The following is a 56,773-nucleotide window of genomic DNA, read 5'->3' as shown; positions in this document are numbered from 1 at the left end:
CGCAGCGTGCGGCATCGCAACCGGGTCGTAGGCGGTCACCTCTGCTCCACGCTGCACCAGCAAGCGAAGCACGTCGATAGCAGGCGACTCGCGAATGTCGTCCGTATCCTGTTTGAACGATAGTCCCCACAGCGCGATCGGCCTGCCATGGAGAGAGCCGAGAAGATCCTGCAGCTTGCGGACGAAGCGCCGTCGCTGATCCTGGTTGATCTCCAGCACCGTGTGAAGCAACTGCGGGTGACATCCTGCCTCTTCGGCCATGTAGGCGAGTGCCCGGACATCCTTGGGGAAACAGCTTCCGCCGAATCCGATCCCGGCCTCGAGGAAGTGCGGCCCGATCCGCGGATCGTAACCCATCCCCTGTGCCACGACTTTGATATCTGCGCCCAGTTGCTCGCAGATCTGTGCGATCTCGTTGATAAAACTGATGCGCGTGGCCAGAATCGCGTTCGAGGCATACTTGATCATCTCGGCGCTGCGCCGATCGGTGATCAAGATCGGAGCGTTCAGCACGCGGTACAGCTCGGCGACTGTCTCCGCTGCCTCCCGGTCGTCCGCTCCGAGCACGATGCGGCTCGGATGAAAGACATCGTAGACCGCCGATCCTTCGCGCAGGAACTCCGGGTTGCTCACCACCGCGAAGGTCGCCTCAGCCGGTTTGGCTTCTGCGATGAGCTGCGTGACCAGGTCGCCGGACCCGATGGGCATCGTGCTCTTGTTGACGACGATCGTGTAGCCCCGCAGGTTGCGGCCGATCATCTCGGCCGCCGACCGTACCGCCCGCATATCGGCGTCGCCGTCGAACGTCGACGGGGTACCTACGCAGATAAAGACGAACTCCGATGCCGGCACTGCCTCGGCGTAGTCTGTAGTGAACCGCAGGCGACCAGCTTCACGGTTGCGACGGATGAGCTCGTCGAGTCCCGGCTCGTAGATCGGGACGACTCCCCGCTGCAGCTTCGCGACCTTGTCCGTGTCGATGTCCACGCCATAGACCTGGTTGCCGAGGTCAGCGAAGGCAGCGCCGTAAACCAGGCCGACGTACCCCATCCCGATAATGGAAATGACCGCCATGTGCCCCGTGTCCCTCCAGGCCGCACTCCGGTGCGACTACCGGCGTCAGTATACCCGTGTAGCGCGGCGCCAACCCGGCACTAACGCCGGATGGAGAAGCCAGTGTGCTCCCCGCTGGGTGCTTGCCAGGAACACTCGACGCGCTCGACCCATGCGCCCGGCGGTCCCTTCGTCACGGCCCGGCGCAACTCTTCGAGTCGCGAACGCGGGCCCTCAGCGACGAGCTCGACCGATCGGCCATCGGGCCGGTTGCGCACCCACCCGGTCAACCCGAGCCGCTCAGCCTCATCGACAACGAAGAAGCGGAAGCCAACGCCCTGTACTCGCCCGTACACGACGCAGTGCAGCGCGGCTTGCTCCTCACTCGTCAATGTCCCCCACCCCCTCGCCGCTCTTCGAGCCGGCCCTCCGGCGTCGCTGCACCTGGGCAGCTTCCTGATCCGCAGGCCGATAGCGAGCGCGGAATTCCTCGAGCTCGATGACGAAACGTCCCTCTGCGATCGATTGGCGAATCCGTTCCATCTCCCGTTGAATGAATCGCAGGTTATGGATCGTCGCAAGCCGGTAGGCCAGTAACTCGCGCGCCCGAAAGAGGTGATGTAGATAGGCTGCAGTGAACTGCGTGCACGTCAGGCAGTCGCAGGTCTCATCAACTGGCGCGAAGTGAGAGCGGAAACGACTGCTAGTTATGTCTACTCTACCCTCGGGAGTGTAGAGGCCACCGTGGCGGGCCACTCTCGTCGGGTGGACGCAATCGAACAGGTCGACACCGGCGGCCACGGCCAACCACAGATCTTCCGGCGACCCAACTCCCATCAGATAGCGTGGTTTGTCTTCCGGCAGCAGCGGCGCGACCTCTTCCAGGAAAGCCAGCATCACCGGCTTGGGCTCTCCGACGCTGAGGCCGCCGATAGCGCAACCATCTACCGGTAGCCCGGCGACGAAGTCACAGCTCCGGCGCCGCAGGTCGAGATCGAAGCCACCCTGGGTAATGCCGAATACCCAAGGGCGGGAGGGCTCCGCCGTGTCGACCATCGTGCGGAAGTATTCGAGCGCCCGCAGCAGCCACCGATGCGTTCGCTCAGCCGCTTCGCGCTGCCGAGTCAGCTCGCTGCCGTAGCCCACGACGTCATCGAGTGGCATGATGATGTCCGAACCGAAGCCGAGTTGAAGCGCGATCGCCGACTCCGGTGTGAGCTCGTGGAGGCTCCCGTCGATGTGCGAGCGGAAGCGAACCCCGCGCTCGGTAATCTCTCGGAGACCGGCCAAACTGTAGACTTGAAATCCGCCCGAATCAGTGAGGATCGGGTGTGGCCAGGCCATGAACGTATGGAGGCCGCCAGCGGCCTGAATGATCTCGAGGCCGGGTCGCAGCATCAGATGATAGGTGTTCGCGAGAATGATCTCTGAGCCGGTGCTCCGGACTTCGTCCGGCGTCACTGACTTGACAGCGGCCTGTGTACCGACCGGCATGAATGCGGGTGTACGGACATCGCCGCGCCGCGTATGCAACACGCCCGTTCGCGCCCGAGTATGGCTGTCGCGTGCCAGGATAGTGAAATGTTCTGCCGCGTCTTCGTTTGTCATCCCTGCCTCTGCGTCATTCCTCACGTCGACGCCCACCGAACAGTACCCACAGGAGTGCTGAGAATGGTTCCCCGCTGGCTCCAGCGGCGAATTTTCGACTGGCTCTACACGCGCGGAGCCGCGGTCTACGACCCCCTCACCATCCTACTCTTCGCCGGAGAGTGGCGCGAGTGGCAACGCAGTGTTCTGCCATGGCTCCAGGGAGACCGCATCTTGGATCTCGGCTGTGGAACCGGTCAACTGCTTCCCGACCTGGCTAGTCGCGCGGCGCTGGTTGTCGGGTTCGACCGCTCGCCGGCCATGCTGCGCCGCGCTCGTCGGAGGGCGGAGTGCTGCCGGGTAGACCTGGTGCGTGGCGACGCCCGCGCGCTCCCCTTTCGGCCGGCGGCCTTCACCACCGTCGTGAGTACCTTCCCATCCGAGTACATCCTCGACCACGAGACGCAGGCGGAGATCGCGCGCGTCCTGGAGCCGGGTGGCCGGCTCGTCGTCGTGGTCAGCGGAACGATGTGTCGATGGGAATGGTGGCAGTTGCCACTGCGGCTCGCCGTGCGACTCTTCTACGGGTCTGCAAACCAGGCTGAACGGCATTCCAGGAAAGCGCTCACGAGCGACGTGCTTCCCGGCGAGTGGCAGCTCCAGCCGTGCCAGCGCGGCAGTGCTTTGGTCTGGGTGGCGACGCGCCGCGAGTCAGTCCCCGCAGCGAGCTAATCACCGCTGGTGTGTCAGCTCCTCGGCGGGGCGGTCTCGTCGAGCACAGCCCCGAAGGATGCCAGATCAGCCAGCGGATCCGCCTTGGTCGGAGTGTTGCTCACCGGCTGACTGGTATTCGCCTCTGGCGGCGCAGGATCCTCGGGCGTGCGATCGACCGTGACGATCGGCACCGCTGGATTCGCCGGAGCCGTAGCGGGTGCAGGGGCCTGATCCGCCTTCGGCTCGGCCACGGCCGAACGGGTCGTCGTCTGAGCCTCAGCGAGTACCGTCCGGGTCGTCTCGCCGACCTCCCGGGCCGTACCCTTCACCTCGGTCGCGGTTGTCTCGACCTCCCGGATCGTCTCTTCGAACTCGCTGGTCAGCTCACGCGTCGCAGCGCGGAAGTCGCGAATGCTGCGCCCGATGGCCGCGCCGATCTCTGGCAGCTTACCCGGCCCGAAGATGATCAGGGCGATAACCAGGATCACCGCCAGTTCCATCGGGCCCATGCCGAAGAAGTTCATGCTCTGCTCCTCGATCACGCCGGGGCCCAGCCGCCTGTAACGCAGGAGCCCTCCGTAAACGGTAGTATACCAGTCGGTCGTCGCGAGGCAGAGACGACGAAGACCGAGGTAGTACTTGGTGTCGAGCCAGCGTGTTCTGATCGATGGACGGCTGCTCGCCTATCGACGTGGCGGCATCCAGCGTTACGTGCTGGGGCTGGCCCGGGCATTTGCGCGTCTGGAGCCGGAGCTCGACATCCGCTTAGTCCAGAACCGGCCCTTCGTGTCTCCCCTCCCGGTCGTCCGGGTGTTTACTCCCGTACACCACCGGTGGGAACGCCGCCTCCTCGGAGCAGAGCTGGCGCTGCGCCGGCCGGCCCTGGTCCACAGCCCAGACTTCATTCCTCCGCGATTACCTCGGAGCGTGCGGGCGGTTGTGACCGTGCACGATCTGGCTTTCCTGGACCACCCGGAACTCCTGGCAACTGAAGGCGAGCGGTACTACGGCCAGCTTAGGCATGCTCTCGCCGATGCTGACCGCATCATCGCGGTGTCCCGCTGGACAGCGCAGCGCATCCAGCACCACTTCCCTTCTCTCTCGCCTCGCGTCCGCGTCATACACAACGGCGTAGACGATGCCTTCTTCCTGCAGCCGTCGGAGGATCCCTGGCAAACGATCGCACGGGCGACCAGCCCGGACCAGTGCGCGCGACTGCGGGACCGGCGCTTCGTGCTCGCGGTCGGAACGGTCGAACCTCGCAAACGATACGGCCTCCTCCTGGAGGCCATGGGCCACCTTTGGGACCGATACCGGGACGGCGCTCCGATGCTCGTTATCGCCGGCCAACCGGGATGGCGACACGCTGAGTTGACTTATCGGATCGAGGCAGCAGTCGCTGCCTGCCAGGCTCTCTGGTACACGGATGCCGACGACCGGCTCCTCCGCGCGCTCTACTCCACAGCGACGCTGCTAGTGGTACCCTCGCTGGACGAGGGCTTCGGTCTCCCGGCGGCCGAGGCGATGGCGTGCGGACTGCCGGTGCTGGCCGCGAACCGTGGCGCGCTCCCTGAAATCGTGGGGGAAGCTGGCCACCTGGTCGAGTCGGATTGTCCGGACGACTGGGCCGAGGAGATCATGCGATTGCTGAATGACGACAAAATGCGCACCATCCTCGCGGAGCGCGGACGTAGCCGGGCTCAGCGGTTCCGCTGGGAAGAGACGGCACGGCAGACCCTCATGCTCTATCGGGAGCTACTCGATCGATGAGCCAGGAGATCACTCTGATTGCCGGGCTCGGCAACCCAGGGGCTCGCTACGCCCGCACACGACACAATGCCGGCTTCATGGTCGTAGACGTTCTGGCCCGCCGGCTCGGCGTGCAGCAGTGGCACGAGCGATTCGATGCCCAGCTCGCCACCTGCGATGAGGCTGGCAGGCGCCTCATTTTGCTCAAGCCTATGACCTATATGAACCTTAGTGGCCGCTCAGTACAGCAGGCCCTGAGCTGGTATCGTGTGCCTCTCGACCGGTTGCTCGTCGTCTACGACGATGTAGACCTGCCGTTCGGCACCATTCGGATCAGGCTCGGAGGAAGCAGCGGCGGCCACCACGGGGTCGAATCCATCATCGTCGCGCTCGGCAGTGACCGCTTCGCGCGGCTGCGGGTCGGTATCGGTCGCCCGCGCGACGGTCGAGATGTCACCGCCTACGTGTTGACCCGCTTCACCCCGGAGGAGGAGGAGAGGCTCCCGGGTATCATCGAGCGAGCGGCGGAAGCGGCACTGACCTGGAGCCGGGAGGGAATCGTCAAGGCCATGAACCTCTTCAACCGCGCGGACGGTGGCGGGTCGAGGGCGCTGCAGCGCTAGTTCAGGCCAGAGAGCGGGGTCACAGAGCTAGGTAACGTCGTGTTACGCGGGAGAGGGGAAGTCGCCGTGAGCCGAATCCAGCGAGTTGCGGTCGTCGGTGCCGGAACGATGGGCCGGAGCATCGCCCAGGTGGTGGCGCAGGCCGGGCTCGTGGTTACGCTGATCGACCGCGAGTCAGAGATCGTGCGTTCGGCGCTGGAGCGGATCCGCGCGCAGCTCGAACGGGCCGTCGAGCGTGGGCGGCTGGATGCTGAGCAGGCGAGTGTCGCGCTCAGCCTGATCGCCGTGGACACCAGCGTAGAAGCAGCCAGCGATGCCGACCTCGTGATCGAAGCCGTGCCGGAAGTAGTCGATCTCAAACGAGATGTCTTCCGCCGTCTGGACCAGTATTGTGCGCCGGAGGCACTACTAGCCTCGAACACGTCTTCGATCTCGATCACGCTCCTAGGGGCGGCCACCGGCCGCCCAGAGCGGGTGCTGGGACTTCACTTCTTCAACCCCGTGCCGGTTATGAAGCTCGTTGAGGTAGTACGGGGCCTGCGGACGTCCGACGAGACGATCGAGACAGCCGTGGAGTTCGCTCTGAGACTCGACAAGACTCCGGTTGTGGTCAGGGACTCGCCGGGCTTCGTGTCCAACCGCGTGCTGATGCCGATGATCAACGAGGCCATCGATGCCTTGATGGAGGGAGTCGCCTCGGCTGAAGAGATCGATACCGTGATGCGACTCGGGGCTAATCACCCCATGGGGCCACTAGAGCTGGCCGACTTGATCGGCCTCGATGTCGTGCTTCAGATTCTGGACGTGCTGCACCATGATTTCGGCGATCCGCGGTATCGTCCCTCCCCGCTGCTGCGGCAAATGGTCGCGGCTGGCAAACTTGGAAGAAAGAGCGGGGAGGGCTTCTATCGCTACGAGGAGTAATATCCCCAGGGAGTGGAGGATTCAGGTATGCGCGAGGAGCACGTTGACGACGAGCAGCGCCCTGAAGGCCGGGGCTATCTCATGCTCCTGGTCGGGGACGAGCGACGCACGTCGGACGCGGCGCTCGGGATTGCTCTGCGGGGCGCCGGCCACAGCCTGCGCATCCACATCATCCAGTTCCTCAAGACCGGTCGGGAGCGCGGTGAGGTCGCGGCCGTCTCCTTCCTTACCGGGGTATCGCTGTCCCAGTACGGCTTGATCGACGTGGGTACTCGGGCCGAGGACATTCCCGGGCCCGGTATCGCCCCGGAGCGGCTCGAATTCGCCTTACGCGAAGCGCGACGGCACATCGCGCAGCGTGTCACCAACATCTTGATCCTCGACGGACTACTGACCCTCGTCGATGAGGGCATGGTGCCCGATCGGACCGTACTCGAGCTGGTCGAGAGCGCGGCTCCCTGGACAGATATCGTCGTGACCGGTCGTGCCGCGACGCCGGCTCTGGAAGACGCGGCCGATACGGTCACCGTGATGCAGACGGTCAAATCGCGGGAGGCCGAGCCGCACCAGCTCCGCCGCGGGTTGCACTATTGATGCTCGTGCCACTCGTGCCGCTGAGCGAAGGGCGAACCGATGGCGAAGCAGGCGACACCCGCGACCCGGCGAGCAGCGCGGTCCCGCCCTATCCGCGTGCTCATCGCCAAGCCGGGTCTGGATGGACATGATCGGGGCGCGAGGGTACTCGCCCGCGCGCTTCGCGATGCTGGGATGGAGGTCATCTATACCGGGCTCTTCCAGACACCGGAGATGATCGCGCGGGCTGCCGCCGACGAGGACGTCGACGTCGTCGGGCTGAGCATCTTGTCAGGCGCGCACAACCAGCTCTTTCCCGAGATCATGGGACAGCTCCGTCGCGCCGGGCTGGATGACGTGCTCGTCATCGCGGGCGGCATCATCCCCAAGGACGACGTCCCCCACCTGAAAGCGCTCGGCATCGCAGCCATCTTCGGTCCGGGCACCCCACTGCAGGAGATCGTGCGCTTTATCCGAGAGCACGCGCCCACCCGGGAGAGTGAGGAGTGAGCGACCTTCTCGAGCGCTTCCGGGCTGGGGAACGCAGGGCGCTGGCCCGCTTGCTGTCCCACGTCGAGAACCGAACCCCGTTCGGTATCCAGGCTGAGCGGGAACTGTATCCGCTCACCGGGAGAGCGCACCTGATCGGCATTACCGGGCCGCCAGGCGCCGGGAAGAGCACCCTCGTGGCAGGTCTGATCCGCGAGGCACGCCGCCAGAGCCTCACCGCCGCCGTGCTCGCCGTCGACCCCACCAGCCCGGTTACCGGTGGAGCGGTGATGGGAGATCGCATCCGGATGCTCGACGTGCAATCCGATGAGGGAGTATTCATCCGCAGCGTCACCGGACGCGGCCGCGGTGGGGGATTGGCCCCCGCGCTGTGTGCCATGGCTCACGTGCTCGACGCCTTCGGGTTCGATCTGGTCCTGCTTGAGACCGTGGGCGCTGGGCAGGACGACGTGGACATCGCTCGCCTCGCCGATACCACCGTGCTCGTCCTGGTACCTGGCCTGGGTGACGGCGTGCAGTCGCTGAAGGCCGGGACGCTCGAGGTCGCGGACATCTTCGTCGTGAACAAGGCGGATCTGCCCGGAGCGAACCAGGTCGTGCGCGACCTGCGGGTGATGCAGCGGCTCATGGTCGGTGCGGCTGAGCAGGCACCGATTCTGTCCACCGTCGCCACGACTGGCGAGGGTATCGACCAGGTGTTGCGCGCGATCCTGGAGCATCGCCGCCAGCTCGAGATCCACGGTCAGCTCACCGAGCGCACCCAGCGCCGGCTCCTCGCTGAGGCGCGTTATCTCGCGCTGGAGGCGCTCGCAGACCAGCTCGACGAAGTTCTCGAAACGCTGCCGGCTGAAGATCGCGCGTCGCTCGAAACCCGGCAGCTCGACCCGCGCACGCTCGCCATGCGGCTGATCGAGCGTTTACGACTCAGCTTCCCCGCGAGTCGCTCCTGACTCCCGCCTGCACCCGGCCGCGCGCCCTGGCCGCGACGTTGGCGACACGCGCTGCCGCGATGCCGGCTCCTACGCCATTGTCGATGTTGACCACGGCGAGACCTGGCGCGCATGTCTGCAGCATGCTCAGCAGCGCGGCCTCGCCACGCCCCCCGACGCCGTACCCTACGGGCGTCGGCAAGCCGATCACCGGCAGCGGCACTAGCCCGGAGACGACAGACGGTAGCACGCCGTCCATCCCAGCCGCCACGATGAGCACGTCTGCCTCCCAGTCGAGCAACTCGCGCAGGGGAACCACCAGGCGATGCAGTCCAGCGACTCCCACATCCTGGTAGAGCCGGACGCTACACCCCATCTCCTCGGCGACCAGCCGCGCCTCGTCTGCTGCTGGAAAATCGGACGCGCCCGCGGTCAAGACTCCTACGCGACCGCCGCTGTGCGGGCGCTGGTATTCTGGGCCACTGATGACCGCCGTCCGGCCTCCTGGGTTATGTCGCCATACGGCGCTCGGGAAGGCCGCCTGAAGGTGCCGTCGCTGCGACTCCGCCAAGCGGCTGACGATCACCCGGCCGGTCTCAGCAAGCATCAATCGCACACTCTCCTCGAGCTGCTCCATCGACTTCCCCTCGGCCAGGACGATCTCCGGCGTGCCGGTCCGTACCTCGCGCTCCGGGTCCAGCCACAAGCCCGGGTTTTCGACGTAGCCCTGGTGAACCCCGGCGAGAGCAGCTCGCAATGCGGCGAAGATGTCCCGCTCAGTCGTCACCACCAGCCTCCGCCCGCTCTGGCGTCAACACTGGCGCAATCAGTCGATTGAGCTCGGCAGGTGGCGTGCCCGCATCCCGGCGCAGCAGCGCAAAGAACTCGACGTTTCCCTCAGCTCCGGTGATAGGTGACCGCGTCAATGCTTCGGGCGTAAAGCCGAGCTCGATCGCGCTCGTGAGCACCGCCTCCAGGACCTCGCGATGAACTGCCGGGTCGCGCACGATTCCGCCCTTGCCCACTCGCCCCCGCCCAGCCTCGAACTGCGGCTTGATCAAAGCAACGACCTTGCCACCCGGTCGCAGAACGCGGCGCGCGGCCGGGAGCACGAGCCGCAGCGAGATGAACGATACATCAATCGTCACCAGATCGATCGGCTCAGGCAGTACCTGTAGGTAGCGGACGTTCGTCCGCTCCATCACCACCACCCGAGGATCCTGACGAAGCCGGTAGTCGAGCTGACCGTAGCCAACATCGATCGCGTAGACCCGGCTCGCTCCCCGCTGGAGCAGTGCATCGGTGAAACCACCCGTCGACGCCCCGAAGTCGGCACAGACGAGCCCCTCGACGTCCACCCCGAACACTGCCAGTGCATGGTCGAGCTTCTCCCCACCGCGACTGACGAAGCGAGGCGGACGAGTTACGGTGAGCTCCGACTCGGCCGGGACCAGCATTCCTGGCTTGTCGATCCGCCTGTCCCCGAGCGACACGCGCCCGGCCATGATCAGAGCGCGCGCCTGGCTGCGTGATTCGGTCACCCCTTGTTGGACCAGCCGCTCATCTGCACGGATTCGGTTCGTCACCGCAAACCACCGCCACCACGCTCTTCCAGCCGGCGCTCGAACCGCGACATCTGGAGGTGACACAGTGCCACGGCCAACGCATCGGCAGCATCGTCCGGTTGGGGCACGACCGGCAGGTCGAGCAGCAGGCGAACCATCTCCTGCATCTGTGCCTTCGTCGCCCGGCCGTAGCCGGCCACGGCGTGCTTCACTTCCGCCGGCTTGTACTCGACCACTGGGATCCCTCGCTGGGCCGAGACCAGGAGAACGACACCACGGGCCTGGCCGACTGCGAGCGCGGTCGTCACGTTGCGAGCGAAGAAGAGCTGCTCGATGGCGACCGCGGCCGGGCAATAGCGCTGGAAGAGCTGATCGAGCTCCCGGTAGAGCTGCAGCAGCCGTTCAGCCATCGGGCGATCGGGCTGCGTTGCGACCACGCCGTAGGCGAGCGGCCGCGGAGGCTCGCAGTCCTCGATAACCCCATAACCGAGCAATGCTGTCCCCGGATCGACACCGATGACCGTTCCCATGAGCCCCTGCCAACGCTACACATTGACGCAGATATGCCGTTTCTGGTACTCAGACAGCTTCGATCTGCCGTTTCGTACCCCGAGCTTGAAATGGTAGCAAAATCAGGCTATACTGATCCTGGGGAGTGACAAGGCGGGCATGAAGCCAAATTGCTGGAAAAATCGAGTTCAGCCGCTCGCTGAGAGGTTTTCTCCGCATGTCCTGATCGCCCTGCGTTGCTAATCGCAGGGCGATTTCTTTGCGTCGCGCGGGTGCGGGGTAGGGCGTCTGGAAGGTTGGGGTGATCTCCGATGGATTCCATGGACTCGAGCCTGATTCAGCGCGGCCGGGATCGCGGTTACCTGCATGCCGATGAGGTTATGGCGGCATTTCCCCACGCAGAGGACGACATCGCTTCGCTGGACGAGTTCTACCTGACGCTCGAAGAGCAGGGAATCGAGATCCGCGACGAGGAAGAGTCCGACGAGCACCCTGTACCGGAAACCCCTCCGTCTCTCCTCGGTCGCCGCCTGGGGAGCCATGCCCATCGCGTCGAAGCGGATGACGCGCTCTCCGGTGTGAGCGACACCGTGCGACTGTATTTGCAGGAGATCGGCGAGACGGCCCTGCTCACCTCTCAGGAAGAGGTCTGGCTTGCCAAGCGTATGGAGCGCGGCAAGGCCGCGGAGCAACGACTCCGCAACGGCGAGTATGCGAGCGAAGAGGAGCGGCTCGAGCTCCTGGCCGACAAGGAAGACGGTGAGCGGGCACGCGCCCATCTCATCCAGGCCAACCTGCGCCTGGTGGTGAGCGTCGCGAAGAAATACGTCGGTCGAGGGCTCTCCTTCCTGGACCTCATACAGGAAGGCAACATCGGCCTGATGAAGGCGACCGACAAGTTCGACTACAAGCGGGGCTACAAGTTCTCGACCTACGCCACCTGGTGGATCCGCCAGGCGATTACCCGTGCCATCTCCGACCAGAGCCGGACGATACGCTTGCCCGTCCATGTCGGCGAGACGATCAACCGCGTCAAGAAGATGAGCCACCGGCTGCAGCAGATCCTCGAGCGGGAACCGACCCAACTCGAAGTCGCCCGCGCGCTCGATCTCCCCGAAGAGAAAGTGCGGCATGTCCTGGAGGCGGCCCGCCTCCCGGTATCGCTCGAGACGCCGGTCGGGCAAGACGGCGACGCCTTCCTGGGTGACTTCATCGAAGACGAGTCGATGCCGGCGCCGCTCGAGCTCGCTTCCCAGCAACTGCTCCGCAACCAGATCGAGGAGGCATTGAGCCGCCTGAGCGACCGGGAGCGACGGATCATCGTGCTCCGTTTCGGGCTGGAGGACGGCCAGTTCCGCACGCTCGAAGAAGTGGGCCGCGAGTTCGGCATTACCCGGGAGCGCATCCGGCAGATCGAGGCGAAGGCCCTGCGCAAGTTGCGCCACCCGAGCTGCAGCCGCGTGCTGCGCGGCTACCTGGACTAGGTGATCTCGACTCCTCCAGCATCGTAGACGGCTCGCGTCATGGCAGAGCCGATGCCGTTGCTGCCTTGGTCTAGCCCTCTTCTCTTGCCGCCTACTCCTCGTAGCGGCTGAAGACCAGCGCGGTGTTGTGGCCCCCGAAGCCGAATGCATTGCTGATCACGTGGCGCAGCCGCGCCGGCCGGGGCCCCTCCGCCACGTAATCGAGATCGCACGCGGGGTCAGGCTCACGCAGGTGCCAGGTCGGCGGAATAACCTGATGCTGCAGGGCGAGGATCGAGTAGACGGCCTCGACCGCGCCGGCTGCCCCCAGCAAGTGCCCGGTCAGCGACTTCGTCGAGCTAACCGGCGGGACGCGATGCCCGGCGAAAGCGGCCTTGATTGCGGCAGTCTCTGCCGCGTCGTTCAGCGGCGTCGACGTGCCGTGTGCGTTGATGTAGTCGATATCGCTGGGCGTGAGTCCGGCGTCCTCGATCGCCAGCGCCATGCAGCGGGCCGCCCCCTCGCCGCCGGCACAGGGCTGCACGATGTGATACGCATCGGCGGTCGAGCCATAGCCGCTGAGCTCCGCCAGGATCGGCGCGCCGCGCGCCAACGCGTGTTCCAGGCGCTCGAGCACCAGGACGGCCGCGCCTTCCGCGATAACGAACCCATCGCGCGTCTTGTCGAACGGGCGGCTGGCCGTGCGCGGCTCGTCGTTCCGCGTCGACAGCGCCTGGAGAGCGCAGAAGCCGGCAATGGCTCCCCTGGTGATAGCTGCCTCGCTCGCGCCGGCGAGGACGACGTCGACCTGCCCTCTCCGGATCATCTCAGCGGCTTCACCGATGGCATTGGCGCCGGAGGCGCAGGCCGACAGCGTCGAGAAATTCGGGCCGCGGGCTCCGGACACGATCGACACGTAGCCAGCGGCCATGTCCGGCAAGAACATCGGGATCAAAAAGGGACTGACGCGCGACGGCCCGCGCGCCTGGAGCACTCCGAACTCTCGCTCGATCGTCTCCATCCCGCCGAGCGCGCTGCCGATCAGCACCCCCGTCCGGTCGGCTAGCCTATCCGTGATCTCCAGCCCGGCCTGGTAGAGCGCTTGTTTGGCAGCGGCGACTGCGAACTGGATGAAGCGGTCGGTGCGACGCGCCTCCTTAGCTCCGACCCATGGCACCGGGTCGAAGTCCCGCACCTCTCCGGCGATCTGGCTCGGCAGGTCGCTGGCTTCGACCCGGGTCACCACGTCTGTCCCGGATCGCCCCTCGATAAGAGCCTGCCAGACGGTCTCCAGGTCGTTGCCGATCGGGCAGACGATGCCCATGCCAGTCACGACGACCCGCACTCGCTCGGCTTGTCGTTCACGATTGCGCAAGGCCACGAACTGCCTCCCAGTTCAGCGAGCGCGGGGGTTCTTCACCTCTCAACGCCGCGATCAGATTTTCGGCTGCGAGGCGGGACATCTGAGCGCGCGTCGCCTCGCTCGCGCTGGCGATATGCGGTGTAACGAGGACGTTCGGCAGGCGGAGCAGACGGTGATCGGCCGGCAGCGGTTCCGGATCCGTCACGTCCAGCCCAGCCGCCCAAATCGTGCCGCTCTCGAGCGCGTCTGCGAGCGCCTCGGTGTCGACGACTCCGCCCCGAGCAGTGTTGATCAGGATCGCCGAGCGCTTCATCGATCGGAGCTGCTCGGCACCGATCAACTTGCGCGTCTCCCTCGTCAGGGGAACGTGTAGCGTGACGATGTCGCTCTCCCGCAGGAGTTGGTCCAAGCTTGCAAACCGGGCCCCCAGATCCTCTTCGATCTCCGGCCGGCGCTGCTGATCCGAGTAGAGGATCTTCATGTTGAAGCCGCGGGCGCGGCGAGCAACCGCCTGGCCGATCCGCCCCATCCCCACGACCCCCAGGGTCGCTCCATGCACGTCCTGACCGAGGAACCCCATCGGCTCCCAGGTTCGCCACTCTCCACGCAGCACCGAGTCAGCGGCCGGCTTGACCTTACGGGCCACCGCCAGGATCAAGGCAAAAGCGAAGTCCGCTGTCGTCTCGGTGAGCACATCGGGCGTAATACAAACCACGACTCCGCGCGCCGTGGCAGCCTCGACATCGATGTTATCGTATCCCACTGCCATGTTGCTGACTGCCCGCACCGACGGCAAGGCATCGAGCAACTCTCCGTCTATGCGCTCCGTGAGGAGAGTGAGCAGCCCATCAGCGCCAGCCGCAAACTCGATCAACTGCTCACGGCTCGGTGGGCAGGGCTCCGGCCATACTACGACGTCGCCTTCACGCCGGAGCAGTTCGAGTCCTGCCTCGGGTATCCCCCTCGTGACAGCGACGCGCATCGCCCCTCCCTTCATCATGAGGGATTCTAGAGGCCACCTCGATTCTGAACAATGCTAACAGATCGAGTCGGCCAGGTACGTTATGTTAAGCATAAGACCCAATGCCGCGCTACCGCCCGGCGCGAGCTCCCGTCCACCGTGGTCTCCGGTCGTCCACCGAGTTCTGTGTCTGACAGTCACCGTTTCGGCGGGTGGCCGGTATACTCGCCCCATGACGCGAGAGGCCACACACCAGCGCAGGACCGCGCGCAAGCGATCGCCGGCGGCCGAGCACCAGCCGCTGGCTGAGTTCGTGCCTTCCCGGCGCCAGTACCTCGAGCTCAAGAGCCAGTACCCCAACGCTATTCTCCTCTACCGGCTAGGCGACTTCTACGAGGCCTTCGACGACGACGCCCGCGTCGTCGCCGGAGACGCCCGCATCACGCTCACCTCGCGCAGCTTCGGCCGCAACGGTCGTGTGCCGATGGCGGGCATCCCGCACCATGCGCTGAATCACTACCTCGCCCGTCTGCTCGCGGCGGGACATACCGTTGCCATCGCTGAACAAGTCAGCGAGCCGGGGCGCGGCCTCGTCGAACGGGCCGTCACTCGCGTGTTGACGCCTGGAACCGTCGCCGAGCCCGCACTCCTGCCAGTGGGAGAGAACCGTTACCTCGCTGCCGTCTGTCCGCGCGGAGAGCGGCTGGGTCTGGCCTGGGTGGACGTCAGCACCGGTGAGTTCGCCGTGATCGAGTTCGAGGGCCACGAGGCACAAGTGCTGTTGGCCGAAGAGCTTGCACGCCTCGATCCCGCTGAGTGCCTCATACCGGATAACCTGCAGTCGCCCCTACCGTTGCGCGGCCACGTCACCCGGCTGGAACACTGGCACTTCGACCCCGAGCGCGCCCGCGGTGGGTTGATGGAACACTTCCGCGTCCGCTCGTTGGCAGCCTATGGCTGCGACGAGAAGCCTGCGGCGATCGGTGCGGCCGGCGCAGTTCTCGCCTACCTGAACAGGACGAACACGGCGCTGTTGCCGCTCCTCACCGGCTTGCGCACTGAGTCGACCGGCAGCTCTGTAGGACTCGATGCCGCGACCCGTCGCAACCTGGAGCTCACGCGCAGCTTCGGCACCGGCGGCAGTCGAGGCAGCCTGCTCGGCGTGCTCGGCGAGCCGCGTACCGCGATGGGCTCGCGGGCGCTTCGCCGGCTGGTGAACAGGCCGCTCCGGGATCTCCCCGAGCTGCGGCGCCGGCAGGCCATCGTTGCGGCCCTGGTGGACGATGGCGGCCTGCGCGGTCACCTCGCGCGCCAGCTCGTGGCTACCGGAGACCTCGAGCGACTGACCGGCCGGATCACCCAAGGGCTGGCCGGAGTTCGCGACTTCCTGACCCTCAGGACGTCGCTACAGGCGGTCGAGGCGATCGCCGAACACCTGCTCGCCAGCTCGCCCGCACTCCGCCGGCTGGGCGAACAGATCGATCTCTGCCTCGATCTCCAGGAACTGCTCGACGTCGCGGTGGTCGAAGACGCCGAAGGCGCGCGCATTCGCCCCGGCTTCAGCCCGGCTCTGGATGCGGCCATCGCTGAGATACGCGAGACGCGCCGATGGCTCGCGAGTCTCGAGCGCCGGGAACGCGAGCGGACTGGAATCCGGTCGCTCAAAGTCGGTTACAACAAGGTGTTCGGCTACTATATCGAAGTCACGCGGCCCAACCTGTCGCTCGTACCAACGGACTACATCCGCAAGCAGACGGTCGCGACCGGCGAGCGCTATGTCACGACGGCCTTGAAAGAGGCAGAGGCACGGATTCTGGCTGCTGAGGAGGAGATTGCGGCCCTGGAGCGCGAGGCCCTGGGTCGGCTCAGCGGCGTAGTCACGGCCCACGCCGCGCGGCTGCTCCGGACTGCCAGCCAGATCGCCTTTCTGGACGCGCTGCTCGCGCTCGCCGAGGTCGCCGGCCGCGGCGGTTGGATCGCGCCAGTTCTGGACGACAGCGAGGTCCTGCATATCGTGGCCGGGCGCCACCCAGTCGTGGAGACAAGCCTGGCTAGCGAGCCGTTCACCCCGAACGATTGCCACATCGGCGGCGATGGGCCGCGCGTGCTGGTGGTTACCGGGCCGAACATGGGCGGGAAGAGCACGTACTTGCGCCAGATAGCCCTGATCGTCCTCCTCGCTCAGATCGGCTCGTTCGTGCCCGCCGCTGAGGCTCGCATCGGCCTGGTGGATCGCGTCTTCTGCCGTGTCGGCGCTCAGGATGACCTCGCCGGTGGACAGAGCACCTTCATGGTCGAGATGGTCGAAACCGCCACGATCCTGCATCAGGCAACCCGCCGCAGTCTAGTGATTCTCGACGAGGTCGGACGCGGTACGAGCACGCACGATGGGATGGCGATAGCCCGTGCCGTGCTCGAAGACATCCATGATCGACTCGGCGCGAGGACGCTCTTCGCCACGCACTTCCTGGAGCTCGCCGCGCTCGAAGCGGAGCTCGAACGTGTGGCCAACGTCCACGTCGCCGCGCTGGAGCGAGACGGCCGTGTGGTCTTCCTCTACAAGGTTCGACCAGGGCCAGCGAACCGCGCGTACGGAATCCAAGTCGCGCGCCTCGCCGGACTGCCGCCCTGGGTAGCCGAGCGCGCAGAGACATTGCTGGCCGAGTTGACCTCAGGTCAGTCGACATACCAGCTCGTCACGCGAGAGGAGCCACTGGCTGCTAGTCAAACTGCTGGCGGGAACGAGGACGTGGCGTGCCAGCTTGCGCTCACTGGTTTCCAACCGGTCTCGAGCGCTTGCCAGCGCCTGGCACGAGAGCTGTGCGCGCTCGACCTGAACAGCATGACTCCCCGCGAGGCGCTGGACTGGCTCTACGAGCAACAGGCCCGGCTCCGCGCAATGACGAGGTAGGAAGAGACACGGCGAAGGGGCCGCTCCATCAGGGGAGATGGCCGGCATGACGGGCAACAACCACCGAACTCGACAGCCGATCCGGGTGCTGCCGCCTGCGCTCGCCGCGCGCATCGCCGCCGGTGAGGTGATCGCGCGTCCGGTCTCGGTGGTCAAGGAGCTCATCGAGAACGCGCTCGACGCCGGAGCACGCCAGGTTCAGGTCGAAGTGCGCGGAGGCGGCCTCGCTCTCATCCGCGTCAGCGATGACGGAGTCGGCATCCCGCCGCAGGAGCTGCCGCTTGCCTGCCAGCGACATGCCACCAGCAAGCTGCTCGGCGACGACCTGGCCCAGATCCGAACGCTCGGCTTCCGCGGCGAAGCATTGCCCAGCATTGCCGCAGTGGCCGAACTCACGATGGTCAGCGCCGCGGACGACAGCGGTATCGGTCGGCGACTAACGCTACACGACAGCACGATCGTCGTCGACGAGCCGGCCCCGCGACCGCGCGGTACCACGGTGACCGTGCGCCGCCTGTTCCAAAACGTGCCGGCGCGGCTGGCGGCAGCCGGGCGTCCCCAGGCCGAGGTAGCCTTGATCAGCCAGACCGTCCGCCGGCTGGCCCTGGCCGCGCCACACGCCCGGATGACGCTGAAGGTCGACGAGCGACAGGTGCTGCAGACGAGCGGCTCTGGCGATCGGGCGACGGCTCTGATCGAACTGTATGGGCCACCGCTGGCAGGGCGACTGCGACCTCTCGGCCCGATCGAGGTCGCTGGAGCGAGTATCTCAGGGCTGATTTCGGACCCGGAGGTCACTCGACCGGCCCGAGACCAGGTTCACATCATCGTTAACGGCCGCTGGGCGCAGCCGCGCGGCCTGCTCGCGACGCTCGAAGCCGCTTACCGCCCGCTACTGCCGCGTGGCCGTCACCCGCTGCTGATACTGGTGATCGAGACCGAGCCCGACCAGGTCGACGTCAATATCCACCCATCGAAGCTCGAGGTGCGACTGCTGGAAGAGCAGGCGATTGCACGGGCGGTCGGAGAGCTGATCCGAACCGTACTCGGGAGAGAACCGCGATCCCTCCGGCTAGCGCCGCGAGTCGACTTCGACCCGCTCACCACCACGGTCTTGGTAGCCGAGGAGCCCGACGCTTATGACGCTGACGGCCCGATCGTGACCCCCAACCTGCCGCCGCTTCGGTTGATCGGACAGGTGCAGGCGCGGCTCGTGCTGATGGAGGGCCCGGACGGCCTTTACCTGATCGATCAGCATCGCGCGCACGAGCGCATCCTCTACGAGCGCCTGAAGGCCCTGCACGGAGCCGATGTCGAGGAGCCGTTCGTTCTCGCGGACCCCTTATTGATCGAGCTGCGGCCGGCCCAGGCGGCGCGTTTCAGCAAGAGGCTCGATGAGCTGGCCGCGCTCGGCTTCCGCTGCGAGGTCTTCGGCCCGCACACATTCCTCATGCGCGCGGCCCCTCTGCTGCCCGGCGTGCTTCCTGGCCCGTGCGGCGACGGGCTGGCCGCGCTGGGTCAGCCGGACGAGCTCTTGAAGGCACTGTTGACGCTCGTTGACGAGGAAGCCTACGGCGAGACCTGGAGGGAGCGCCTCTGGGTAGAGGTTGCCTGCCGCACTGCGGTACGGCGCGGCCGGCCCCTCGAGCGGCCGGCGATGAGGGCACTGGTCGAGGCGCTCGGCCACACTGCGGCTCCGGCGGTCTGCCCGCACGGCTCGCAGCTGCTCCTGCGCGTCGGCGAGGAGCTGATCGCGCGCACCTTCGGCTGGTAGCTTCGACGCGATCGGAGCGGCGGAGACCCTTGGCTTCGCACACACTCGACTCCTATACGCGAATGATCAGTGAGGACGAGGGTGAGGGCCAATGGCGCCTGACGCTCTATGACTACTGGGACATACCCGAAGAGGAGGATGTCGACTAGGCGAGCCTTCGTAGGGATGAGAAATGCCAGGTAACGATTACACGTTACCTGGCTCGCTTCGCTCCCCGAGCAGGATTCGAACCTGCAACCTTGCGGTTAACAGCCGCCTGCTCTACCGTTGAGCTATCGGGGACCGTATCCGCTTGTCGCCCGTAGATTCTGCCACATGGCAGGCGAACCCGTCAAGCGCTGCACCGGCTGCGCGCGTTCCCACACTTGGAGCTAGCACTTTCGGTTTAGTCGTCGATCGAGCATCGCTGGGTGCCAGGGCCCTGGCAGATACCACACCCGGACATGAATCTCCAGTGAAGGAGGCCTGCGCAGGACTGCGGGGTGAAATCGTGTTCACCCCGCACACAACGGCGACGAGAGAGCAGTGTAGGGCGCGGAAGTGCACCGGGCGATTCCCGGTGGCGCCCCCGAGCCGGTACACAGCCGCGATGCTACACTGCGCGTGACTACGAGTGCCGGTCTATCCGCAGTTCGAAGCACAGGAGGGGACACGATGCTCGCACTGTCACGGCAGGATGTCTACCAGCTCGTGCCGATGCGCACTGCCATTGAGCTGATGAAACAGGTGTTCCGCGACCTCTCCGCGGGTCAGACGGTGTCACCGCTGCGCACGCCGATCGAGGTACCGGATGTTTCAGGTGTCACGCTCTTCATGCCCGCCTACGTCCCCTCGGCTCCGGGACTCGGCGTCAAGGTGGTATCGGTTTTTCCCAATAACCGGGCCCTCGGCAAGCCGACCATCCACGCCATCGTCGTCCTGGTCGACACCACGACCGGTGAACCAGTAGCCGTGCTGGATGGCACCTACCTCACCGCGCTCCGCACAGGCGCTGCCTCCGGCGCGGCGACCGACCTCCTGGCGCGCCCGGACGCCCGCGTGCTCACCTGCATCGGCGCAGGTGCCCAGGGTCCCACCCAGGCATGGGCCGTCACCTGCGTGCGGCCGATCGAGACGATCTACGTCTACGACATTAACCAGGACGCCGTCGCCAGCTTCGAGCAGCGCCTGCGCCAGCTTGAGCCGTCGCTCGCGGCACGCGTGATCCCCGTCGGTGACCTGGCGACCGCTCTCCGCGAGTCGGACGTGATCTGCACGGCGACGACCTCCCGCTCGCCGGTCTTCTCCGATGCCGACCTGAGACCCGGCGTGCACATCAACGCCATCGGAGCCTTTACACCGGAGATGCAGGAGATCCCGCCGGAGACAGTGGCCAGGGCGTACGTGGTCGTGGACTCAGTCGAGGCCGCGCTCGCCGAGGCTGGCGACCTCATTAAGCCGCTCACCCAAGGGCTAATCTCCCGTGATCACATTCGCGTGGAGCTCGGCCAGGTCGTCGCCGGCCAGGCACCGGGACGTACCAGTACCGAGCAGATCACGTTCTTCAAGTCTGTCGGCAACGCGGTGCAGGATGTCATCGTCGCCGCCCGCGCTGTCCACGAGGCTGAGGCGAGTGGTCGCGGTCAGCAGTTCGACCTCACGCGCTAGCCCCCGCTCGCGCAGGCGCGCACGCGGAGGGCTCGAGGCACGCGAGAGAGGGCCGAGTGATCTCTTTCGACGATGATCGAATTTGCCTCCGTGGCATCTCGCCGGCGCCGTCCGGCATGCAGTTGACTGGCCCGCTTCGACATGCCCTCGTCCGCGCGGAGCGCTACGGAGCGAGCGACTCGCAGGTGAGGCTTCGCCCTTCGGGCGAGTTCGCTGCACGTATGGCTGGTCGTCCCCGCCCGTGCAGGGCGATGGCGAACGTGTGAGGTTTAGTCGTCTCCCGCGGCAACCAGCGCCGCTTCGCGGATCGGACACACATTGGCCGGGCAGCGCTTCTCGCGAATGTGCGCATCGAACTCCTCGGGGAAGGCTTTCATCATCCCGAGGAGAGGCATCGGCGCGACCTGTCCCAACCCGCACAGCGAGAGCTCGATGATATGCTTGGCGCCCTCGCGGATGATGTCGAGATCTGCCGGTCGTCCGAATCCGTTGCGGATCCGATCCAGGATCTCGACCAGCGCGGGATTCCCCAGCCGGCAGGGATTGCACTTCGAGCACGATTCGTACCGGTTGAAGGCCATGAGATAGCGGGCGAAGTCGACCGCGCAGACCGACTCGTCGAACACGACGAACCCACCCGACCCGAGCATTCCGCCCAGCTCGGTGAGTGAGTCGAAGTCGACCGGCACGTCGAGCTGGTCTTCACGCAAGGGCCCCGCCGACACACCACCGGTCTGCACGCCTTTGAAGCGGTAGCCCTCGCGCATGCCGCCGAAGACCTCGAAGATGAGCTCGCGCATCGTCATGCCCATCTCGATCTCGGCGACCCCCAAACGTTTGACCGGCCCCTGGATGGTGACCAGCTTGGTTCCAGTGCTCTGCTCGGTGCCGAGCGAGGCGTACCAGGCCCCGCCGTTGAGCACGATGCTCGGCACCGAGGCGAAGGTCTCGGTGTTGTTCAACACGGTCGGTCGCTTCCAGAGCCCCTCCTCGACGGAGCGCGGCGGCTTGGTGCGTGGCTGCCCGCGCTGACCCATGATGGCATACATCAGAGCCGAGCCCTCGCCGCAGATGTAGGCTCCACCACCGGTTCGCACCCGGATGTGGCAGCTAAAGCTGGTGCCCAGAATGTTGTCACCCAGGAGGCCGAGCTCGTAGGCCTGGCGAACCGCCTCCTGGAAACGCTCGACGGCCAGCGCGTGCTCACCCCCGATGTAGTTGTATCCGTAGGGCGTCTCCAGCGCGTAGCAGCCGATCAAGAGCCCCTCGAGGACGAGATGAGGGTTCGTCTCCAAAAGCCGTCGATCCTTGAAGACGTTCGGTTCGCCCTCATGGCTATTCACCACCACGTACTTCGGCCAGGCCTGCGTCCGCCGGCCGCTCTCCCACTTGATGCCGGCGGGGAACCCGGCCCCACCCCGGCCGCGGAGATTCGACGCCTTGACTTCGGCGACGACCTCGTCGGGGGTCATCTCGAAGAGAGCCTTGAGGAACGCGCGATACCCTCCGCGGGCGATGTAGTCGTCGATCGACTCCGGATCGATGACCCCGGCATCGGCGAAGAGGAGACGCCGCTGCCGAGCGAGGAACGGGTGCTGGCTCAGCGGCTGGACACCCGCGAATGGCTCATCGGCCCGCGCTCCCAGCGCCCACTCGCTTTTCACCTCGCCCCGCTTGAGCGCGTGCACCAAATCCGGCACCCGATCGGTAGTGACGTTGCCGTAGACGACGGGCGGAGCTCCGGGCGCCCGGACTTCGACGAACGGCTCGGCGAAGCACCAGCCCGCGCACCCCACGCGACGCAGGGTCGCAGGGATACCTTCCTGCGCCAGGAGCAGCTCGAGATGCCGGTACGTTTCCAACGCCCCCTTGGCTATGCTGCACTCGCTGATCCCGACCGAGATGACCCAGTGGTCACCGGCCCAGAGTCGCTCCCAACGCGCCTGAGCTTCGGCGGCATACCGTTCGAATGCTTGCCGGTCAGCCAGCCGTGCCATCGGCATCCTCCAACCTGTCACCACGCTTCAACGCCTCGATCGCCGCCTCGAGGCGCTCGGGGGTCAGTCGTCCCCAGTACTCGTGGTGATCGACTTGAATGACTGGGGCCAGGTCACAGACTCCCAGGCAACCGTTGAACACATGCAGCGTGAGCTCACCGTCGGGGCTGACTCCGTGATCCACGAGCTGGTGGCGATCCCGGAGCAGCTCGATGAGGCGAGACGAGCCCATGACGTAACACGCGGCGCCATGGCACAGCCACAAGAAGTGCTTGCCCGGCGGCTCGGTACGGAAGTCCGCATAGAACGTGAGCAGGCCGTACACCCGGTTAATGGTCACTCCCAGGTGATCGGCGATCGCCTGGGCCGCTTCGGGCGGAACCCAGCCGTAGAGCCGTTGCGCCTCCTGGCACGCTCCGACGATCAGCTCGTAGGCTTCCTGGTCGTCTCGAGGGCGGAACCGGTTAGCAAGCACCTCGAGCAGCGGGGTCAAATCGATCTTCTCGTCCCGATCGATGCGGTTTGCCACAGCAGCTCGCCTCGTCCCCACCTTCGTGCCGTCTTTCACAAAGCAGTATATCAGACCCCCTGTTTCCCAGAGCTATACTTGCGAGTGCGGGGGCTGACTTGAGACTGAGGCAACGCTCGGAGTGCACGGCGGATAAGCATGTGGTGGGATCGCCTCATCGAAGAGCGGATCAAGGCCGCTCAGGAGCAAGGGCAATTTAGCAATCTTCCAGGAGAAGGGCGGCCGCTGCCTCGGGACGACGAGCCGAGTAGCGAGTACTGGGCAGCTCACCGGCTGCTTCGCAAGAACGGGCTCCTGCCCGAGTGGCTGCAGCTCAGGAAGGAGATCTGGGAGGAGCGGAAAGCTGTGCGCGCCGCCCTCGACGAGTATCGTTCCGCGGCGGCCCGGTTGAACCCGGCCGACCCTGGCCACGCGGCAATCCTGAGACGACTCGAACGCCGGTACATTGAGCTCGCCCGGCAGATCAATCTGAAGATCGACCTGCACAATATTCGCTGTCCATCCATGGCGCACGAACTGGTCCGCTTCCCCGAGGACTTGATCGCCCGAGAGCGAGCCCGCTGGCAGCGAGCTCAGGACTGACGTAACTCCCGGATGCGTTCGGTGAGCTCGTCGGGCGCCCGCACCCTGCGCGCGCACTCCCCAACGTAGCGGAGCATGTTCTCCTCGAAGACGAACCACCGCCGGCAGGGTGGACAGGCATCCAGGTGTCGTTGGACGGCGGCCATCTCTTCCGGGGAGAGCTCCCGGTCGAGATAGCTATAGAGTCGCTCGGCTACTTCGTTACAGTTGAGCATCGTCGCTACTGTCCGTGACACAGGCTCGGCGACTGGCACAGGCAAGGCGCGAGCAGTCGCTGAAGCCGCCGGCGCCCGCGATGCAAGCGCGACATGACCGTTCCGATGGGAATCCTCAGGACCTCCGCGATCTCCTTGTAACTAAAGCCCTCGACGTCGGCGAGCAGCACGACCTGCCGGAACTCTACCGGCAACTCGTCCAGCGCCTCGAGCACACTCTCTTCGGATAGCCTCGCCAGCACCTCTTGCTCAGGCTGGGCAACCGACGGTTGAAAATCACTCTCGAGCATCTGATGATACAGCGAGAACTCGTCGAGATCCTCGAGCGAGGTGTTCGCTGGCCGGCGCGACTGCCTCCGGTACTCGTTGATGAACGCATTCATCAGGATTCTGAACAACCATGCGCGCAGGTTTGTTCCTGGGCGAAACTGGTGCAACGACCGGAAGGCGCGGAGATAGGTCTCCTGAACGAGATCCTCCGCGTCAGGTGCATTTCCCGTCAGGCGAAGCGCCATCCGGTACAACGCGTCGATGTGGCTGATCGCCTCTTCGGAGAGCTGAACAGCGCCCGCTGGCGCCTGGGGCTCGTTCGTCACGCTACTCCCCCTGGAACATGAAACGGCCGTAGCTGGCCGTCTGAATCGTCACTACTGTTGAGCGCCTCGGCCGTCGTTAGACTGAGCCTCGGGAACCTCGCGAGAATAACGATTTGAAGTCGCCGTTGAAGTTCTCCAGGAAGCGACGCATCGCGACGACGTCGTCCTCGGTGATCGGGGTGTTGTCGTCGTGGGCCGGCTCGGTCCGGCTAATTGAGACTTCGTCATCGGAGGGCTGGTCGCCCACCACGGCCGCAATGAAGCTCTGCGCGCCACACATCGGGCAGGTCAACCGGAAAGCCCACATCGTTCGTGAACGCCCCACCATCTGCAGGTTCTCCGGGCGGTGCCGCCGCCCACATTGGGAGCACCGCTCGACCATCCCCAGAACCACATCTCGCACTTCATCGAAGTCGTGATTCATCTTGCCGTTGCTGCTTCCCGCGTCCCTTGCGCTACTTCTTGTCGAGGTCATCCAGGTCGAGCGAGTTGATGAACTCGCGGAAGACTGAGAGGTCCGCGTCCGAGGGCACCCCCTCCTCCAACTGTTCGGCCTCGGGTGGCTCGAACTCGCTCTCTCCCTCCCCTTCTTCCTCGGCCTCGAGCTGAACTCCTGCTCGATCCATGACCGACTCATCCACGTAGATCGGAACCTTCGCCCGCACTGCAAGCGCGATCGCGTCGCTCGGCCTGCTGTCGATCTCCAGAATTCGGCCATCGACGTAGATGACGATCCGAGCGTAAAACACGTCCTGCGCGAGATCGGTCACCGCAACTTCCCGGATCTCACCGCCCATCTCAGCGATGATGGTTCGCAAGAGATCATACGGCAGCGGCCGGGCAGCCGCGACTCCCTGGATGGCCATGGCGATGGCTTCGGCTTCGAACGGGCCGATCCAAATCGGCAGGTGGCGATCTCCGTTGACCTCCCGCAACAGCACGACGCGATGCTGGGTCACGAGGCTGACACGAATGCTTTCGACGACCGTCTCGATCATGCCCTGCACCTTCCTCCCGCGTGGTCGGGTCTTGTTCCGTGTCAAGCCCGCCGGTCGTGCCCACGCGTTGTCGCACAGAGTCCCGATCCGATTCTACAACCGTCGTGACGAGCGTGCTACTGGAAGGCGTAGGCCGGGGTCGACAGAACCTGAACCTCATCGGGTGGCCAGTACGTTACCCAGGCCTTGCCGACAATGGAAGCCAGGGGCACGGCCCCGAACACCCGGGAGTCGCTGCTGTTGTTCCGATTGTCGCCCATTACGAACACATGTCCCGGTTCGACGACGTATTCGTGATCGAGCGTCATGCCGCGCCAGAGCGTCGGCTCGCTCAGGTAGGGCTCGATCAGGCGCTGGCCGTTGATATACACCGCCCCGTTCCGGATCGCCACGTGCTCACCGGGGAGCGCGATGATTCGCTTTACGTACGGCTCAGCCGAATTCCCCGGAGGTTGAAAAACGACGATGTCTCCACGCTTCGGCGGTCCGAAGGGATACCAGACCGCGTCTTCTTCGACGTTCACGCCGGGAATCCACCCAACCAGCGGCGCGAGGCGGACATGCATGTAGGCCCGCCGGTTGACGATCAGCATCTCACCGTTGTGCAGTGTGGGCTCCATGCTCGAGCCATCGACTCGATAGTTCAGCACGACACCGCGAATCGCGATGAACAGGATCAACGCCAGGAGCAAGGTTTCCGCGATGTCCCACAGCGCCGACCTCCGGCCCGATGCCTGTTGTGCCGCGGCTGCTCCTTCGGCGGTGGCATCATGCTGCCGTCGAATCACGACTGGCGAATCTTTCACGTCGCTCTACCCAACACTGCCGATATGGCCCAGCATCTCCGAGCCGCTGGAGCCGATTATACATGGCCGGTCACCGCAGCCCGTGCGAGGGAAAAGACAATACGCAGCGGTGCACGCACTCTATCCAGTTCGCACCACCGTCTACAATGCTCGAGAAGATCCGGTTTCCACCGCCCCATGGGCAATCGCCACCTTGCAGGGATCGCCTCGTGGCGCGCACCGGTTATGATTGATGGCGCAAGGCGGTTGCTTCACCGGAAATGCAGGGAGCTCAGTGGTGCCGAACCACAACCGCGCTTCGCAGGCGAACACGCTCGCACCGGGTACCGTGCTGATGAACCGTTACGAGCTCGTTCGCGTTGCCGGGCGTGGCGGGATGAGCACAGTCTATGTCGCGCGGGACACTCACTTTCGGCAGGTCGAGCGGCTCTGCGCAGTCAAGGCCATGATCTCGCACGCGCCAGACGAGGCTAGCCGTACGCTTCAACGCAACGCCTTCGAGCGCGAGGCCGCGATGCTGGCGACGCTCCGCCATCCAGGAATCCCTCAAGTCTTCGACTTCTTCACGCTCGACGACATCAGCTATCTGGTGCTGGAGTTCATCGAGGGCGAAGACCTCGAGCGCTTGATCGGGCGATCCACCGCGCCGATCCAGGAAGCGACATTAATCGATTGGGCACTTCAGATCCTGGACGTGCTGGCCTACCTGCATTCACACGAGCCAGAGCCAATTGTTTTCCGAGACCTGAAGCCATCCAACGTGATGCTCCGGCCGAACGGCTCCATCTGCTTGATCGACTTCGGCATCGCCCGCGTCTTCCAACCGCTGCAACGGGGCACGATGATTGGCACGGAGGGCTATGCGCCACCAGAGCAATACCGTGGCATCGCGGAGCCAAGGGGGGATCTCTACGCGCTCGGCGCGACGCTCTACCATCTCGCTACCCGGCTCGATCCAAGGCTCGAACCGCCATTCTCGCTGGCCGAGCGCCCTCCACGCACGGTCAACCCCTCCCTGAGCGAAGGGTTCGAGCAGATCATCCTCCGCGCGCTGGCCTACAACCCATCCGACCGTTTTTCATCGGCCACGGCCATGGCCGAGGCGCTCCGTTCACTGCGCGAGCCATCCTCCACGCAGCACAAGCAGCAGGAGCGGCTGGCATCGCCGATCGTCCACGCTGGCACCAAGACCAACCTGGTGGCGGATCCCGTCGACACGCGAGAGCAACCCAGAACCGCGACGATCTCCGCCACCGAGATCGTCTGGGCAGCCCGAACAGGTGACGAGGTGCGAGGCACCGCTACCATCGCCGGCGAAGTGGTGTACGTGGGCTCGTACGATGGTTTTCTCTACGCCCTGGAATTGGACAATGGCCGCCTGGTCTGGCGGTTCCCGACCGGGCGTGGAGTCGTCACCCGGCCAGCCGTAGCCGATGGGCTCGTCATCTTCGGTTCGGAGGACGGCGCTGTCTACGCGGTGGATCAAAAAACCTCCTCCCTGCGCTGGCGTTACCTGACCGCGCTGCCAGTGCGCTCCTCACCGGCAGTCGCCGGCACTCTCGTCGTCATCGGGTCGGACGATGGCTTCTGCTATACGCTGGATCGTGAGTCTGGCCAGCTCGCCTGGCGACGGCACACGCGTGCGCCGATTCGATCGAGTCCGCTCGTGGTAGCTAATCGGATCCTGGTTGGGAGTGACGACGGAAGTGTCTACTGCTGGACCGTAACCGATGGGCATGCGTGCTGGCGGCGTGGGCTCGGTGGACCAGTGCTCTCCTCGCCAGCTCTCCTCGACGCGGGTATCGCGATCGGATGCCTGGACGGGAGGCTCTATCGGCTTGCCCTGGACAGTGGTGAGATTCAGTGGAGCGTGGCGACGGCTGGGCCGGTCGTTGCCACGCCACTCGTGGCCGGTGGACTCGTCCTGATTGGCTCGGCGGACGGAACTCTCTACGCGATCGATCAGGAGCGTGGAACCGTTATCTGGTCGCAACGCTTAGGAGCACAGATTACAGGCAGCGCCACTGTCTGGAAGTCGCTCGGATTCGTCGGAACGGTGGACGGGCGCCTCGTCGCCTTCACTCTCGATGGCGATATCCGCTGGTCTATCACGGTGGGCGCTCCAATCGTAGCGACGCCGGCAGTCGCCGGCGGATGGCTGGTCGTCGGCGCGCTGGATGGTCGAATCTATGCCCTGCGTGTCGAGGCTTGATTTGCCAGGTTCATGGACCCGCGTATCGTGCGAAGGAGGCACGCATGACCTACCGGGTCGTGGTCCACATTCACAATGAGGATCCGTTCCTGGCTGAGATGGATACGATGCCTGATCCGCGAGACAATTTCGTGGTTCTGCGCAATCCGAGGCGGCGCGATGGTCGTGCGCTGACCTTCATCACCGAAGGGGCTACCCACTTTTTGTACCCTTGGAGCCGGATCTCGTTCATCGAGATCCTCGAAGGTGGTCCAGCATCAGGGCAGCAGCTTCTCACGTTCTTCCGCGACGATACGACTGGCCAGTAGGCACGGTTCGCGTGCCTCTTGCGAGCCCCGAGCTGTCGCTCTCCAGCACGGCAAAGCAGAAGGGCGTAGTCCTCTACGCCCTGTCCCTGCTGCACCTCTCATGTTGGTGGTCCCTGTGGGATCACCCCTTGTGTCGCGCCGGCATTCGACGCACTGATGATCGGATGCAGGACGAATATCAGGCGTCCTTCTTGACAGTCTCCTGCGCGATGGGCTCTGTCTCCGCCGGCGCGTTGTTCTCCTCACGGGTCGCCTGGCGGAACTCCCGAATTCCTCGCCCCAGTGCGCCGCCGATCTCCGGCAGCTTGCCTGCTCCGAAAATGATCACGACGATCAGCAGGATTAGGACGAGTTCCTGCCACCCGAGACTCGGTACCAGGAGAATCGGCATGAAAGTCCTCCTTCTCACGCAGCCATCCCGCGCGTGACGCTCTCAGTATACCTGACACGCGCGCCACTGACGACGTCAAGCATGCCGGAACCACTGCGGTAACGCATGAAGCCGGTCGCTGGGCCGGATTAAAGGCAACGGCTCTACACCCCCGATCTCTGCCTTCACCGCGAAGAAGTAGCGCGGGTAGTAAAGCACCACGGCCGGTACCTGCTCCGAGAACACACGCTGGAACTCCGCGTACAGCGAGCGACGATCCTCCTCGCTGCTCGCCTGGCGCGCCTGGAGCAGCAGCGTGTCGATTGTTTGATTGCGGAAACCGCTGAAGTTGAGCCCCGTCTCCGCTTGCGACGAGTGCCACAGCTCGAAGCAATCGGGATCTCCACTGGGCGGGAACCACCCGAAGATCGCGGCCGAGTACTGGCGACTGACTAGCGCTTGCAGTAGCGATCCCGACGGAACAGGCTGGACGGTTACCGCAATCCCGAGTTGCCGCAATTGTTCAGCGATCCGATTCGCCACTGCCACGCGAGGTGGATCGTCGTCGTTCACCAGGAGAGTGAAGCGGAAGGCGACCCCGTTACTGTCCACGATCCCATCGCCGTCGCTATCGCCCCAGCCAGCTTCGTGGAGCAGACTACGCGCTCGCTCGACATCGACCGGTCTACCGGTCGGATCGTAGGCCCAGAGCGATGCCGGGATCGGCCCCATGCCGGGCTCAGCCTGCCCAAGCAAGACGTCGCGCACCAGCGCTTCACGATCGATCGCCAGGGCGATCGCCTGCCGCACGCGTACGTCGGAGAAGAACTGTGTCTGGTGATTGAAGAACAAGGCTGTCATCCCCGAGAGCATGGGAGCGTAGATACGAGCGTCCTCCCCCAGATCTTCACCGTGGGCGATGACCTCCCAGGGCACCATGCCCATGCCCTGAACCTCACCATCGCGAAACGCGCTCAGCAAATCGTCGGTCGTCTCGTAGAAACGGAACTCGACCTCATCGAGGTAAGGACGACGGCCGTAGTAACCATCGTGCCGCGCAAGCGTAACGCGCCGCCCCTCTCGGTCGAAGCTGGCCAGGCGAAACGGTCCGGTCCCCACCGGCTCGAGGTTGAATGGATCATCCACGAGATCTTCAGGCAGAACGCCACGCAGCCGGTGCGCCGGCAAGATCGGCAGCGACACATAATTCGGAAATGGCGCAAAGGGCTCGAGCAAGCTAAAGGTCACTGTGTACGGATCCTCGACCTGCACGCGGATGCCTCGCCAGAACTTCGCGAGTGCCGGATTGCCCGGGAACTCCGGAGACTGGATCAGCAGGATCGTGAAGAGAACATCGTCTGCGGTGAAGGGCTGGCCGTCGTGCCAGGTTACACCGCGTCGAAGCTTGAACGTGTACCGCAGACCGTCGTCGCTCGCGGTCCAGCTTTCGGCCAGCTCGGGTTGCGGCCTGCCGCTGCCATCGACCCACGTCAGCCCTTCGAACAGCACGCCGGCGACATCGCGCTCCGCTGGGTTCGAGACCAGGAGTGGATTGAAGGTCGTAGGCAGCCCGACCAGCCCTTCGATATATCGACCGCCTGGCACCGGAACCGAAGTGGGTGTAGGGGGCATTGCCGGCATTCCGGCAGTCTGCCGGTCGGCGACTGGGGTCGGCATCGCCGGGGCACCACCCCGCGACGTGCCGAGCCAGAACAACCCGGCGCTGGCCAAGACGACGATCAGTGAGGTTAGGATCCAGAGCGGGCGCCAGGACCGGCCACGTGCAGCACGGTCAATGCCTGGTGTCGGTGGTCTCACGCTCTTGTCGTCCGCCCGTCCGAATCAGTGGCAAGGCTGCCGCGTGTCACGGTATCTCCGCGCAGACCATGCACTCTCGTCGCCTGCCGCACAGCGACGATTCTAAAGCAGGAATTGCGCGAGGATCGACAGCACGACAAATAGGGCAGCGACCCCGATCGTCAACTGGAAGAGGAGCTTTTCGACTCCTCGTCGTGTCCGGTAGATCGACGACGTATCGCCGCCGAACGCGCCACTGAATCCCGACCCCTTCGATTGCAGAAGAATCACCAGCATGAGCAGGACCGAGGTAATGATGATTGCCAGGTAAAGGGTCGTCTCCATCATCGGCGAATGCTCCCCGCGATCAATTCTGAGCCGTCGACCAGTTCGTAGCCCGGGCGAGCTCGCGGGCTACGCGCACGATCTCGCAAAACTGTTCCACGTCGAGGCTGGCTCCGCCAACCAGGGCCCCATCGATATCCGGTAGCTGGAGGAAGTCAGCAGCGTTCCCCGCGTTGACACTGCCACCGTACTGAATGCGAACCGTCGCGGCCAGATCCGAGCCGAACCGCTGCGCGATCCATTCGCGGATGCAGGCAGCTATCGCTTGAGCGTCGGACGGTGTGGCCGGCCGCCCGGTTCCGATGGCCCACACGGGCTCATACGCAATGACCAGCCGGGTCAGGTGCGCGGCTTCGAGTGCCTCCAGCGCGCTGCCGAGCTGCCGCTCGACCACTCGCTCCGCCAGACCCTGGTCGCGCTCCGCGAGAAGCTCGCCGACACAGAGGATGGGGGACAGGCCGTTGCGCACAGCAGCCTGGAGCTTGGCCGCGACCATCTCGTCCGACTCTCCGAGCTGGTGACGACGCTCGCTGTGCCCGACGATCACGTAGCGGCAGAACGGGGCGAGCATCCGTGCCGACACTTCGCCGGTCAGCGCCCCCTGGTCGATCGTCGCACAGTTCTGCGCGCCGAGCACCAGCGTGGAACCCTCGAGCTTCTCAGCAAGCGGCACGATCCACGGATACGGCGGGATCAGCGCGCACTCCACCCCCTCTAGCTGGGCCAGGCGCTCCCGGTAGGCTTCAGCGAGGCTCACCGCCTCGTCGTAGGTGGTGTGCATCTTCCAGTTCCCGGCGATGAGGGGAACTCGGTTTACCCCGCTCACCCGTTCTCCTCCATAAGTAGCCGCACCCCGGGGAGTTCCTTGCCCTCGAGGAACTCGAGCGTCGCTCCTCCACCGGTGGAGACATGGTCGATTCGATCAGCCAGCCCTAACTCCTCGACCGCGGCCGCTGAGTCGCCCCCGCCGACCACCGTGAACCCGGGACACGCCGCGACTGCCTGGGCAATCCCTCGCGTCCCTTCGCGAAAGGCCGGTATCTCGAATACTCCCATCGGGCCGTTCCAGACCACGAGCGCCGCGTCGCCGATTACCTTCGAGAAGCGCGCGACGGTATCGGGTCCGATGTCGAAGATCGCGTCGTCCGGGCCGACTCCGTCGATCGGCACCGTCCGTGCCTGCTCGACCGCGCCCAGCTCCGGCGCTACGACGGCATCGCTGGGAAGTACGACCTCGATGCCCCGCTGCTCAGCGAGAGAGAGAAGGCGCCTCGCTTCATCGAGGCGATCCTCCTCGGCCAGCGAGCAGCCGACCTCATATCCGAGCGCCTTCAAGAATGTGTTCGCCATGCCGCCGCCCAGAAGCAGGGCATCGGCCCGCCGGGAAAGGTTTTCGATGACGCCGATCTTGTCCGAGATCTTCGCTCCGCCGAGGATCAGCACGAAGGGGTGCTCGTCCGCCTCCAGGACACGCGTAAGCGCGTGAATTTCGCGCTCCATCAGCAGCCCTGCCGCCGAGGGAAGCAGGGCAGCCACTCCTGCGGTCGAGGCGTGCGCACGGTGAGCAGCGCCGAAGGCATCGTTGACGTAGCACTCCGCCAGAGACGCGAGTTCGCGTGCGAACTCGGGGTCGTTCTGCTCCTCACGGGGATCGAAGCGAAGGTTCTCGAGCAAGCCGACTTCGCCCGGACCCAGTTGACTGGCCATCGTCCTGGCCTCGTCGCCGGTGATATCCCGAACGTAGCGTACATCCATGTCGAGCAGCGCACTCAGTCGATCCGCCACCGGCGCTAGGCGCAAGTCCTCCCGTACTTGCCCCTTCGGCCGCCCGAGATGAGAGCAGAGGATCAGGCGGGCACCTCGCTCGCGCAGCGCAGCGATCGTCGGTAAAGTGGCGCGGATGCGGGTATCATCGGCCACGCGCCCGTCCTGCAGGGGAACGTTGTAGTCCACCCGGGTGAGCACGCGCTTCCCTTCGACCTCGAGATCGCGCAAGGTGCGCAGTCGCATCCGTCTCTCTCCCTTGCTCCCGGTAAACCGCGAGCGCCGAGCCTCAGTTTGGATCGAGCCCTCGCAGCGAGCCGAGACAGTCACAAGGGCTACCGGCCCCGAGTTGGCCGGCTTCGCTGCGCGGGACGAGTCAGTGGTGCCCCGGCCAGCATCGCGCTCGCCGCCGGATCACTCCTCTTGCATGCTGCCGACCATCATGAAATAGGCGAGATCGGCGACGCGGCAGGAATAGCCCCATTCGTTGTCGTACCAGGCAACGACCTTTGCCATGGTGTCTCCGACGACCATAGTCGAAAGCCCGTCGACGACGGCTGAGCGCGGGTCCCCGCGAAAGTCGATCGACACCAGCGGCTCGTCCGTATAGCCCAGGATGCCGGATAGCTCGTCCTCTGCGGCGCGCCGGAACGTCTCGTTCACTTCCTCAACGGTCGTACCTCGCTCCAGCTCGACGACGAAGTCGATGATCGAGACTGTCGAGGTTGGCACACGCAGGGCGAAACCATCGAACTTGCCCTTGAGTTCGGGGATAACCAGCGCCACCGCGCGGGCCGCGCCGGTCGTCGTCGGGATGATACTCAGCGCGGCCGCGCGGGCACGCCGCAAGTCCCGGTGGGGCGCATCCAGTAGCTGTTGGTCATTGGTATAGGCATGGACAGTCGTCATCAATCCCCGCTTGATCCCGAAGCTCTCATGCAGCACTTTGGCGACGGGCGCGAGGCAGTTGGTCGTGCACGACGCATTCGAGACGATATGGTGCTGCGCCGGATCGTACTGCTCCTCGTTCACTCCCAGCACGATCGTAATATCTTCGTTCTTCGCCGGGGCGGTAATGATGACCTTCTTCGCTCCCGCCTCTAGGTGGGCACGAGCTTTAGCCGCGTCGGTGAAGAATCCGGTCGACTCGATCACCAGCTCGACCTCGTGGTCGCGCCAGGGGATGTTCGAAGGATCGCGTTCCGCATAGACACGAATCTCCTGGCCATCGATCACGATGCTGTTCTCGGTCGCTGATACATCCAGGTCCGTGACGCCGTAGTTAGAGTCGTACCGGAAGAGGTGCGCCAGTGTGTGGGCGTCCGTTAAGTCGTTGACGGCGACGACCTCCAGGTCGTCTTCGTAGTTATCCAGAATCGCCTTGAGCACCTGCCGGCCGATGCGGCCGAAACCGTTGATTCCCACTCGTACAGCCATGTACCTTTCCTCTCACTGCCTCGAAACCCGGCGGCGCGCGTCCGCCATCGCCGGAGTCGCCATCCCTCCCACTGCCCCAGTGATCGCAGCCGGTTCGCGGACTTCCCCAAAATCGGCCGTTCGTGCCGTGCTCTTCGCCTCGCGAACGATCTCCAGCAGCGCCGCGCTCAGCTTGGCTGGATCGTGTCGCATCGGCTGCTCGTCACACACCACGTCGCGCAAGATGACTCCCACGTCCTGGAGCCGGTCGATCCCATCTAGGCTAACCGGCGCGATGCCGAGCGCAGGGTCGATCCGCCGGCTGGGTTCGAAATTGTTATTGACCAGCACGTAGTCCACTAGTGGCCCTCCGACATGGTCATGGAGTGCCTGCACGTGATCGACCGCTCGGAAGCTATCCGTCTCGCCACGCTGCGTCGTCACGTTGCACACATAGACCTTGACAGCGGGAGAGAAACGGATCGCGTGAGCGATGCCATTAACGAGCACGTTCGGAATCACGGAGGTGAAGAGGCTGCCAGGCCCGAGCACGATGAGATCAGCAGACAATATCGCGATGATCGCCGGGTCGTAGGCCTCGGGCCGCTCAGGATCGAGGAAGATGCGACGGATACGACCCCGATATTGTGTGATGCGCGACTCGCCGCGAACGACCTGGCCATCGGCCATCTCGGCACAGACGGTGATGTTCTCGAGCGTCGATGGCATCACCTGCCCGCGCACGGCGAGCACACGGGACGACTCGGCGACGGCACGCTCGAAGCTACCCGTGACTTGGGTCATCGCCGTGATGAACAGGTTCCCGAAGCTGTGGCCGTCTAGCGGTGACCCGACCTCAGGGAAGCGAAACTGGAAGAGGTCGCTCATGAGCGGCTCTGAGTCCGCCAGGGCGACCAGGCAGTTCCGGATATCGCCCGGCGGTGGGATGTTGAACTCAGTGCGAAGCCGACCGGAACTCCCACCATCGTCACCAGTCGTAACGATAGCCGTGATCGCCACGTTGTGCGCCTTTAGCCCGCGCAGCAGCGTGGAGAGTCCCGTTCCCCCGCCGATCGCTACCACCCGGAACTCGGGCTGGGCCGGACCGAACCGGTGGGCATGGATGATCTCCGCCAGTCCCTGGCCATCGGCCCGCTGTTCCAGGAACGGAGATAGGAGGGAACGGCTGAGCTGGATGAATCCGATCACGACCAGGCACCCGCCAACCATCAGCATCAACATCTCGCGGTACGGGTGCGGGATGAACTGGAGGGTGACCGCCTGTACCAGTCCCGAGACTCGGTGAGGAAAGTCGTAGTTCCGGTAAACCCAGGCGAGCCCCATCGCCAGGCCGAGGCTGGTCATCACCAGCCCGAGCATCAGCAGCAAAACCCACCGCTTGATGAGCATCCCCGGCCGGAGCCACGTGCTGAGTTTCATCTATCCCCCTGTTACTGTCCCCCAGGCAGTCGAACTGCTCCAACCGAGACACAGCGTGACGCTCTCCTCGCCCGGCGAGTATAACACGCCATCCTCGCGCACCCTTCTTGCCAGTGAGGGCCGGCGAGTGAGCGACGCGGCTCGTCTCGACTTGTCTTCGAGGATGGTCCTGCCAGGTCATTACGGTTTGACTACCAACCCTGGCGACGAGTCAACGGATGTGTTATACTGTGCAGTGGTCAACGAAGTGCCCCGTCCAAGTGGGCCATGCCCACTTTAATTTTTGCCCGGCGGCCGTAGACCAACTGGCTACGTCCGCACCCAGAGATCCCGGGAAAGGAGGGACCAATCGATGAAGAGCGATCTGTACACTGCCATCGCCCAGATAGCAGCCGAGCGAGGCATCCCGCGCGACGCGGTCATGGATTCCGTGCAGCATGCCCTGCGCACTGTGTACAAGAAGATCACCGGATCCGAGGAAGAGGTCGAGATCGAGCTCGACGTCAACACGGGAAAGATCCGCATCTTCGCCCCCAAGCGGGTTGTCGAGGAGGTCAAGGACCCGCTCAGCGAGATCTCGGTTCAGGAGGCTCGGACGATCGACCCCAAGGCCGTGGTGGGCGATGTCGTTCGCCTCGAGCGGACGCCGGCAAACTTCGGCCGGATCGCCGCGCAGACGGCCAAGCAGGTCATCCTGCAGCGAATCCGCGACTACGAGCGAGAGACGATCTACAACGAGTACGCCGATCGTGTCGGCGAGATCTTGACCGGGATCGTCCAGCGAGCCGATCCGCGCGCGGTGATCATCGATCTCGGCAAGGCCGAGGCTATCATGCCGGCGCGCGAGCAGATTCCGACTGAGCGCTACCGCCCGGGGCAGCGTATCAAGGTTTACCTGCTCGAGGTCAACAAGGATCCTCGCGGCCCGCAGCTCGTCGTCTCCCGTACGCACCCCAACCTGATCAAGCGGCTCCTCGAGCTCGAGGTGCCGGAGATCTTCAGCGGTGCCGTCGAGGTGATGGCAATCGCGCGCGAACCGGGCCAGCGATCGAAGGTAGCCGTGGCAGCGCGCCAGGAGAAGGTCGATCCGGTGGGCGCATGTGTCGGCGTCCGGGGAGTGCGGATCCAGAACATCGTGACGGAGCTGTCCGGCGAGAAGATCGACGTGATCGAGTGGTCACCCGACACCCGGACGTTCATCAGCAACGCCCTCAGCCCGGCCAAGCCGATCAGCGTCTTCCTCAACGAGGACGAAAAGGTGGCGCGCGTTATCGTCCCGACCGACCAGATGTCGCAGGCCATCGGAAAGGATGGCCAGAACGCGCGGTTGGCCTACAAGTTGACCGGCTGGCGCATCGATATCAAGGACCCGGAGTCGATCCGCGACCAGGAGGGACTGTTCCTGCGTGCCGCTGCCGGCTTGCCGGAGATGCCGCAGGACATGATGGCTCTGGGACGACAGCCGCGGCTGGTTCGAGGCGACGGCACCATCAGCGTGCGCGACCGCGAGTTCGGCCCGCTCCCGTCCGACCTGATCCTAAAGAGCGTCGATGTCGAAATCGTCGATGGCGTGGTGAACGTGTACTACGACCGAGAGCTTCGCGCCCGCTACGATTTCGAGACCGGGCGTGCGCTACCATTGGCCGAGGAACAGGCCTCGCACGTCTCGTAGCGGGGCGCTCGCGCGGCGAGGGGGCATGAATGAGCGAGCCACAGAGGACCCCGACCCGGCGCCGTGGGCCGCGCCTGAAGCATATCCCCCTCCGGACGTGCGTCGTGTGCCGGGAGAAGGACACGAAGCGGAGTTTTGTGCGGATCGTTCGTACCCCGGAGGGTGAACTGGCAATCGACCCAACGGGCAAGCGCAACGGCCGGGGTGCCTATCTGTGCCGGCGGTTCTCGTGCTGGCAGGCGGCCGCCGAGGGGAACGCTCTCGAGCGTGCCCTGCGCGCGACGGTTCCGCCGGACTTTCGGGCTGAGCTCCTGCGCTACGCCGATCTCCACTTTCGTCGCGAAGAGGATGAGAGCGAGCGCAGCACTCACCCCGACAGTAACACATCTTGAGGAGGGAGAAATATGAGCCAGAAGCAGCGACAGAGGAGAGCGCGAGGGAAGAGCCCGAGGCAGTACGAAGAGGCGCCGAACGGCTCCGGGCGAGCCACTGGGCCTACGACGACGCTCACTGGTCCGGTCGTGCTCGGGAGCGTGGTCACGGTCGGCGAACTGGCTGAGGCCATCGGTGTCAGTGCTGTCGAGGTCATTAAGAGTTTGATCCGCCGTGGCATCATGGCCAGCATCAACCAGCAGATCGACTACGAGACGGCCGCCGCAGTCGCCGCCGAGTTCGGCGTCGAGACCGAGGAGCGCGTGCCAGAGGTCATCCAGCAGGCGAGCGCGGCGATCGAACATCAGCTCCGCGAGGGCGCTGGCGACCCGGAGGCGCAGCCGAGACCGCCGGTCGTCACCATCATGGGCCACGTCGATCACGGCAAGACCAAGCTGTTGGATGCGATCCGGGAGACCAACGTCGCCGAGGGAGAGGCCGGTGGCATCACCCAGCACATCGGCGCGTATCAGGTCGAGGTTCAGGGGAGGAAGATCACCTTCCTCGATACCCCTGGCCACGAGGCCTTTACTGCCATGCGCGCTCGCGGCGCGCAGGTCACCGACATCGCCGTCTTGGTCGTGGCGGCCGACGACGGCGTGATGCCGCAGACGAAGGAAGCGATCAGCCACGCGAAGGCGGCGAATGTGCCGATCATCGTGGCCATCAACAAGATCGACCTGCCATCGGCGAACCCGATGCGCGTGAAGCAGCAACTCGCCGAGGTTGGCGTCGTCCCTGAAGAGTTCGGCGGCGACGTGCCGGTCGTGGAGATCTCGGCCAAGCAGCGGCTGGGCATCGAGGATCTGCTCGAGATGATCTTGCTCGTCGCCGACCTCATGGAACTGAAGGCCAACCCGAACCGGCCGGCCATCGGGGTCATCATCGAAGCGAAGGTCGACCAGACTCGCGGCCCGGTTGCGACCGCCTTGATTCAGTCGGGGACACTTCAGCTCCGCGATGTGGTTGTGGTTGGTGGCACCTGGGGCCGCATCCGCGCTATGTTCGACGACCGCGGTCGCCGGGTCCGCCGCGCAGGCCCGTCGACGCCCGTCGAGATCCTCGGCTTGCTCGAGGTCCCCGAGGCAGGCGACCTCCTCCAGGTCGTGGACGACGAGAAGACAGCACGCGATCTCGCCGAAGAGCGCGCCCGACAGCGCCGGGCGGAGACCTTCAGCGAGATGCGCGTTGTTAAGCTCGATGAACTGCATGCCGGGATCGAGGCTGGCGAGACGCGCGAGCTGCGGATCGTGCTCAAGGCTGACGTACAAGGCTCGCTAGAAGCGATCCAGAACGCCTTGGCAAAGCTCAACGAGGAGACTGAATCCGTCGGCATCACAGTCGTCCACAGCGGCACCGGCGCGATCTCGGAATCCGACATCATGCTGGCTGCCACGACGGGGGCGATCGTGATCGGCTTCAACGTTCGGCCGGACGTGGCCGCACGGCGCGCTGCGGACGCCTCTGGTGTCGACGTGCGCTACTATAACGTGATCTACCACCTGCTCGACGATATCCGCGCGGCGCTCTCCGGCCTCCTCACGCCGGAGACTCGGGAGGTGACCGACGGCTACGCCGAGGTGCGCGAGACGTTCCGGCTCCCGAACCGGACGATCGTTGCCGGGCTCTACGTCCTGAGCGGGAAAGCTCTGCGCAACTCGCGCGTGCGGGTGCTCCGCAACGGTACCGTGATCCACGACGGTGTCGTGGCGTCGCTACGTCGCTTCAAAGAAGATGTGCGTGAGGTGGCCGCCGGTTACGAGTGCGGCCTCGCGATCGAAGGCTTCAACGATGTGCAGGCAGGCGACCAGATCGAGTTCTACCACGTCGAGGAGGTGCCACGGGGCGCATGAGGCTGGATGAGAAGACCTCGGCCGGCGAGCCGGTGGAGTGCTACCGGGCACGAGTGAGCAGCCACATGTGCTCCCGGCCGAGGTCGCCACAGCCGGGAAGGAGGCGCGGGCATGAACAGCCTCCGGCAGCAGCGGGTGGCCGAATTCCTGCGGGACGAGATCAGCGAGATTATCCGGCGAGAGATGCGCGACCCCAGGCTCGGGTTCGTCAGTATCACCCGAGTCGAGGTGAGCCCGGATCTTCGCTACGCGAAGGTCTTCGCCTCGGTCTACGGCAGCGAGGAAGAACAAGCGGCGACCATCGATGCCCTGAACGGCGCTACTGGCTTCATCCGGCGCCTGCTGAAACCGCGGATGCGCACCCGGCACATTCCTGAGCTCACGTTCCGGCTGGACCGCTCTATGGAGTATGCTGAGCAGGTCACCAGAACGCTGAATGAGCTCCGCGAGCAGCTCCATTCCGAGCCAGAGACTGAGCAGAGCGACTCGAACGAGCAATCGAGGTGAATGCGGATGGCGCACCTCTCCGCACATCCGGACGGCCGCGAAGTTCCGAACGAATGGCGACTCGTCTGGGACACCATGTCGTCGGGACGAACAGTCCTGGTTGCCACACACGCCAACCCCGATGCCGATGCCGTTGCCTCAGTGCTCGCGGTGCTGCTGTTGCTGGAGGGATCGGAACGGAGGCTCGTCGCGACGACCGGTGATGGTCGCGTGCCGCGCGCGCTCAGGTTCCTGCCAGCGGTCGATCGACTCTCCACGCAGGAACTGTCACCGGAAGAGCGGTTCGACCGGATCATCCTGGTCGACTGCGCCGACCCCGGCCGGCTCGGGCCGCTCTTCCAGAGCTGCCCGAGCTGGTTCGACGGCTCCATACCGATCGTCAACATCGATCACCACGTGACGAATACCCGATTCGGCGCCGTCTCCTTAGTCGACCCAGCCGCGGCTGCCACGACCGAGATCCTGACCGAGCTCGTCGTCGAGCTCGACCTGCCCCTCTCCCCGGCCCTCGCGACCTGTCTCCTCACCGGCATCTACGGCGACACGCTCGGGCTGCAGACCTCGAGCACTCGCCCGAAGACGATGCGGCTAGCAGCCCATCTCCTCGACGCGGGCGCCGACCTGCCGCAGATCGTGACACACCTGTTCCGTAGGAAGCCGTTCTCGACTGTCCGCCTCTGGGGCCTAGCCCTGGGTCGCGCCCGCTTCGAGGACGCGATCGTCTGGACCGAGATCACGCCTGACATGCTCGAGGAGAGCGGCGCGACCGCTGCCGAGGGCGAAGGCATCGTCAACTTTCTGAGCGGCACCGAGGGTGCGCAGGTCGCGATCATGTTCTATCGCCAGCCGGACGGGTGGCGGGTGAGCCTGCGCTCCTCCAGCGACGCCGTGGATGTGGCCCGGATCGCCAGCCAGTTCGGCGGCGGTGGTCATAGCCGCGCCGCCGGCTGCCGGTTGCCCGCCGGAGAGGAACACCGCCAGACCTTCCTGGACACTGTCGCGCGTTTCCTTCTTGACCTCGCGCTCGCGGGTGATCCCTCCCAATGACTGCTGCGCATGGACTGTTGATCATCGACAAACCACGCGGCTGGACGTCGCACGACCTCGTTAACTGGGTCCGGCGGCGGCTGCGCGAGAAGCGGGTGGGCCACGGTGGAACGCTCGATCCTGCTGCCGAGGGCGTCCTGATCATCGCCGTCGGTCAGGCGACTCGCCTAACATCGTTCCTGCAAGACGCGAGCAAGCAGTACCTGGCGCACGTCGTGCTGGGAGTAAGCAGTACCACCGACGATCTCGAGGGAGATGTCGTCCAGACCACCGAACTGTCGACACCACCCGCGCGCGAGGACGTCGAGCGCGTGTTGAGCCGCTTCGAGGGCGAGATCGAGCAGGTACCTCCAGCGTTCTCCGCGATCAAGGTGGGCGGCAGGCCGCTCTACCGCCGGTCGAGAGCCGGTGAAGTCGTCACGGTCGCGCCGCGCCGCGTGGTGATCCACCGCCTACAGCTCCTGCACTTTGCCTACCCTGACGTCGTCCTGGCGATCGACTGCGGCAAAGGAGTATACGTTCGCTCTCTCGCCCGCGATCTCGGCGCGGCGCTGGGTACAGGTGCCTATCTCCACGCCCTGATGCGGACGCGCGTCGGCCCGTTTACACTCGCGGATGCTTGGTCGCTCGACGAACTGGAACCGCTGCTGTCGATCGGGACCTGGCGCGAGATCGCCTGGCACCCAGACGCTGCCCTGGCGGAGTTCCCCGCGCTCGTGCTCAATCCTGGCCAGGCGAATGCGTGGTATCATGGGGCGCCGGTGCGCCGGCCTGGCCCGCTTCCCGACCAGTCTCTCGCTCGCGTTTACGCTTTAGATGGGCGTTGGCTGGGAATCGCGCGTTACCAGCATGCGCGCGAGCAGTGGTCGCCCGCGATGGTCGTGACCGATCCGCTCGAGTGAGGACGTCTATTATGCCTGTCCTCGTGTATCGCGATCTGGCTGAATTGCCGAGACAGCCACACGCTCTCACGATCGGCAATTTCGATGGGGTGCACCGCGGTCACCAGCACCTGTTCGGCCGCCTGCGAGCGCGTGCCGCCGAGCGGGCCGTCCGCAGCCTCGTGCTCACCTTCGATCCCTTACCCGCCGAAGTGCTGCGCCCTCAGGAAGCGCCTCCGCGGCTCTGCACCCTCGATGAGCGCCTCGCTCTGATCGGAGCATGCCAGATCGACTCGGTGCTGGTGCTCCGGTTCGATCAGGAATTCGCTCGCCAGGCGCCGGAGGAATTCATCGAGCAGCTTGTGCACTACGCTGCTCCGGTGGAACTGGTCATCGGCGACGACTTCCGCTTCGGCCATGGGCGCAGCGGCTCTGTGACGACGCTCCGCGAGCTCGGGTCGCAGTACGGCTTCGACGTCACCGTCGTTCCGCGCGTCGACCTCGAGGCGCAGCCGATCAGCAGCACGCACATCAGGCAACTGGTGAGTGCCGGGTCGATCGAAGTCGCAGCGGAACTGCTGGGCCGCCCCTACGCCCTCACCGGAGACGTGGTAGAAGGGCACCGCCGCGGCCAGCTTCTAGGCTATCCGACGGCCAACCTCCGGCTCATCGATCGGCTCGCCGTTCCAGCCGACGGGATCTACGTCGTGCAGGTGTCTATTGATGGATCCTCCGAGCTTCTCCCCGGTATGGCGTACATCGGCACACGCCCGGTCTTCCAGGACCAGATGCGAGCCATCGAGATTCACCTGCTCGATGTGACGCTCGACCTCTACGGGCGGAGACTGACCGTCCTGTTCGTGCGCCGGCTGCGTGGCGACATGTGGTTCCCGAGCGTCGATGCGCTGATCGAGCAGATGCAAGCCGACGAGCGCGCGACCCGCGAAGCCCTGGCACAGTTAGGAGAGGATTGGCCGCCGCCCCTCACGTGGGCGATTCTCAATCTGGCAGAGGGAGCAGTCTCAGCCGATGGTTAGCCAGATGGATCGAGCCGCCGCTGTCGATCGATTGCTCACCCGTGGCGTGGTCGACGTCGTGGTCCGCGACGACCTGCGACGCAAGCTGCTGGGCGATCGCCCGCTTCGCGTGAAGCTCGGTGTCGATCCGACCCGCCCGGACATCCACCTCGGGCATTACGTCTGTTTCCGCAAGCTGCGAGAGTTCCAGGCTCTCGGCCACCAGGTCGTCGTCATCATCGGAGATTGGACTGCTCGCATCGGCGATCCCTCGGGGCGCTCGGTCCAGCGAACCATGCTCACCGCCGAAGAGGTGCGCGCCAATGCGCAGACGTACCTCGACCAGTTCTTCAAAGTGGTCGATATCAACCGTGCTGAGATCGTCTGGCAGAGCACCTGGTTCGACACCTTCACCCTGGAGGACGTGATCCGGCTCACCAGCAAGTACACCGTTGCCCGCATGCTCGACCGCGAGGATTTCGCCAGGCGGTACCAGGAGGGCTCGCCGATCTCGATCACCGAACTGCTCTACCCGCTGCTCCAGGCATATGACTCCGTCGCGATTCAGGCCGATGTCGAGATCGGTGGCACCGATCAGACCTTCAACCTCCTCGTCGGTCGCGACATCATGCGCGAGATGGGCCAGGAGCCGCAGAATATCCTGACCGTTCCGCTGCTGGTCGGCACCGATGGCGTTCAGAAGATGAGCAAGAGCCTGGACAACTATATCGGCGTCACCGAGCCGCCTGAGGAGATGTTCGGCAAGCTCATGTCGATCCCCGATTGGGTGTTGGGCGACTACATGCGTCTGCTCACCGATATCCCCGAGCAGGAGATCGACTCCATGCTGGCCGCTGCCCAGGCCGGAACGCTGAACCCGCGAGACATCAAAGATCGACTCGCGTTCCAGATTGTCGCCGACCTGCACGGCGCCGAGGCGGCCGAACGAGCGCGCGAGGCGTTCGACCGGCTCTTCCGCCGACGGGAGCTGCCCGAGCAGATGCCGGAGATCGAAGTCCCTGCCGAGGGGTGGATCGTGCAGATCATGGTCCAGGCTGGACTCGCTTCGAGCAACAACGAAGCGCGGCGTCTCATCGCTCAGGGCGGCGTGCGACTCGATGGACAGCGCGTGGACGATCCCGACCTCGTCCTGCGGCTGGACCGACCGACGGTGATCCAGATTGGACGCCGCCGTTTCGCGAGGCTCGTGCCGCGCGTGTCCTGAACGTGAAGCCTGGCTGCGATATCTGCTATACTATCCGATGCGACTGGCTCGGGGTGTGGCGCAGTTGGTAGCGCGCGGCGTTTGGGACGCTGAGGTCGGAGGTTCGAGTCCTCTCACCCCGACCAGGCGGGAGTAACTCAGTTGGCAGAGTGCCGGCTTCCCAAGCCGGTTGTCGCGGGTTCGAATCCCGTCTCCCGCTCCAGGACACCGCCCTCGGCTCGAGGGCGGTGTCGTTTTCTCTCGAGGGAGTAAGCTCCGCGACTGCGGTCACAACCTCTACGGTTTCCCTACAGCGGCGCTGCTCTTGCACCGAGCCGTCTGGAACATCGTAGGGCCGCCCGCGCTGCCTGTGCGTCCCGCGATGCGCACTGTCGTCAACCTGACCTACCGCTCGGTTCACCCCCAACTCGAGCCGAGTTTCTGCGCGAAGCGCCCGCTGCGCGGACGGCCGAACGAGGGTTCCCCCACTCCGCAGCAATCTGCAGCTCTGGATAATCCTCCTGGTCTCCGAGCGGAACTGGGCGAGCGATCGAAACCGATTCCGCCAAAACCATCGATGACATGGAAATAATTGACACTCTCGATGCAATGTGCTAGGCTGTGCTACCGTGACTGGAGACAGCATGCGTCCCAGAGATGCGTTGATCAGCGAGATCCGCACCTGCACACGGGCGATAGCGCGGGCGGCCGCCACCCGCGCGTTTTCCGCCTGGTCGTCGCTCGACCTATCGATGCCGCAGCTCGAGGCGCTCTTCTGTCTCGCGGCCTCGGGTCCAACCACCGTCAGTGAGCTCGCCTCCCGGCTCGGTATTAGCCCACCGGCCGGCAGTCACCTCGTGGATCAACTCGTCCAGGCTGGGCTTGCGAGGCGGTTCGAGGATTCCGACGATCGACGGCGAACACGCGTCTACTTGGCCCGACGGGGTGAATCACTCATCGCGCACCTGCGCGAGTGGTCGCACCAGGAGCGACTCCGCACGTGGTTTAGCAGGCTCACTCAGCCAGAGCTCGATGAGATCGCGAGCGGAGTTCGCGTGCTGGCCCCCGCTGTCGAAGCCGGCGCTCGAACAGGTACCCGACCCTCTGGGAGGGTGATGCAGGGCTAGAAACGTCAAAGATCGCGGCGACCAGGCAGGAGCGACTCGGGACATCCGGTCTGGTCAGATAAGGAGCAGACAGGCGATGGAGGACGTGGAAACGGAAGTGCCAGCCGCGAGCGAGCCAGCGATTGCTTCGCTGCGAGCGAGCCTGAGCCGAGAGCGACGCTGGTTCGTCGTCGCTGGAGTGCTTCTCGGTATGCTGCTGAGCTCGCTCGATCAGACGGTCGTCGGTACGGCCATGCCGCGGATCATTGCCGAACTGAACGGGTTGAACCACTACTCGTGGGTCTTCACGGCCTACATGCTGGCCTCGACGGTTTCGATCCCGATCTACGGCAAGTTGTCCGACCTGTACGGCCGTCGAGTCTTCTTCGCCGGCGGCATGGTCATCTTCCTGATCGGCTCAGCGCTCTGTGGGCAGGCTCAGGACATGACCCAGCTCATCCTGTTCCGCGGCTTGCAGGGGCTCGGGGCTGGCGCCATGATGCCCATCGCCATCGCGATTGTGGGCGACATCTTCCCGCCCGCTGAGCGGGGCAAGTGGCAGGGTTTGATGATGGCGGTCTTCGGGCTCTCGTCGATCGTCGGGCCCTGGCTAGGCGGGTGGCTCACGGATCACTGGGGCTGGCGCTGGGTGTTCTATGTGAACATGCCGGTCGGAGTGCTGGCAATCATCACCGCCGGCCTCGCCCTGCCGGGCCGGGTACGTCGTGTCGAGCACCGGATCGACGTGCTCGGTGCCATCACCCTCGTAGCCGGGACAGTCCCCTTGCTGCTGGGATTCTCCTGGGCCGGCACGGAGTATCCATGGAGTTCCTGGCAGGTCCTCTCCTGCTTCGCCGCCGCGCTCGTCATGTTGAGCCTCGCTCTCTTCGTCGTTGAGCCACGTGCCCCGGAGCCGATCATCTCACCAGGCCTCTTCCGAAACCGCGTCTTCGCGCTGTCCGTGCTCGCCTCGTTTCTGTTGAGCGCAGGCATGTTCGGTGCCATCATGTACATTCCACTCTTCCTGCAGGCCGTCGTGGGCATTTCGGCAACCAATTCCGGTACATTGCTTATGCCGATGATGCTTGGATTTATGACGAGCAGCATTGCCTTCGGACAGATTCTGGCTCGTACCGGACGATACAAGATACCGGCATTGGCCGGGATCGCCATTGCCGTCTTCGGGAACCTCCTGCTCTGGCAAATGCCACCGACTGCTACGGCTGGCATAGTGATCCGCAACATGGTTATTGTCGGGCTCGGCCTCGGTGGGCTGATGAGCCTGTTCACCATCGTCGTGCAGAATGCGTTCCCGTTGTCCAAACTCGGCGAGGTAACTGCAAATCTCCAGTTCTTCCGCTCGATCGGCGGGACGATCGGTGTCGCGATTCTCGGAACGGTCATGACCAACCGCTTCAACCACGAGCTGACCGCGCGGCTTCCGGCCCAGCTCGCCGAGCTTCTGTCTCCGGACAGGCTGGAGCAGCTCCGTAACCCACAGGCGCTCCAGGCCCCAGATGCCGCCGCCCAATTGCAGCAGGCGTTCGCTGCGCTCGGCCCACAGGGCGTGGACCTTTTCAATAAGTTCATGCTCGCGCTCCGGGACAGCCTGGCGACGTCGATCACCAGCCTGTTCGCCATCAGTGCCTTGGCGCTGGCGCTCAGTTTCGTCACTATGCTCTTCATGCCCGAGATCCCGCTGCGAGGCAACGTTCGGCGCGCAGCCCCCGAGCAGCCACCGACAACCGGCACCGCGGGCGCGATCGCCGCTCCGTTGCGAACTCAGCATCGTCGCTAGCTATCTTCCTCCTGGCCAGCATCGTGGCCAGGCTCAGCACCGTCCCTGCGCGCTTATGAGGAGAGCAAGCTGAGCCAGGCACGAAACTAGGCGCCGGGATCGGGCCTCTGCAGACGGAGTACCCAAGCTGGCTCGCACTTCACGGTATAATGCCGAGCGCCGCGGTCGGCGCCCGCGACCGCGGCGCATTCGGTCGGTGAGTCGCTTTCATGCGTTGGCACGTCGGCCCACCACCAAGAGACGAGCTGTTCGATCCCGCCCCGCCGTGGCGGCGTCTTCGAGAGCCACGGCAAATCGCGGTCAGCATCATGCTCTCCCTGCCACTCGGCCTGCTGGCCGCTCTGGCCATCCTCGTCCTCGGAGCCGCGCTGGCTCCCCAAAGGCAGACTGTTCTCGTCTTCAGCGTGCGATTCCTCCCGTTCGTCGCCTTCGTGCTCGCGGTAGTTGCCGTGCACGAGCTCCTCCATGCCGTGACATTCCCCGGATCTCTCCGCTCGCCTCACGTCGTGCTCGGCTTCTGGCCCCGCGCGCTCCTCTTCTACGCGCACTACTCGGGCGAGCTCAGCCGCGAGCGGTTCCTGTTGACACTGATCTGCCCGTTCGCTGTGATGAGCGCCGCTAGCCTGCTGCTCTCTACCATCGATCCAGCTCACCAGGGACTGTGGCTCTCTGCTGGGGCCTTCAATGCCTTCGCTTCATCCATGGATCTGTTCGGATTCGTTCTCATCGCCATCCAGGTTCCTCGCGGGGCCCGGCTGCGCAATCAAGGTTCTGTCACCTACTGGAAGCCTGCCTAGCGCGCACCTCGAACCGGCGGCTGCATGCCCTATCCGCACCTGTCCATAGCGACTCTTGATCTTGCAGCATCGGGCTCCACCGTGGGATGCTGAGGTGGCTAGAACAGGAGCAGTCCGAATTGGCCCTGGATCACCGCTCGGTCGAACGGCCGTCGCCTTCGTGGCCGGGAGGAGGGGAATCAGGTGGCGAGGATCAAGATCGATCTCGACCGGCGCATCGGCACGGTCGACCGCCGCATCTTCGGCGGTTTTATCGAGCATCTCGGCCGCTGCATCTACGGGGGAATCTTCGACGAGGGCTCGCCACTCAGCGACGAGCGCGGCTTCCGGCTCGATGTCGTGCAGGCACTTCGCGACCTTCGCATACCGGTCCTGCGCTGGCCTGGTGGCAACTTCGCGAGCGGTTACCACTGGGTGGACGGCATCGGCCCGCGCGACCAGCGCCCTCGCCGCATGAACCTCGCCTGGCACATCGAGGAGTCGAACCGGTTCGGCACGGACGAGTTCATCGCGTATTGTGGCCTGGTCGGGGCGGAGCCCTACATCTGCGTCAACCTGGGCTCGGGAACGATCGACGAGGCCCAGGCCTGGGTCGAGTACTGTAACGGCACCGGTCACACCTACTGGGCCAACCTCCGGCGCCAGCACGGATACCCCGAGCCATACGGGGTCAAGCTCTGGGGCCTGGGCAACGAGATGTACGGCTCCTGGCAGATCGGCGCGCTGAGCGCCGAGGACTACGTGGCGAAAGCGCGCGAGTTCGCGAAGGTGATGAGGATGACCGATCCCTCGATCCAGCTCGTGAGCTGCGGCTGGAACGGCTGGAGCGACTGGGATCGCGTCGTGCTCGAAGGCCTCGCTCGCTACGTCGATTACCATTCGATCCACCTCTATACCGGCAGTCCCGACTATTACGGCAACGTGCTCTCCCCTCACCTCGCCGACTTTGCGCTGGCGAGCTGCCAGGCCCTCATCGACCGGGTCCGCTACGAGCAGGGGATCGATCATCCTATCTACGTCGCCTACGACGAGTGGAACGTGTGGTTCCGCCAGTGGGGCTACGACGCCTCCGTCGCCGGCTTGGAGGAGCGGTATACGCTCGCGGACGCGCTCGCGGTGGCGACCTACCTCAACATCTTCATCCGTCGCTGCCGGACGGTGCGCTTGGCCAACCTAGCTCAGATGGTGAACGTCATCGCGCCCATCTTCACCAACCCAGAGGGGCTGTTTCTCCAGTCCATCTACCACCAGTTCCGCCTGTACTCCGAGTGGACGCTGGACGTCGCCCTCGACGCGTTCGTCGAGGCTGAGACCTACCACCTGAGTTCCGAACAGGAGGCACGGTCGCCCTGGCGACACCGAGTGGCGAGGCTGGGACCGTTCACTCTGGTCGACGCCGCCTGTACGGTCAACAGCACGGGCGAGGAGATCACTCTCGCCGTCGTCAACCGCGACCTCCAACGGGCCGTGCAGGCCACGATCGAGTTCGTGGGAACTGCGGTTCGCCCCGGCGCGCTCGTCCGCGAGGTCAACGGCCCCGGCCCGGACGCATCGAACAGCTTCGATCAGCCGGCTATCGTCTCAGTTTCTGAGAGGGCGCTCGATACCGGCGGATCGACGATCAGCTACGAATTCCCTGCGCACTCCGTCACGTTGATCCGCTTCCATGTCGCGTGACCTCGGAGCGGGGAGCGAGCGCCACCACCCGGTGGTGATATGATCGGCACAGGGATAGGTGGAGATGAACCCGCGACAGCCCGTACCGATCGAGTGCATCGAGGTTCCGAACCCTGCCGCGATGATGGGCGACCAGCCCACCAACGCGTACCTCGTCGGCTCGCAGGAACTCCTGATCGTCGACCCCGGCAGCGAGGCCGGCATCGACCTCGTCTCCCGGGCTGTGGCCACCCGAACCACTGCGCGCGTCCGCGCCATCGTCCTCACCCACGGGCATCCCGACCACGTCGCCGCGGCGGGCGAGCTGCGTCGCCGGTTCGGATGTCCCATCATGCTCCACCCGAAGGAGCAGCCGATCCTCCGCGGGTTCCTGCGCTGGGAACAGGTCGACATCGAGCTCCACGACGGAATGCGTATCGATCTCCCGGAAGGCACCCTGGAGGTCATCGAAACGCCAGGCCACTCGCCGGGCCACGTCGCGCTCTGGGAGCCGGCGGGGCGGTCGCTCCTGGCCGGCGACCTCTTCTCCGGCAACGGCACAGTCGCGATCATCCCGCCTCACGGGAGCATGCGGGCCTACCTCCAATCGCTCCACCGGGCGCGCTCGCTTGCACCGCGGCGCATCCTGCCCGGTCACGGGCCTGAGATCGCTAACCCGGAGCGAGTGATCGACGAGTACATCGCGCGGCGCCTCCAGCGCGAGGCGCAGATCCGCGAGGCCCTCGCCTCGGGACCGATGACGATCGACGAGCTCGTCACTGAGCTGTACCCCGATATCCTGCCGCAGTTCCGCCGAGCGGGCGCTGCCACGGTGCTGGCACACCTAGAGAAGCTGCGCGACCAGGGAGAGGTCGAGCCGGAGGGCGAGGAGATCTGGCACGCGACCTGGCGGCAGGTGAGAATCCCCACCTGACATTCCGGCCGACTCCTTAGGGGATTGCCACGATTCGACACCGGCTCAGTAGTCCTGATTCGGTCACCACCCTCACCCCCTACCCCCTCTCCCGCTTGAGCGGGAGAGGGGTGCCGAAGGCGGGGTGAGGGCAGTCGGCCCTCCATCACTCCCTGCCCCTCTCCTGCACACCGGGGAGAGGGATGCTCCAGCGTTGAGGCGATCCCGTGCTTGCACGCTCGCTGCGCCAGCACCATACTGCGGCTGCCGGCCCGCGTCAGAGGTGAGGGGGTGTGCAGCATGCCGATCCGCATCGTCACCGGAGGCATCTCGCAGGAGACGAATACCTTCCAGTGGCAACCGACGACCCTCGAGGACTTCCAGCGCGGCTCGAGCGCCATCCACCGCGGCGAGGATATCCTGGCGCTTGAGGGCACTGGGACGGTCTACGGCGGCGTCATCGCCGAGGCCAAACGGCAGGGCATCGAGCTGATCCCCACCACGTTCGCTCGCGCGGTCCCGGGTGGCCGGGTAACCCGCCATGCCTTCGAGACGCTCTGCGAGGAGATCCTCGACGGCCTGCGCCGAGCGCAACCCTTCGACGGGGTGCTGCTGGTGATCCACGGGGCCATGGCTCTCGAGCACCACGACGACGGCGAGGGTCTCCTGCTGCGCGCCGTGCGCGACCTGGTGGGACCAGATATCCCGATCGTCTCTCCGCTCGACCTGCACACGAATCTCTCCGACGAGATGATGGCCTTGGCTGACGCCTTCGTGGGCTACAAAGAGTACCCGCACATCGACACGGCCGAGACCGGCGCCCGTGCCTTGCAGATCCTCGTCGAGACCATCCGCGGGAACATCCGGCCGGCGATGGCTCACGTTCGCCTGCCGCTGATCGTCCCCAACCAGTCGATGGTCACGACCTGGCAGTCACCGCTGAAGACCGCGATCGACCGCGCGCGTGAGATCGAGCGTGAGCCCGGCGTGGTCGCTGCCACTGTCCTAGGTGGCTTCCCCTTTGCCGACGTACCCTTCGCCGGTGTCTCGACCATCGTCGTCACCGACAACGATCCAGTGCTCGCTCGCCGCTACGCGACCGAGCTGGCTCGGATCTGCTGGGACTTGCGGGAGACGTTCAGGATAGAACCTACCCCCATCCCCGATGCGATCGCCGAGGCGATGGCCGCCCCGCCGGGCAGCGTCTACGTGCTCGCCGACATCGCCGACTCCGGAGCCAGCGGTACGGCTGGCGACGGTACCGCGGTGTTGAAGGGATTGCTGGAGGCCAATGCCCGCTCAGCCGCGGTCGCTCAGATCATGGATCCAGAGGCGGTGCATGCCTGCATCGACGCCGGGGTCGGCGCGACCGTGACGCTGCGCGTCGGCGGCAAACACGACGGGCTACACGGCGAGCCGGTCGAGGTGACCGGGATGGTGCGGCTGATCCACGAGGGCAGCTTCGTGCTCGCTGGGCCGATGGGCAAAGGGACAGTGGCCAGCCGCGGCAAGACCGTCGTGCTCGAGATCGGCGGGCGCGACGGCATCGAGCTGCAACTGACTGAGCTGCGTGGTCATCCGAACGACCTCAACTTCTTCCGCGCCTTCGGCATCGAGCCCACGGAGCGCCGCATCCTGGTGCTCAAGAGCGCCGCCCACTTCCGGGCGGCCTTCGAGCCGATCGCGACGAAGGTCATCGAAGTCGACGCTCCCGGCATCAGCAGCCCGCGGCTCGAGCGCTTCGACTATCGCAAGCTGCGCCGGCCTATCTACCCCCTCGACCCGGAGACCACCTGGTCTCCCGAGGCGTAGCCCAGCCCTAGGAGCGGAGCGCATGCGTGTAGAGGCGACCCTCGGCGACGTGCCCTGGGACGAGATCCCCGGACTGGCTCAGGCGATCGAGGCGATGGGGTTCGACGGCATCGCCCAGCCCGAGCTCAAGCGCGATCCCTTCCTGCCGCTGGCGCTGGCCGCCGCTGTGACGCGCCGCGTCCGCCTTGCCACCGCGGTCGCTATCGCCTTTCCGCGCAGCCCCACGGTCGTCGCCTGCACTGCGCGCGGTCTGCACGACCTCTCGCGGGGGCGCTTCGTGCTCGGCCTCGGCACGCAGGTCAGGGGCCACATCGAGCGGCGCTTCGGCGTGACCTGGGCCTCGCCCGGCCCGCGGCTGCGCGAGTACGTCCAGGCGCTGCGGGCGGTCTGGGCCACCTGGCAGCACGGCACCCCGCTGAGCTTCCGCGGCAGGTTTTACTCGCTGTCGTTGATGACCCCGGAGTTCGACCCCGGGCCCTCCGAGCACGGCCTGCCGAAAATTCACCTCGCCGGGGTTAACCGGTACAACCTGCGCCTGGCCGGCCAGCTGGCCGATGGGCTGCGGGTCCACCCGTTTAGCACGCCGGAGTACACGCGGGACGTGATCTGGCCTAACGTCGTCGAGGGTGCGCGGCGCGCGGGTCGCTCGCTGGGTGACTTCGAGCTCGTGGGTGGAGGCTTTATCGCCACCGGCGCGACCGAGGAGGAGGTACGGGCCGCCCGCGAGCGTGCTCGTTACCGGATCGCGTTCTACGGTTCCACCCGCAGCTACCGGCCCGTGATCGAACACCACGGGTGGGGACACCTGAACGATGTGCTATACCGCCTCGCAGGCCAAGGCCGGTGGGACGAGCTGGCCGCGGCGGTGCCAGACGAGGTGCTGGATGCCTTCTGCATCTCTGGCACCTACGACACCATCGCTGCGGCTGTCGGCGCGCGCCTCGAAGGACTGGTCGACACGGTCAGCTTCCCGCTCCCCGCCGATCCGTACGCACCCGACGAGCGCTACCTGGCCGCGCTGGAAGGCGTCAAGCGCCTCGCCGCCGCGACGACCTATCGCGGACAGGTCGCGTCATCGTAGTCCGCTGGCCGGCGGAGCACCCGGCCAGCAGCGCGGTACTTCGGCTCCCTGGTGAACGCCGGGCGCGTGAACCGCACACACCGGCTCGCTGGATCGGCCCGTGTGCTGGTCTTCCGGGGTCGAAAGGCGTCCAGGCTATCCAACTTGTTCGAATCCGATCGAGGGGCGACCGGCTGTCGCCCCTCCACATCGATCGGCTGGAGAGCACGTACTCCGTAGCGGTCGTGGCAGACCTTCACACGTTCCTATCAGTAGAGTGGCACCCCTGCGTGGTGTGCGGGTGCTGACTGCGCCCCCGAACCTCTATCCTTGAGCAAGTGCTTTCCGGTTTGTGCGTTCGGCACCCTACACCAGTCCCAGTAAGCCGCCCCCGCGCGTCTCAGTCGGCGCGCACCGGCCGGAAATGGGGCAACGTGATCTCCTCCGTGACGTCGTCGTACACCACTTCGACCGGCATGCCGATCCTGACGTGCTCTGGATCTGGCTCGACATCGACTAGTGTCGACATCAGCCGCGCGCCCTCCTCGAGCTCGACGATCGCGACGACGTACGGCACCTCTTCCGCAAAGGCCGGGTCGCGGTTCTGGTAGACGATGGTGAACGCATGGACGACGCCTCGCCCCGAGACCGGCTCCCAGGAGACGTTGTCCGAGAGCGTAAAGGGGCTGAGCCCTCGCGGATAGAAGAAGAACTTCCCGGTATCGTTGCACCGCTGGATCTTCATCGCGTGCGCTTTGACGCTTTCCCAGAACGGCGCGGTGATCGGGTCGGGCTTCGGCAACGGCTTCTTGTATTCGCTCATCTCGCTCCTCCGCTCAGTAGCGCGCCAGGATCGCTGTCCCGGCTGAGGACAGCACTCCGCCCGTCCCGTGGACGAGCGCGATCCTCGCGTTCGGCACCTGCCGGATCCCCTCGTCTGCATAGTCGTGGCGAAGCTGGCGCACCGCCTCGATCACCGCGAACATCCCATACATGCCTGGGTGGGTATAGGAAAGCCCGCCGCCGTTGGTATTCATCGGAAAATCCCCGCCGGGAGCTGTCCGCTGGCCGCTGACGAACGCGCCGCCCTCGCCCTTTCCGCAGAAGCCCAGCTCTTCGAGGGACAGCAGCACCGTGTAGGTGAAGGAGTCGTAGATCATCGCCAGGTCGATGTCGTCGTGGGTGATACCGGCCATCTCGAAGGCGACCTTGCCCGACTGCCTCGCCGCGAAGCTCGTGTAGCTCGGCATCTGCGAGATCATCGCGTGCGTGTGGCTCTCGCCGAAGCCGAGCACGACGACCGGGTGCTGTCGCAGATCGCGCGCCCGCTCCAGGGAGGTCATCACGAAGGCGCCGCCGGCGTCGGTGACGAGACAGCAGTCGAGCAGGTTGAACGGCCAGCAGATGGGACGGGAGTTGAGGACGTCCTCGATCGTGATCGGGTCGCGCATGTAGGCCTTCGGGTTCAGCATCGCCCACTTGCGCGTCGCCACGGCGATCTCCGCGAGTTGCTCCTTGGTCGTCCCGAACTCGTGCATGTGGCGCGAGCAGGCCAGCGCGTAGGCGCCGACCGGTTGCGGCAGCCCGTAGGGCGCCTCGAACTGGCCGCGCAGCGAATCTGGCGGCGTCACCCGAGGCGGCATCCCGACGCGCGAGCGGCCGCTCTCACCGTGTGTGACCAGCGCGACCTGGCAGCGGCCAGTCGCGATCGCTGTCGCGGCGTGACCGACATGGATGACGAATGACGAGCCGCCGACCGACGTGTTATCCGTCACCTTGGGCTGGATGCCCAGGTACTCTCCCAGTTCGGTCGTCGAGATCCCGGCGGTGAACAGTCCGTCCACGTCGTCTTTGGTCAGGCCCGCCTCGGCCAGCGCCGAGCGTGCCGCTTCAGCATGCAGCATGATCGCCGGCTTGTCCGGTACCCGGCCGATCTGGTCGGACTCCGCGACCCCGACGATGGCGACCTTTCCCGAGAGTTCCCTCACCCGTCCCTCCTTCGCTCGTACGCCTCCCGAGCCGCCGACACGACTCCGACGGGATGACGTCTCACCACACCAGCTCCCCGTACGGTTCCAGCTTGGTCGCCCAGAAGCGAACCCCTGGCTTCACCTCGATCCACTCCCCCTCCGGGATGGCCTCGATGGCGCTCGAAAAGCCCGCCTGGTTCGTGATGGTCTCGAACTCGTGCGCGAAGGCCTTCGGCACGACCTCGCACAGCTCCTCGACCGTCCAGCGGTGGTCAGCCCGGAGCGTTTTGATCACCTTCGGCTGCGACATCAGCGCGATGTTGTAGCCGAAGGACCCGAACAGGTAGCCGTTGACCGACTGCGCACGGTCGCTGGCGAGAAAAGCTACCAGTGGAGCCACGTTCACCGGATCCTTCTCGGTCCCTGCCGCCAGTTCACTCGGCAGCTTGCCGTGCTGCTGGAGCGTCTCCTCTCGCACCCGGGGGATCGAGTCGATCATGCGCGTCCAACCAGTCGGGAGAATCGCGTTGGCGGTCACGTTGTAGCGGGCCAGCGCGTTGGCGCAGCTCAGAGTCAACCCGATGATCCCCGCCTTGGCAGCCGCGTAGTTCGGTTGTCCGGGCGCACCGAACGCCGAGGTCGACGACATGTTGATGATGCGCCCCCACCGCTGCTCCCGGAATCGCACCGAGGCCCACTTGCAGACATTGAACGTGCCCTTCAGGTGCACGTCCAGGACTGCCTGCCACTCCTCCTCGGTCATGTTGAAGATCATCCGGTCGCGCAGGATACCGGCCACGTTCACCACCACGTCCAGC

General features: G+C 65.2%; 55 protein-coding genes and 3 tRNA genes (1 of these 58 cut by a window edge). 31 read left to right on the top strand and 27 right to left on the bottom strand.

Annotation, left to right across the window (positions count from 1 at the left end; genetic code table 11):
- The 3 genes from NET02_RS14670 to tgt form a co-directional block, all read right to left on the bottom strand.
- A protein-coding gene (locus NET02_RS14670; protein WP_284058180.1) for a UDP-glucose dehydrogenase family protein crosses the window boundary here: on the bottom strand, window positions 1-1,074 show its 5' portion. The gene continues 225 nt to the left of window position 1, outside the view; the window shows 1,074 of its 1,299 coding nt (coding positions 1-1,074); it begins with the start codon at window positions 1,072-1,074; the stop codon falls past the left edge of the window.
- 80 nt (window positions 1,075-1,154) lie between these two features.
- Complete coding sequence (locus NET02_RS14665) at window positions 1,155-1,445, bottom strand: acylphosphatase (RefSeq protein ID WP_284058179.1); 291 nt, start codon at window positions 1,443-1,445, stop codon at window positions 1,155-1,157.
- Window positions 1,435-2,661, bottom strand: coding sequence for a tRNA guanosine(34) transglycosylase Tgt (tgt, locus tag NET02_RS14660; protein ID WP_284058178.1), 1,227 nt, complete (start codon window positions 2,659-2,661; stop codon window positions 1,435-1,437). The genes NET02_RS14665 and tgt overlap by 11 nt, the downstream gene beginning before the upstream one ends.
- 63 nt (window positions 2,662-2,724) lie before the next feature.
- On the opposite strand from tgt, the gene NET02_RS14655 reads away from it, so the two are divergent.
- Entirely contained in the window at window positions 2,725-3,372 is a 648-nt protein-coding gene (locus NET02_RS14655) for a class I SAM-dependent methyltransferase (protein WP_284058177.1), read from the top strand.
- Window positions 3,373-3,386: 14 nt separating this feature from the next.
- Here the strand turns inward: NET02_RS14655 and tatA (NET02_RS16605) are convergent, their stop codons facing one another.
- Window positions 3,387-3,878, bottom strand: coding sequence for a twin-arginine translocase TatA/TatE family subunit (gene tatA / locus NET02_RS16605; RefSeq protein WP_347711050.1), 492 nt, complete (start codon window positions 3,876-3,878; stop codon window positions 3,387-3,389).
- 118 nt (window positions 3,879-3,996) lie between these two features.
- Here tatA (NET02_RS16605) and NET02_RS14645 point away from each other — a divergent pair, with 118 nt between their 5' ends.
- From NET02_RS14645 to meaB, 6 genes are all read left to right on the top strand, one after another.
- Window positions 3,997-5,124 (top strand): glycosyltransferase family 4 protein, encoded by a 1,128-nt coding sequence (locus NET02_RS14645; RefSeq protein WP_284058176.1) that lies wholly within the window; start codon window positions 3,997-3,999, stop codon window positions 5,122-5,124.
- A complete protein-coding gene (gene pth, locus NET02_RS14640) occupies window positions 5,121-5,726 on the top strand; it encodes an aminoacyl-tRNA hydrolase (protein ID WP_284058175.1) in 606 nt (201 codons plus the stop codon). The genes NET02_RS14645 and pth overlap by 4 nt, the downstream gene beginning before the upstream one ends.
- Window positions 5,727-5,801: 75 nt before the next feature.
- Window positions 5,802-6,650, top strand: a complete 849-nt coding sequence (locus tag NET02_RS14635) for a 3-hydroxyacyl-CoA dehydrogenase family protein (RefSeq protein WP_347711053.1) — start codon at window positions 5,802-5,804, stop codon at window positions 6,648-6,650.
- Window positions 6,651-6,677: 27 nt separating this feature from the next.
- Window positions 6,678-7,244: a cob(I)yrinic acid a,c-diamide adenosyltransferase gene (locus NET02_RS14630; RefSeq protein WP_284058173.1), complete on the top strand. Its 567-nt coding sequence runs from the start codon at window positions 6,678-6,680 to the stop codon at window positions 7,242-7,244.
- A 39-nt stretch (window positions 7,245-7,283) separates the two neighbouring features.
- Window positions 7,284-7,733: a cobalamin B12-binding domain-containing protein gene (locus NET02_RS14625; RefSeq protein WP_284058172.1), complete on the top strand. Its 450-nt coding sequence runs from the start codon at window positions 7,284-7,286 to the stop codon at window positions 7,731-7,733.
- Complete coding sequence (gene meaB / locus NET02_RS14620) at window positions 7,730-8,683, top strand: methylmalonyl Co-A mutase-associated GTPase MeaB (protein ID WP_284058171.1); 954 nt, start codon at window positions 7,730-7,732, stop codon at window positions 8,681-8,683. The genes NET02_RS14625 and meaB overlap by 4 nt, the downstream gene beginning before the upstream one ends.
- Here meaB and larB read toward each other — a convergent pair.
- From larB to ruvC, 3 genes are read right to left on the bottom strand one after another with little or no spacing between them, the layout of a single operon-like run.
- Window positions 8,658-9,449 (bottom strand): nickel pincer cofactor biosynthesis protein LarB, encoded by a 792-nt coding sequence (gene larB, locus NET02_RS14615; RefSeq protein ID WP_284058170.1) that lies wholly within the window; start codon window positions 9,447-9,449, stop codon window positions 8,658-8,660. The two genes, meaB and larB, sit on opposite strands and share 26 nt — an antisense overlap.
- A complete protein-coding gene (locus tag NET02_RS14610) occupies window positions 9,439-10,248 on the bottom strand; it encodes a TlyA family RNA methyltransferase (RefSeq protein WP_284058169.1) in 810 nt (269 codons plus the stop codon). The genes larB and NET02_RS14610 overlap by 11 nt, the downstream gene beginning before the upstream one ends.
- Window positions 10,245-10,757, bottom strand: a complete 513-nt coding sequence (gene ruvC / locus NET02_RS14605) for a crossover junction endodeoxyribonuclease RuvC (protein ID WP_284058168.1) — start codon at window positions 10,755-10,757, stop codon at window positions 10,245-10,247. The genes NET02_RS14610 and ruvC overlap by 4 nt, the downstream gene beginning before the upstream one ends.
- Before the next feature lie 300 nt (window positions 10,758-11,057).
- On the opposite strand from ruvC, the gene rpoD reads away from it, so the two are divergent.
- On the top strand, window positions 11,058-12,221 hold the full coding sequence (gene rpoD / locus NET02_RS14600; RefSeq protein ID WP_347711052.1) for an RNA polymerase sigma factor RpoD: 1,164 nt from the start codon (window positions 11,058-11,060) through the stop codon (window positions 12,219-12,221).
- 91 nt (window positions 12,222-12,312) lie between these two features.
- Here the strand turns inward: rpoD and fabF are convergent, their stop codons facing one another.
- Window positions 12,313-13,581 (bottom strand): beta-ketoacyl-ACP synthase II, encoded by a 1,269-nt coding sequence (gene fabF, locus NET02_RS14595; RefSeq protein WP_284058166.1) that lies wholly within the window; start codon window positions 13,579-13,581, stop codon window positions 12,313-12,315.
- Window positions 13,562-14,545, bottom strand: a complete 984-nt coding sequence (locus tag NET02_RS14590; RefSeq protein WP_284058165.1) for a 2-hydroxyacid dehydrogenase — start codon at window positions 14,543-14,545, stop codon at window positions 13,562-13,564. Before NET02_RS14590 ends, fabF begins: the two co-directional genes overlap by 20 nt.
- Window positions 14,546-14,756: 211 nt before the next feature.
- On the opposite strand from NET02_RS14590, the gene mutS reads away from it, so the two are divergent.
- Window positions 14,757-17,435, top strand: a complete 2,679-nt coding sequence (mutS, locus tag NET02_RS14585; RefSeq protein WP_284058164.1) for a DNA mismatch repair protein MutS — start codon at window positions 14,757-14,759, stop codon at window positions 17,433-17,435.
- A gap of 46 nt (window positions 17,436-17,481) precedes the next feature.
- The gene (gene mutL / locus NET02_RS14580) at window positions 17,482-19,209 is read left to right on the top strand and encodes a DNA mismatch repair endonuclease MutL (protein ID WP_284058163.1); all 1,728 of its coding nucleotides are present in this window, start codon (window positions 17,482-17,484) and stop codon (window positions 19,207-19,209) included.
- A gap of 210 nt (window positions 19,210-19,419) precedes the next feature.
- On the opposite strand, the gene NET02_RS14575 is transcribed toward mutL, so the two are convergent.
- Window positions 19,420-19,491: transfer RNA gene (locus NET02_RS14575), tRNA-Asn, on the bottom strand.
- 372 nt (window positions 19,492-19,863) lie between these two features.
- Between NET02_RS14575 and NET02_RS14570 the strand changes: the two genes are divergently transcribed.
- A complete protein-coding gene (locus tag NET02_RS14570; RefSeq protein ID WP_284058162.1) occupies window positions 19,864-20,856 on the top strand; it encodes an ornithine cyclodeaminase family protein in 993 nt (330 codons plus the stop codon).
- Between the two features lie 269 nt (window positions 20,857-21,125).
- Here the strand turns inward: NET02_RS14570 and NET02_RS14565 are convergent, their stop codons facing one another.
- Both NET02_RS14565 and NET02_RS14560 read right to left on the bottom strand, forming a co-directional pair.
- Window positions 21,126-22,853 carry a NuoF family protein gene (locus NET02_RS14565; protein WP_284058161.1) on the bottom strand — a complete coding sequence of 576 codons (1,728 nt, stop codon included), beginning with the start codon at window positions 22,851-22,853 and terminating at the stop codon, window positions 21,126-21,128.
- The gene (locus NET02_RS14560; RefSeq protein WP_284058160.1) at window positions 22,837-23,382 is read right to left on the bottom strand and encodes an NADH-quinone oxidoreductase subunit NuoE family protein; all 546 of its coding nucleotides are present in this window, start codon (window positions 23,380-23,382) and stop codon (window positions 22,837-22,839) included. Before NET02_RS14560 ends, NET02_RS14565 begins: the two co-directional genes overlap by 17 nt.
- A gap of 138 nt (window positions 23,383-23,520) precedes the next feature.
- Between NET02_RS14560 and NET02_RS14555 the strand changes: the two genes are divergently transcribed.
- A complete protein-coding gene (locus tag NET02_RS14555) occupies window positions 23,521-23,964 on the top strand; it encodes a DnaJ family domain-containing protein (RefSeq protein WP_284058159.1) in 444 nt (147 codons plus the stop codon).
- Here the strand turns inward: NET02_RS14555 and NET02_RS14550 are convergent.
- The 5 genes from NET02_RS14550 to lepB all read right to left on the bottom strand — a co-directional run bounded on the left by NET02_RS14550 (window position 23,955) and on the right by lepB (window position 26,561).
- Window positions 23,955-24,179 carry a zf-HC2 domain-containing protein gene (locus NET02_RS14550; protein WP_284058158.1) on the bottom strand — a complete coding sequence of 75 codons (225 nt, stop codon included), beginning with the start codon at window positions 24,177-24,179 and terminating at the stop codon, window positions 23,955-23,957. The genes NET02_RS14555 and NET02_RS14550 overlap by 10 nt on opposite strands.
- Window positions 24,180-24,184: 5 nt before the next feature.
- A complete protein-coding gene (locus tag NET02_RS14545) occupies window positions 24,185-24,775 on the bottom strand; it encodes a sigma-70 family RNA polymerase sigma factor (protein WP_284058157.1) in 591 nt (196 codons plus the stop codon).
- 76 nt (window positions 24,776-24,851) lie between these two features.
- A complete protein-coding gene (locus tag NET02_RS14540) occupies window positions 24,852-25,199 on the bottom strand; it encodes a hypothetical protein (RefSeq protein WP_284058156.1) in 348 nt (115 codons plus the stop codon).
- A 31-nt stretch (window positions 25,200-25,230) separates the two neighbouring features.
- Window positions 25,231-25,773: a bifunctional nuclease family protein gene (locus NET02_RS14535; protein WP_284058155.1), complete on the bottom strand. Its 543-nt coding sequence runs from the start codon at window positions 25,771-25,773 to the stop codon at window positions 25,231-25,233.
- A gap of 116 nt (window positions 25,774-25,889) precedes the next feature.
- Window positions 25,890-26,561, bottom strand: a complete 672-nt coding sequence (gene lepB, locus NET02_RS14530) for a signal peptidase I (protein ID WP_284058154.1) — start codon at window positions 26,559-26,561, stop codon at window positions 25,890-25,892.
- 295 nt (window positions 26,562-26,856) lie between these two features.
- Here lepB and NET02_RS14525 point away from each other — a divergent pair, with 295 nt between their 5' ends.
- Window positions 26,857-28,791 carry an outer membrane protein assembly factor BamB family protein gene (locus tag NET02_RS14525; protein ID WP_284058153.1) on the top strand — a complete coding sequence of 645 codons (1,935 nt, stop codon included), beginning with the start codon at window positions 26,857-26,859 and terminating at the stop codon, window positions 28,789-28,791.
- Between the two features lie 44 nt (window positions 28,792-28,835).
- Window positions 28,836-29,099, top strand: a complete 264-nt coding sequence (locus tag NET02_RS14520) for a hypothetical protein (protein ID WP_284058152.1) — start codon at window positions 28,836-28,838, stop codon at window positions 29,097-29,099.
- 178 nt (window positions 29,100-29,277) lie between these two features.
- On the opposite strand, the gene tatA (NET02_RS14515) is transcribed toward NET02_RS14520, so the two are convergent.
- The 7 genes from tatA (NET02_RS14515) to NET02_RS14485 all read right to left on the bottom strand — a co-directional run bounded on the left by tatA (NET02_RS14515) (window position 29,278) and on the right by NET02_RS14485 (window position 36,231).
- Entirely contained in the window at window positions 29,278-29,490 is a 213-nt protein-coding gene (gene tatA, locus NET02_RS14515; RefSeq protein ID WP_284058151.1) for a twin-arginine translocase TatA/TatE family subunit, read from the bottom strand.
- 75 nt (window positions 29,491-29,565) lie between these two features.
- Window positions 29,566-31,146, bottom strand: a complete 1,581-nt coding sequence (locus NET02_RS14510; RefSeq protein ID WP_284058150.1) for a peptide ABC transporter substrate-binding protein — start codon at window positions 31,144-31,146, stop codon at window positions 29,566-29,568.
- Between the two features lie 243 nt (window positions 31,147-31,389).
- Window positions 31,390-31,614 carry a preprotein translocase subunit SecG gene (gene secG, locus NET02_RS14505; RefSeq protein WP_284058149.1) on the bottom strand — a complete coding sequence of 75 codons (225 nt, stop codon included), beginning with the start codon at window positions 31,612-31,614 and terminating at the stop codon, window positions 31,390-31,392.
- A 19-nt stretch (window positions 31,615-31,633) separates the two neighbouring features.
- On the bottom strand, window positions 31,634-32,437 hold the full coding sequence (gene tpiA / locus NET02_RS14500) for a triose-phosphate isomerase (RefSeq protein ID WP_284058148.1): 804 nt from the start codon (window positions 32,435-32,437) through the stop codon (window positions 31,634-31,636).
- Window positions 32,434-33,621 carry a phosphoglycerate kinase gene (locus NET02_RS14495; RefSeq protein WP_284058147.1) on the bottom strand — a complete coding sequence of 396 codons (1,188 nt, stop codon included), beginning with the start codon at window positions 33,619-33,621 and terminating at the stop codon, window positions 32,434-32,436. The genes tpiA and NET02_RS14495 overlap by 4 nt, the downstream gene beginning before the upstream one ends.
- A gap of 168 nt (window positions 33,622-33,789) precedes the next feature.
- Window positions 33,790-34,812, bottom strand: coding sequence for a type I glyceraldehyde-3-phosphate dehydrogenase (gap, locus tag NET02_RS14490; protein ID WP_284058146.1), 1,023 nt, complete (start codon window positions 34,810-34,812; stop codon window positions 33,790-33,792).
- Window positions 34,813-34,824: 12 nt separating this feature from the next.
- Complete coding sequence (locus NET02_RS14485; protein ID WP_284058145.1) at window positions 34,825-36,231, bottom strand: gluconeogenesis factor YvcK family protein; 1,407 nt, start codon at window positions 36,229-36,231, stop codon at window positions 34,825-34,827.
- Window positions 36,232-36,583: 352 nt separating this feature from the next.
- Between NET02_RS14485 and nusA the strand changes: the two genes are divergently transcribed.
- The 17 genes from nusA (at window position 36,584) to NET02_RS14405 (ending at window position 54,006) form a co-directional block, all read left to right on the top strand.
- Window positions 36,584-37,903, top strand: coding sequence for a transcription termination factor NusA (gene nusA / locus NET02_RS14480; RefSeq protein ID WP_284058144.1), 1,320 nt, complete (start codon window positions 36,584-36,586; stop codon window positions 37,901-37,903).
- Window positions 37,904-37,932: 29 nt separating this feature from the next.
- Window positions 37,933-38,295, top strand: coding sequence for an RNase P modulator RnpM (gene rnpM / locus NET02_RS14475; protein WP_284058143.1), 363 nt, complete (start codon window positions 37,933-37,935; stop codon window positions 38,293-38,295).
- A 12-nt stretch (window positions 38,296-38,307) separates the two neighbouring features.
- Window positions 38,308-40,188 carry a translation initiation factor IF-2 gene (infB, locus tag NET02_RS14470; protein WP_284058142.1) on the top strand — a complete coding sequence of 627 codons (1,881 nt, stop codon included), beginning with the start codon at window positions 38,308-38,310 and terminating at the stop codon, window positions 40,186-40,188.
- Window positions 40,189-40,299: 111 nt separating this feature from the next.
- On the top strand, window positions 40,300-40,695 hold the full coding sequence (gene rbfA, locus NET02_RS14465; RefSeq protein ID WP_284058141.1) for a 30S ribosome-binding factor RbfA: 396 nt from the start codon (window positions 40,300-40,302) through the stop codon (window positions 40,693-40,695).
- Window positions 40,696-40,701: 6 nt separating this feature from the next.
- Window positions 40,702-41,742, top strand: a complete 1,041-nt coding sequence (locus NET02_RS14460; RefSeq protein ID WP_284058140.1) for a DHH family phosphoesterase — start codon at window positions 40,702-40,704, stop codon at window positions 41,740-41,742.
- On the top strand, window positions 41,739-42,644 hold the full coding sequence (gene truB, locus NET02_RS14455) for a tRNA pseudouridine(55) synthase TruB (protein ID WP_284058139.1): 906 nt from the start codon (window positions 41,739-41,741) through the stop codon (window positions 42,642-42,644). Before NET02_RS14460 ends, truB begins: the two co-directional genes overlap by 4 nt.
- Window positions 42,645-42,655: 11 nt before the next feature.
- The gene (locus NET02_RS14450) at window positions 42,656-43,660 is read left to right on the top strand and encodes a bifunctional riboflavin kinase/FAD synthetase (protein WP_284058138.1); all 1,005 of its coding nucleotides are present in this window, start codon (window positions 42,656-42,658) and stop codon (window positions 43,658-43,660) included.
- Entirely contained in the window at window positions 43,653-44,864 is a 1,212-nt protein-coding gene (gene tyrS / locus NET02_RS14445; protein ID WP_284058137.1) for a tyrosine--tRNA ligase, read from the top strand. Before NET02_RS14450 ends, tyrS begins: the two co-directional genes overlap by 8 nt.
- A gap of 49 nt (window positions 44,865-44,913) precedes the next feature.
- Window positions 44,914-44,989 (top strand) — tRNA-Pro (locus NET02_RS14440).
- 1 nt (window position 44,990) lies between these two features.
- Window positions 44,991-45,066: transfer RNA gene (locus NET02_RS14435), tRNA-Gly, on the top strand.
- Between the two features lie 421 nt (window positions 45,067-45,487).
- The gene (locus NET02_RS16715) at window positions 45,488-45,970 is read left to right on the top strand and encodes a MarR family transcriptional regulator (RefSeq protein WP_430981086.1); all 483 of its coding nucleotides are present in this window, start codon (window positions 45,488-45,490) and stop codon (window positions 45,968-45,970) included.
- Between the two features lie 76 nt (window positions 45,971-46,046).
- Complete coding sequence (locus tag NET02_RS14430; RefSeq protein ID WP_284058136.1) at window positions 46,047-47,747, top strand: MDR family MFS transporter; 1,701 nt, start codon at window positions 46,047-46,049, stop codon at window positions 47,745-47,747.
- A gap of 209 nt (window positions 47,748-47,956) precedes the next feature.
- Window positions 47,957-48,544, top strand: coding sequence for a DUF3267 domain-containing protein (locus NET02_RS14425; protein ID WP_284058135.1), 588 nt, complete (start codon window positions 47,957-47,959; stop codon window positions 48,542-48,544).
- A 183-nt stretch (window positions 48,545-48,727) separates the two neighbouring features.
- Window positions 48,728-50,221, top strand: a complete 1,494-nt coding sequence (locus tag NET02_RS14420) for an alpha-N-arabinofuranosidase (protein WP_284058134.1) — start codon at window positions 48,728-48,730, stop codon at window positions 50,219-50,221.
- 64 nt (window positions 50,222-50,285) lie between these two features.
- Entirely contained in the window at window positions 50,286-51,134 is an 849-nt protein-coding gene (locus NET02_RS14415; RefSeq protein ID WP_284058133.1) for an MBL fold metallo-hydrolase, read from the top strand.
- Window positions 51,135-51,413: 279 nt separating this feature from the next.
- Complete coding sequence (locus NET02_RS14410) at window positions 51,414-52,925, top strand: M81 family metallopeptidase (protein ID WP_284058132.1); 1,512 nt, start codon at window positions 51,414-51,416, stop codon at window positions 52,923-52,925.
- Window positions 52,926-52,947: 22 nt separating this feature from the next.
- Window positions 52,948-54,006, top strand: a complete 1,059-nt coding sequence (locus tag NET02_RS14405; RefSeq protein WP_284058131.1) for a TIGR03617 family F420-dependent LLM class oxidoreductase — start codon at window positions 52,948-52,950, stop codon at window positions 54,004-54,006.
- Window positions 54,007-54,385: 379 nt separating this feature from the next.
- Here the strand turns inward: NET02_RS14405 and NET02_RS14400 are convergent, their stop codons facing one another.
- The 3 genes from NET02_RS14400 to NET02_RS14390 form a co-directional block, all read right to left on the bottom strand.
- Window positions 54,386-54,808: a Zn-ribbon domain-containing OB-fold protein gene (locus NET02_RS14400; protein ID WP_284058130.1), complete on the bottom strand. Its 423-nt coding sequence runs from the start codon at window positions 54,806-54,808 to the stop codon at window positions 54,386-54,388.
- Window positions 54,809-54,821: 13 nt separating this feature from the next.
- Complete coding sequence (locus NET02_RS14395; RefSeq protein WP_284058129.1) at window positions 54,822-55,973, bottom strand: acetyl-CoA acetyltransferase; 1,152 nt, start codon at window positions 55,971-55,973, stop codon at window positions 54,822-54,824.
- Window positions 55,974-56,034: 61 nt separating this feature from the next.
- Window positions 56,035-56,773: SDR family oxidoreductase (locus NET02_RS14390; protein ID WP_284058128.1), on the bottom strand; the 739-nt coding region annotated here is incomplete at its 5' end.

This window comes from Thermalbibacter longus (assembly GCF_023806485.1).
Taxonomy (GTDB): Bacteria; Chloroflexota; Chloroflexia; order Thermomicrobiales; family Thermomicrobiaceae; genus Thermalbibacter; species Thermalbibacter longus.
This window is presented reverse-complemented; position numbering and strand designations above follow the sequence as displayed.

Coding starts and splice junctions, on each gene's coding strand:
- tgt (WP_284058178.1), bottom strand. CDS start 2,661: ATGACAAACGAAGACGCGGCAGAACATTTCACTATCCTGGCACGCGAC.
- NET02_RS14655 (WP_284058177.1), top strand. CDS start 2,725: ATGGTTCCCCGCTGGCTCCAGCGGCGAATTTTCGACTGGCTCTACACG.
- tatA (WP_347711050.1), bottom strand. CDS start 3,878: ATGAACTTCTTCGGCATGGGCCCGATGGAACTGGCGGTGATCCTGGTT.
- pth (WP_284058175.1), top strand. CDS start 5,121: ATGAGCCAGGAGATCACTCTGATTGCCGGGCTCGGCAACCCAGGGGCT.
- NET02_RS14630 (WP_284058173.1), top strand. CDS start 6,678: ATGCGCGAGGAGCACGTTGACGACGAGCAGCGCCCTGAAGGCCGGGGC.
- NET02_RS14625 (WP_284058172.1), top strand. CDS start 7,284: ATGGCGAAGCAGGCGACACCCGCGACCCGGCGAGCAGCGCGGTCCCGC.
- ruvC (WP_284058168.1), bottom strand. CDS start 10,757: ATGGGAACGGTCATCGGTGTCGATCCGGGGACAGCATTGCTCGGTTAT.
- rpoD (WP_347711052.1), top strand. CDS start 11,058: ATGGACTCGAGCCTGATTCAGCGCGGCCGGGATCGCGGTTACCTGCAT.
- NET02_RS14590 (WP_284058165.1), bottom strand. CDS start 14,545: ATGCGCGTCGCTGTCACGAGGGGGATACCCGAGGCAGGACTCGAACTG.
- mutS (WP_284058164.1), top strand. CDS start 14,757: ATGACGCGAGAGGCCACACACCAGCGCAGGACCGCGCGCAAGCGATCG.
- mutL (WP_284058163.1), top strand. CDS start 17,482: ATGACGGGCAACAACCACCGAACTCGACAGCCGATCCGGGTGCTGCCG.
- NET02_RS14570 (WP_284058162.1), top strand. CDS start 19,864: ATGCTCGCACTGTCACGGCAGGATGTCTACCAGCTCGTGCCGATGCGC.
- NET02_RS14565 (WP_284058161.1), bottom strand. CDS start 22,853: ATGGCACGGCTGGCTGACCGGCAAGCATTCGAACGGTATGCCGCCGAA.
- NET02_RS14555 (WP_284058159.1), top strand. CDS start 23,521: ATGTGGTGGGATCGCCTCATCGAAGAGCGGATCAAGGCCGCTCAGGAG.
- NET02_RS14550 (WP_284058158.1), bottom strand. CDS start 24,179: ATGCTCAACTGTAACGAAGTAGCCGAGCGACTCTATAGCTATCTCGAC.
- NET02_RS14540 (WP_284058156.1), bottom strand. CDS start 25,199: ATGAATCACGACTTCGATGAAGTGCGAGATGTGGTTCTGGGGATGGTC.
- NET02_RS14535 (WP_284058155.1), bottom strand. CDS start 25,773: ATGATCGAGACGGTCGTCGAAAGCATTCGTGTCAGCCTCGTGACCCAG.
- NET02_RS14520 (WP_284058152.1), top strand. CDS start 28,836: ATGACCTACCGGGTCGTGGTCCACATTCACAATGAGGATCCGTTCCTG.
- tatA (WP_284058151.1), bottom strand. CDS start 29,490: ATGCCGATTCTCCTGGTACCGAGTCTCGGGTGGCAGGAACTCGTCCTA.
- NET02_RS14510 (WP_284058150.1), bottom strand. CDS start 31,146: ATGCCGACCCCAGTCGCCGACCGGCAGACTGCCGGAATGCCGGCAATG.
- secG (WP_284058149.1), bottom strand. CDS start 31,614: ATGATGGAGACGACCCTTTACCTGGCAATCATCATTACCTCGGTCCTG.
- NET02_RS14495 (WP_284058147.1), bottom strand. CDS start 33,621: ATGCGACTGCGCACCTTGCGCGATCTCGAGGTCGAAGGGAAGCGCGTG.
- gap (WP_284058146.1), bottom strand. CDS start 34,812: ATGGCTGTACGAGTGGGAATCAACGGTTTCGGCCGCATCGGCCGGCAG.
- NET02_RS14485 (WP_284058145.1), bottom strand. CDS start 36,231: ATGAAACTCAGCACGTGGCTCCGGCCGGGGATGCTCATCAAGCGGTGG.
- nusA (WP_284058144.1), top strand. CDS start 36,584: ATGAAGAGCGATCTGTACACTGCCATCGCCCAGATAGCAGCCGAGCGA.
- rnpM (WP_284058143.1), top strand. CDS start 37,933: ATGAGCGAGCCACAGAGGACCCCGACCCGGCGCCGTGGGCCGCGCCTG.
- infB (WP_284058142.1), top strand. CDS start 38,308: ATGAGCCAGAAGCAGCGACAGAGGAGAGCGCGAGGGAAGAGCCCGAGG.
- rbfA (WP_284058141.1), top strand. CDS start 40,300: ATGAACAGCCTCCGGCAGCAGCGGGTGGCCGAATTCCTGCGGGACGAG.
- NET02_RS14460 (WP_284058140.1), top strand. CDS start 40,702: ATGGCGCACCTCTCCGCACATCCGGACGGCCGCGAAGTTCCGAACGAA.
- truB (WP_284058139.1), top strand. CDS start 41,739: ATGACTGCTGCGCATGGACTGTTGATCATCGACAAACCACGCGGCTGG.
- NET02_RS14450 (WP_284058138.1), top strand. CDS start 42,656: ATGCCTGTCCTCGTGTATCGCGATCTGGCTGAATTGCCGAGACAGCCA.
- tyrS (WP_284058137.1), top strand. CDS start 43,653: ATGGTTAGCCAGATGGATCGAGCCGCCGCTGTCGATCGATTGCTCACC.
- NET02_RS16715 (WP_430981086.1), top strand. CDS start 45,488: ATGCGTCCCAGAGATGCGTTGATCAGCGAGATCCGCACCTGCACACGG.
- NET02_RS14430 (WP_284058136.1), top strand. CDS start 46,047: ATGGAGGACGTGGAAACGGAAGTGCCAGCCGCGAGCGAGCCAGCGATT.
- NET02_RS14425 (WP_284058135.1), top strand. CDS start 47,957: ATGCGTTGGCACGTCGGCCCACCACCAAGAGACGAGCTGTTCGATCCC.
- NET02_RS14415 (WP_284058133.1), top strand. CDS start 50,286: ATGAACCCGCGACAGCCCGTACCGATCGAGTGCATCGAGGTTCCGAAC.
- NET02_RS14410 (WP_284058132.1), top strand. CDS start 51,414: ATGCCGATCCGCATCGTCACCGGAGGCATCTCGCAGGAGACGAATACC.
- NET02_RS14405 (WP_284058131.1), top strand. CDS start 52,948: ATGCGTGTAGAGGCGACCCTCGGCGACGTGCCCTGGGACGAGATCCCC.
- NET02_RS14400 (WP_284058130.1), bottom strand. CDS start 54,808: ATGAGCGAATACAAGAAGCCGTTGCCGAAGCCCGACCCGATCACCGCG.